Genomic DNA, 57,671 nt, shown 5'->3' on the forward strand with positions numbered 1-57,671 from the left:
GTTCGGCCCCGATAGCGACCACAACTCCACACACGCGGGTCGCCGAGCGATTGCGTGTGGAGTTCGGCCCCGATAGCGACCACAACTCCACACACGCGGGTCGCCGAGCGATTGCGTGTGGAGTTCGGCCCCGATAGCGACCACAACTCCACACACGGGTTCTTTTTTTTTAGAGCAGCATGACGACGGCGGCGGCGATGGCGGCCTGGGTCAGGATGCCGGTGGCGCCGAGGGCGGCCGCGAGGGTGCCGTCGCGGCGTTCGGGGGAGCCCGGCGCGGACGATTTGATCTCGCGCAGGCCCATCAGGATGGCGTAGAGCGAGCAGAGCAGCAGCGGGTTGATCAGCAGGCTGACCGCACCGACGATGACGGCGCGCTTCTGCGGCCGGGTAGCGGCGGGGGAGACCGGGATCGGCGCGGGGGAGGCGTACCCCAGCTGCTCGGAGACCGAGTCGACCGGCTGGGTGAGAAAGGCCGTGCTCGGGGAATAGGCCGGTTGGGCGGCACCCTCGGCGACAGCCGCGGGCGGCGCCGTCGGCGCGTACATGTCATCGGTTGGCAGCACCGGCGTGTGCGGGCCCGGGCTCGGGTCGCCGACCGGTTTGGTGGCGGGGCCGCCACGCCAGCCCGCGGAGATCGTGGTCGGTGGTACGGCCGGAGCGCCCGGCTGCACGTGCGAGGTCCACTCCCGGCCGTCCCACCAGCGGAGTGCGGGCAGGCCGCTGGGGTCGGCGTACCATCCGGCGGGCACCGCGGAAGGACTGGTCATGAGCTTCCGATCGGCGGCGCCGATGCCGGTCTGAGAAATTCCGGCGGGCCACAGCCGGGTGGCCGTGGCCCGCCGTCGCGCGATCAGGCGCGGGTGATCTTCAGGTTGTCGACAGCGGCCTCGACCAGCGAGGCGGTGCCGGCGTCCGCGGCCTCCACCTGGATCCGGATGGTCTGACCGGCGTACGAGGACAGGTTGGCGGTCGTCGCCGTCCACGCGGCCGCCTTGTTCGCCGCCGCCGCGGTCTGCGAGAGGACCGTGGTCGTGGTCGAGCCGGACACCACCCGCACCCGCAGATAGTCGGCGGAGGTGGCGTTGTTCAGGTACGCCAGGTACCAGGACAGGCTCAGCGTCAGCGTGCCGGTCGGCAGCGTGATCGACGGGGAGAGCAGCGTGGTGACGCCGCCGTCCAGGTCGTTCGCGCCGGCGCTGGCGCCCGCTGCCGCGCCGGTGACCAGGGCGAAGCTGCCGCTCGCCGCCGCGTCGAGCTGGGTGGCGACCCCGGAGCTGCTGGTCGCGGCCGGGTTGCCGCGCTCGAACCGGCCCGCGGTGGCGGTGTCCGTGGTGAGCGCGGTCCAGGTGGTCGCGGTCTCCAGGTCGTCGGCCCAGACGGTGGTCCCGGGCGGCGGCTCGGTGCCGCCTTCGTCGGCCAAGGTCCAGACCGTGTACGCGATGGCGTCCGAGTTCCGGTTCAGCGCGGTGTCGTTGATGTTCGACGTGGTGTCGCACGACGCGTGGTAGCAGGGGTCGAACCGGCCGGTCGTGCCGCCCCAGAGCGAGACCTGCGCCGACGTCTTGCTCTGCTCCGCGCCGGTGAAGATGCCGCCGGCCGGAATGCCGTTCGCGATGAACGGGCCGTAGTCGCTGCGCCCGTCGAAGTCGGTGCCCCGGGTCGGCACGCTGATCGAGGTGAAGTAGTCGGCCAGAGTCTGCTCGATCTGCGCCGATCCGGCCGGGCCGGGGCCGGAGCCGGTGCCGTCGGAGTTGTCACCGTCGTAGAGGAAGTAGCCCGGGTTCGGCGACCCGATCATGTCGAAGTTCAGGTAGGCGCCGATCGCCGACCGCTGTGCCGAGGTCAGCGAGTTCACGTACGCCGTCGAACCGCGCAGTCCCAGCTCCTCCGCGCCCCACCAGGCGAACCGCAGGTGCCGCTGCGGCTGGAAGCCGGTACGCGCGACCTGCAGCGCCACCTCGAGGATGCCCGCCGACCCCGACCCGTTGTCGTTGATGCCCGGACCCGCGGTGACGCTGTCCAGGTGCCCGCCGATCATCAGCGTGTCGCTGGTGTCCCCGCCCGGCCAGTCCGCGATCAGGTTGTAACCGGTGGCGCCGTTGTACGTGAACGACTGCTGGGTGGTGGTGAAGCCCGCGGAGTCCAGCAGGTTCTTCACGTAGGTGACCGAGGCCAGATAGCCGGGCCGGCCGTGCGCCCGGTTGCCGCCGTTGGCGGTGGCGATGCTCTGGAACTGGGTCAGGTGGGCCTTCACGTTGGCCAGGGCGATGTCGGGTGGCGCGACGGCCGCCTGTGCCGGTGTGGCCGAGGCGAGGCCGGCGACCAACGCCGCCACGCCTAACAGAGAGACTGCTCGCACGGGTTTCCTCCGCGGGCTCGGGAACGGGCCGGCGCAGGGGTGGAGCGCCGGCATCCGCCCGAGCATCGCATCGCACGCAGGTCGATCCGTCATATCAATCGATACCTATCGCCTTATCGAAATTGCGACCCGGCGTCCCGTCAAATAAATGTCGGACCGTAGAGGCGCATCTCCATCAACTGATGTTTAAGCTGCGATGGTCCGACGACGGAAGGCAGAGGATGCGAAAAATCCTGGCGGCCACCATCGCCGCTTCCGTGGGCCTCCTGCTCGGTGCCGGAGTGATCCCGGCAGCGGCGCAGGCGCACGGAAATGCGGCAAATGGTTACACGCCACCACCCATCGACTGGGGTACCTGTACCCGGCCGAGCCTCGCGGCTCGTAATGCCGAGTGCGGTTTCCTGGTCGTACCCCTGGACTACGCGAAGCCCAGGGGCACCAAGATCAAAGTTGCGGTGTCCCGGATCAAGCACAAGTCCAGCGACGCCCAGGCACAGGGCGTCATGCTCGTCAACCCGGGCGGCCCCGGCGGCTCCGGGCTCGGTCTCGCCACGCTAGGTGAGGCGATTCCGAACGGCGCCGGCGACTACTACGACTGGATCGGCTTCGACCCGCGTGGCGTCGGCTCCAGCGTCCCGGCGCTGACCTGCGACGCCGGTTACACCGGCTACAACCGGCCGTTCTACGTCCCGGTCACCAGGTCGCTCGAGAAGACCTGGCTGGCAAAATCAAAGGGGTACGCGGAGGACTGCGACGCGGCCGGCGGCGCGCTCCTGGACCACCTGCGGACGACCGACACGATCGCCGACATGGAGAGCCTTCGGAAGGCCCTCGGCCAGTCGAAGATCAACTTCTACGGCTTCTCGTACGGGACGTACCTCGGGCAGGTCTACGCCACCCTGCACCCCGACCGTGTCCGCCGGTTCGTCCTCGACGGCGTGGTCAACCCGGAGCGGGTCTGGTACGACGCGAACCTCGACCAGGACATCCAGTTCGACAAGAACATGGACGTCTACTTCGCCTGGCTCGCCAAGTACGACTCGGTCTACCACCTGGGCACCTCCGCCAAGGTGGTGAAGCAGAAGTACTACGCGACGCTGTACTCGCTGATCAAGGCGCCCGCCGCCGGCAAGATCGGCCCGGACGAGTGGAACGACATCTTCGTCTCGGCCGGCTATTACGTCTACGGCTGGGAGACCGTCGGCGAGGCGTTCTCCGCGTGGGTCAACGACAAGGACCCGGCACTGCTGCTCGACCTGTTCGGCGAGCCCGGTGCCCCCGGCGCGGACAACGGCTACGCGGTCTACCTGGGTGTCCAGTGCACCGACGTGCAGTGGCCGGCGAAGTGGTCGACCTGGCAGCGGGACAACTGGCGGATCCACGCCAAGTACCCGTTCATCACCTGGAACAACGCGTGGTTCAACGCGCCGTGCCTGTTCTGGGGAGCCAAGGCGGGCAAGCCCGTCGAGGTGAACGGCAAGAAGGCCCCGGAGATCCTGATGATCGCCGAGACCAACGACGCCGCCACGCCGTACACGGGTGCGCTCGAGGTGCGTAAGCGGTTCCCGAAGTCGGTGCTGATCGAGGGGGTCGGCGGTACCACGCACTCCGGCTCGCTGAGCGGCATCGCGTGCACCGACGACAAGATCGCTGCTTACCTGGCCACCGGCGAGCTGCCGGACCGGGTGCGCGGCAACCGTTCCGACGTGCAGTGCGACCCGGTTCCGCAGCCGGACCCGACGGCGGTTTCGCTGCTGTCGAAGTCGGGCGGTGCGGCCGACGACGCCAAGGCGCAGGTCCGCGAGGCCATCACCAAGCGCTAGTTCGGTATACAAGGGCGGCCCGGGGTCCGACCCCGGGCCGCCCTGCTATGCCGCGTTCTTCTTGGCCAGCTGGATCTGTTCGTAGACCCGGGTCCGCATCTCGATGAACTTCGGATCGGCCCGGGTGTGCAGCTGGTCGCGCTGCTGCGGCAGATCGATGATCAGCTCGTCCTGCACCACGGTCGGCGAGGACGAGAGCATCACCACCCGCTCACCGAGGTACACCGACTCGTCGATGTCGTGGGTGACGAACAGGATGGTCACGTTCAGCCGCTTCCACAGCCGCCGGACCAGGTCCTCCAGGTCGGCGCGGGTCTGCGCGTCGACCGCCGCGAACGGTTCGTCCATGAGCAGCGTCTGCGGCTCGTACGCGACAGCCCGCGCGATCGCCACCCGCTGCTGCATGCCGCCGGAGAGCTGCCACGGGTACGCCGACTCGGTGCCGGTGAGCCCGACAGCGTCGAGGGCCTCGTCGACCAGCTCCCGGCGGCGGGCCTTCGCCACCTTCTTCTGCTTGAGCGGCAACTCCACGTTGTCGCGCACGCTCATCCAGGGGAACAGGCTGCGCCCGTACTCCTGGAACACCACCGCCATGCCCGGCGGCGGGCCGTCCACGGTCTTGCCGTTCACCCGCACGTCGCCGGCGGTGGGGCCGAGCAGGCCGGAGATGCAGCGCAGCAGCGTCGTCTTGCCGCAGCCGGACGGGCCGACCAGGCAGACCAGTTCGCCGTTCTCCACGGTGAAGGTGAGATCGCGGAGCGCCTCGACCTCCCGGCTTCCCGACCGGTAGACCTTCCGCAGGCCTTTTACTTCGAGCATCGTCGACTCCTAGCTTTGCCGCTGCGCCGCGCGCAGCCCCTCGTACCACCGCAGCGCCCGCCGCTCGGCGAGCCGGAACAGCAGCGACAGCACGAAGCCGAGCAGGCCGAGCAGGATGATCCCGCTCCACATCTCGGGGATCGCGAAGCTGCGCTGGAACTGGACGATGGTGAAGCCCAGACCGTTGCTGGCCGCGAACATCTCGCTGATCACCATCAGGATGATCGCGATGGACAGCGCCTGGCGCAGTCCGGCCGCGATCTGTGGTCCCGCCGACGGCAGGATCACCCGGCCGATCCGGGCCGGTCCGGTCACCCCGTACGCGCGGGCGGTGTCCAGCACGACGCTGTCCACGGCACGCACCCCCTCGACGGTGTTGAGGAGGATCGGCCAGATGCAGCCGAAGACGATGACGATGACCTTCATGCCGTCGCCGATGCCGGCGAACAGCATGATGACCGGGACCAGCACCGGCGGCGGGATGGCCCGGAAGAACTCCAGGACCGGTTCCACGGTCGCCCGCAGGTTCCGGTTCATGCCGATCGCCACGCCCATCGCGATGCCGATCACGGCCGCCAGGAAGTAGCCGACGGCCAGCCGCAGCAGGCTCGGCACCACGTCGGCGCCGATCCGGTCGGCGGTCCAGGTCTCGCCGAACGAGCTGAGGATGTCGCGCAGCGGGGGAGCGTAGAAACTCTCGCTGCTGTCGCTGAGCACGAACCAGCCGGCGAAGAGCACGATCGGCAGGCCGACCGCGAACGCCGTTCGTCTCGTGACGGAAAGGAGATTCATGCCGTCACCTCTCCCCGTACCGACTGGTGCCAGGCGAGCAGGCGGCGCTCGCCGGTACGAGCCAGCAGGTTGATGATGACGCCGAGCAGGCCGGTCACGACGATCAGGGCGTACATGGTGGGCACCGCCTCGGAGGCCTGCGCGACGGCGATCTCCTTGCCGAGGCCGGGAGCGCCGATCACCAGTTCGGCGCTGATCGCCAGGACCAGTGCGACCGAGGCGGCCAGGCGCACGCCGGTGAAGACGTACGGCAGGGCGGTCGGCCAGAGCACGTGCCGGATCCGGGCCCACGCGGAGAACCGGAAGCTGCGGGCGGTCTCGTACGCGACCGGGTCGACGTCGGCCACCCCGTACAGGACCTGGACGAGGACCTGCCAGAAGGCGGCGTAGCAGACCAGCATGAGGGTGGAGCCGATCTCGGTGCCGTACAGCAGGACGGCCAGCGGGATCAGGGCGACCGACGGGATCGGGCGCAGGAACTCCACCGTGGTGGCGGTCAGCTCCCGCAGCACCGGGACCGAGCCGATCACGACGCCCGCGAGGACGCCGGCGCCGACCGCGATGGCCAGCCCGAGCGCCCACGCGATCAGGGTGTCGCCGAGCGACGTCCAGAACGCCGGGTTGCCGGTCTCGTCGGCCAGGGCGGCGGCGATCCGGCTGGTGGGCGGCAGGTACCGGTCGTCGACCAGGCCGGAGCGTGGCAGCAGTTCGATGACGAGGAGCAACCCGGCCAGGCCGGCAGCGCCCAGAAGGACGGGGCTGCCGAACCGGGCCGGGTTGCCGCGGCGGAGCGATGTCACGGGAGCAGTTTCTCCAGGTCCGGGGTGCCCTCGAAGATGCCGTCGGTCTGGCCCAGCGTCTTGAGCTTCTCCACCGAGGCCTCGTTGATCTCGACGGGCCACTTCGGCAGGACCAGCTTGGCGCCGAGCGCGGCGTCGATCTTGGTGTAGGTGCTCAGCGCGGTGCGGACCTCTTCCGGGTGCGCGTCGGCGTACGTCAGCGACTCGTTGATCGCCTCGGTGAACCGCTTGACCAGGTCGGGGTCGTCGGCGATCAGCTTCTCGGAGGCGAAGTACGCCGCGACGGTCAGGTTCGGCGCGGCGTCGACGAAGGTGGAGGCCACCTCACGGCCGCCGGCCGCCTTGATCGCGGACAGCTGCGGCTCGACCACCCAGCTCGCGTCGACGTCGCCCTTCTCCAGGGCGGCCTGCATGTTCGGGAACGGCATCTCCACGAAGTTGACGTTCGAGCCGTCGCCGCCGGCCTTGCGGACCGACTCGCGGGTGACGGTGTCACCGATGTTCTTCAGCGTGTTCACCGAGACCTTCTTGCCGACCAGATCGGCAGCGGTCTTGATGGGGCTGTCCGCCTTGACCACCACGGCGCCGAAGTCCTTGCCCTGCTCGCCGGTGGAGGCGACGCCCGCCGCGACGGCCTTGATCGGCACGTTCTTGGTCTGGGCGATCATCAGCGAGGTGAAGTTGCTGAAGCCGAACTGGAACTGACCGCTGACCACACCCGGGACGATCGCCGCGCCACCCTGACCGGCTTCCATGGTCAGCTCGATGTTCCGGCTCTTGAAGAAGCCTTTCTGCTGACCCAGGTAGATCGGGGCGACGTCGACGATGGGGATGACGCCGACCTTCACGTTGTCCACACCACCGCCGGAATCACCCGAGTCACCGGAGTCGCTGTCGGTGCCGCAGGCCGCGAGGGAAGCGGCCAGCGCTGCCACCACGATCCCCGTGAGGAGACGCCGCATATCTGCTCCTTAAAATTCTGTGCGCTCTACGAACACGAGTTCTCAGAGAGAACGCTATGATGTGCCCCGTGTCACGTCAACGATTGCTTTCGATCATCTGATGCCGCGGGAACCGTACTACGTTCAGTCGCTCGAACGAGGGCTCGCAGTGATCCGTGCATTCGACGCACAACATCGCGAACTGACCCTCAGTGACGTCGCGCGAGCGTGCGGGCTGACCCGCGCGGCCGCGCGCCGATTTCTGCTGACTCTCACCGATCTGGGGTACGTGCGGACCGACGGCCGGCTGTTCTCCCTGGCACCGCGGGTGCTCGAGCTCGGCTACTCCTACCTGTCGAGCCTGTCGCTGCCCGAGGTCGCCGAACCACACCTGGAGCGGCTCGTCGCGCAGGTACGCGAGTCCTCCTCGATCGCCGTACTCGACGGTGACGACATCGTCTACGTCGCCCGTGTCCCGACAAGCAGGATCATGCGGGTCGCCATCAACGTCGGCACCCGTTTCCCGGCGTACGCGACATCCATGGGCCGGGTGCTGCTCGCCGCCCTGCCCGAACCGGAGCTCGAGGCCTATCTCACCCGCGCGAAGCTGGAGCCGCTGACCGATCGCACGATCTGCTCGCCGATCGCGCTGCGCGCCGAGCTCGACCGGGTACGGGTGCAGGGGCACTCGATCGTCGACCAGGAACTGGAGGAGGGCCTGCGGGCGCTCGCCGCACCGATCCGCGACCGCAGCGGTGCCGCGGCGGGTGCCGTCAACGTCTCGGTGCACGCGGCCCGCGCCACCGTCGACGAGATCCGCGAGCGGCTGCTCCCGCCGTTGCTGGCGGCCACCGCGGCGATCGAGGCGGATCTCCGGATCGCGAATCGCAACCCCACCGTAGCCTGAGGCCGTGCGCAAGCGGATCGCGGTGGCGGGCCTCGTCGTGGCCGTGCTGGCCCTTGCCGGGATCACCCGTCCGTGGCAGGGGCCGGAACCGGTCGGCGACGTGGTGCCGGGCGGTCTGACGCTGCCCTGGATGTGGCAGGCCACGGTCCGGATGGACCCGCCCGGCCAGGTGTCCGTGCTGGCCGGCGGCGACACGATCGGGTTCCAGGGCACCGACATCTTCGACTCGGAGGGCAAGGTCGCGGCGGTCGGGCGCGACGGGCGGTATCGCACGCTGCTCTACGCCGGTAAGAACAGCATCATCGCAGGCGAGGAGGTGCTGCTCTCGCCGGACGGCCGCCGGGTGGCGCAGGAGTTCCTGGAGGACTCGACCGCGAGCGGCACCGGGCTGGACATCGTCGACCTGAGCACCGGGCGCAGCACGCTCTACGGCGGCGGGCTGCCGGACGGCCGCTGCTGCATCCCGGTCGCGTGGGCGCCGGACGGCCGGTCCCTGCTGGTGGAGACGTATGACACGGCGCCGGCGGACAGCGTCGACCCGAAGATCCGGCTGGGCCTGCTCGACCTCGCGACCGACCGCGTCGTGACGTTCGGCGCGAGCCATCCCGCATGGGTGAACGTGCGGACGGCGTCGCGCGGGGCGTTCGCGCCGGACGGGCAGCGGATCGCGATCACCGAGGGGGACACGATCCGGCTCGTGGACCGCGCGGGCACGACTGTCTGGAGCACGAAGCTGCCGCCGAACCGCTATCTGGCCGGGGCCGGTGCGTTCAGCGCGGACGGTACCCGGATCGCGATCGCGGACCTCGACGGTTGCGTGCGGGACTGCGACTTCGCGGCGCTGGGGCGGCGGCGGTGGACGGTCAGCTACCTGGACGCGGCGACCGGTCAGCCGGCGGGCGGGCCGGGGCTGGCGGCGGTCACCGGGTCGGCGATCCGGGCGCTGGGCTGGAGTCAGGGCCGTGACCTGGTGATCCTGCGGTACTCGCCGGAGGAGGGTGCGGCACGCGAGCCGACGAACGGGTACTGGAACGACACGGGCTGGGAGGAGACCGGGCACGTCACGCTGATGGCGCTGGAGCCGGGCGGGGGCACGCGGACGCTGCTCGACCCGCCGGACGGGGTGCTGACCATGGACGTGGCCCGTGACCTGCTGGAGGCGGGGCGGTTCGGTGGGCCGGTGCCGCGGGCGGAGCCGTTCCCGGCGCGGGGGATCGTCGTGGTCGCGCTGATCCCGATCGGACTGGTCCTGCTGGTCGTGACCGGATTCGCCCTGTTGCTCATCCGCCGTCGTCGTCGCGTACCGTAAAGAAAAACTACGCAGCGTGCGTTGCCGCACCGTCGTGAGAGATCGCTGTGCCGGGCATCCGCTTGGCCGCGTACATCGCGGCGTCCGCCCTTCGCAGCAGATCGTCCGCGTCGCCGCAGGCTAGCCCGATGCTCGCCCGGATCTGGATCCGGTTACCGTGAGCGACTAAGGGCTCACGCCGCAGCGCCGTGGCGATGCGCTCGGCCACGCGGTTCGCCTCGTCGTGGTCCGCGTCGTCCAGGACCAGCACGAACTCGTCGCCACCGAGGCGGGCGGCGGTGTCACGGGGACGGACGTTGTCGCGCAGCACCGAAGCCACCGTGGTCAGCAGCAGATCACCGGTCTCGTGTCCGAAAGTGTCATTGACCTGCTTGAAGCCGTCCAGGTCGATCAGCGCGACGTGCGGGCGACCGGCGGCGAGCGCGTCGTCGAGACGGCGCTGGAAGAGAGCGCGGTTGGCCAGGCCGGTGAGCGCGTCGTGGCTGGCGGCGTGATCGACCTGGGCGAGCAGCCGGCTGTTGTCACGCAGCGCGGAGATCTGGCGGACGACCACGACGGCCGTGAGAGCGACCGCGCAGAACGCCATCACGACGATGTCGTCGCCGCGGGTGGAAGCCTCCCAGAGCAACAGCCCGTCGACCGCCGCGACAGCCGTGTAGGGCAGCAGGCTGTAGGGGCGGCGGAGCTTGCGGGCGGCCCGGTTGCGGATGCCGGCGGGCGCGCGCCACTGCGAGTACGCGGCGAGCGCGGCCAGGCAGAAGACCGCCGGCAGGTGCAGCTGATTGACGTAGAGGCGCTCGTCGTGGGCTGCCACCAGCGGCTGGAGCATGGGTGCCAGCGCGCCGATGAAGATCCCGGCGGCCAGGTAGCGCAGGCCGCGCTCGTCGATCGCGGAGTAGTCCGAAAGGATTACCTTGGCCAGCGCGAAAACAGCCAGGATGGCCAGCACGCAGAGGATCAGTGAGATGACCCCGGCGGTCGTCAGGCCCGCGGCGACGGCGCGGCGCGTGCCGAAGTGCCAGATGAAGACGGCGGCGGCCAGGGCGACGCTGCCGGCGTCGAGGATCACGCGGGCCACGTCGCCGCGCTTGTTGCCACCGACCGGCAGCCGGCTCAGCGCATGGCTGAGGCAGAGCATGCCGGCACCGTCGAGGGCGAGCATCCAGGGTCCGGTGTAGGAAGAGCGGGCGCCGGGGTGGAGAAGCACGTCGATCGCTTGCGCACTCTGACCGGCACCGATCAGCAAGGGTACGGGTGACACGTGCCGCCAGAACCGCTGCGTCGGCGCAGGCAGCTCCGGGTTCCGGGAGGTCTGCCAGAAGACGACCGCCACCACCGGCGCGATGACCGGGATGACGGCCCACAGGAGCCACGGCGGTCCGGCCGGATGCACCACGTTCACGGTGAACCAGGTGGTCGCGACGGCGAACAGCGCGATGCACACACGGGTCGGCACCCTGGCCTGTCGGGGTGTAATGCGCGGGATCACTCGGACACTTTCGGCCGGTCGCGCCGTTAGTTGAGCGCGGGTGCATCCTCAACTTCGCGGCGAATCGGCCGAAAAGACTGACTGTGATGGGTGCGCGCCGATGGCGGGTGTGGCTGGCCTGCGGGCTCGCCGCGTCACTGGGCTACACCCTGCTGCCGTACGGCTGGTTCGCCGTGGGCGTCGCCGCCGTCATCGCCACGGCCTCCTGCGTGATCATGGTGATTTCCGCGCGCTGGTACCTGTTTGCCGCGGGCGTCGTCTGCTGGATGCTGGGCGACCTGATCTACGCCTACTACGTGCTGGTGCGCGGGGAGGTGCCGTACCCCAACTGGGCGGACGTTCTCTACCTGGGCGCCTATCCGCTGCTGACGGTGGCGCTGTTCCTGCTGACCCGGCACCGAGGATCGATCCGCTCGGGCAACCTGATCGACTCGGCGATCATCGGTGTCGCGGTGGGCATCGTGTACTGGACGTTCCTGATCGAGCCGATCGTCACGAACGGGCAGGCGCCACTGCTCAGCCGGGTGGCGACGGCCGGATACCTCACGGTCGGCGTGCTGCTCTGCGCGGTGATCGTCCCGATCCTGCTGCGGCGCGGCCCGCGCTCGGTCAGCCTCTGGCTGCTGACCGCGGGCAGTTCCATCACGCTCGCCTGCAACGTCGCGTACACCCTGCTCCCCGAGGTGCAGGTGCTGGCGGGTCCGGTGCTCTACGCCGGGTACCTGTGCGCGTACACCCTCTGGGCCGCGGCCGCCGCGCACCCGTCGCCGACGGTCCCGGCCGCCGGTGACGGCGACAGCATGGGACGCCGCCGCCTGATCGTGCTGACCGCCACGATGCTGCTGGTGCCGGCCATCCTTCTGGTGCAGGGCGAGCGCAGCGGCGGCAGCCTGAGCTGGGCGGCCGTCGGTCTCGGCTCGATGGTGCTGTTCGTGCTCGTCGCCACCCGCATGTACGGCTACATCGCCCGCGTCGACAGCCAGGCCTCCCGGCTGCGCGAGCTGGCCATGTGCGACGACCTCACCGGCCTGCCCAACCGGCGCGACTTCGAACGGCTCTCCGAGGAGGCGGTGGCGTCCGGCTCCTGCCACCTCATCATGATCGACCTGGCCGGGTTCAAGCACATCAACGACCGCCTCGGCCGGGCCGTCGGCGACCAGACCCTGGTGGCGGTGGCCGTGAAGCTGCGCGAGTACGTCCGCGAGAGGGACGTGGTGGCCCGTATGGGCGCCGACGAGTTCGCCGTGCTGGTCTGCGACACGTTGCCGGGCGACGGCGACCGGGTCTCGGACCGCCTCCTCGAACTGCTGCGCCACCCGGTGCAGGCGGGGGAGCACGAACTGCTCCTGAACGCGCGGCTCGGCGTGGCGGAGGCGTCCGGTGACATCACGGCCGCCGAGCTGGTGCGGCGTGCGGACACCGCCCGGTACGCGGCCAAGGCGGCCGGCGGGCAGCTGGTGGCGTACAGCCCGGAACTCGACGAGCGGGCGGAGGCGGCCGAGCGGCTCGGCGCCGACCTGCGGCACAGTCTCGATGATGACGACTTTCGCGTGTTCTACCAGCCGATCATCGACCTGAACGACGGCCGGGTGGCGGCGGTCGAGGCGCTCGTCCGCTGGGAGCACCCGGTCCGCGGGCAGGTCAGCCCGGCGGCGTTCATCCCGGTCGCCGAGGACAACGGGCTGATCGTCGAGCTGGGCGAGTGGGTGATGCGGACCTCCTGCCGCCAGTTCGCCGTGTGGCGCCGTGAGCTGGGGCTGCACGCACCGCAGTACGTCAGCGTCAACGTCTCGGCACGACAGCTCGCCGAACCCGGCTTCCCCGACGTGGTGATCGGCATCCTGGCGAGCACCGGGGTGGACCCGCACGCGCTGCTCGTCGAGGTTACCGAGACGGCGCTGTTCGCGGGGCGCACCGCCGTCGACGCCGTGGAGACCCTGCACCGGGCCGGGATCCGGATCGCGCTGGACGATTTCGGCACCGGGCACTCGTCGCTGGGGTTGTTGCGTACCGTGCCGGTGGACGTGCTCAAGGTGGACAAATCGTTCGTCGACGAGATCACCCCGGACGGTTCGCGGGCGGTGATCGTGGATGCGCTGATCCACGTGAGCAGCGGGTTGGGGCTGCGGGCGGTCGCGGAGGGCGTGGAGACCGCGTTGCAGGCGGCATATCTCAAGGACCTGGGTTATCAGTACGCCCAGGGTTACCACTTCGGCCGCCCGGTGCCCGATCCCGATTTCACCCCGCGGTTGTTCGCTCCGGTCTGATCGAATGGCCCGGTGCGTGATCAGTCACGGGTCTACTACGTGCTCGTCGCGGCCAATCACGGCTTTTTCGCGGTCGCCTTCACACTTTTGCTCGTTTACCAGGTCTCGGTTGCCGGATTGTCTGCGTTTCAGCTCGTTGTTGTCGGCACGGTCCTCGAAATCACGTGCTTCCTCGGGGAAGTGCCGACCGGGCTGGTCGCTGATGTCTGGTCCCGCCGACTGTCCGTCTTAATCGGATTTGTCCTCATCGGGCTGTCCCTGATCCTGCAGGGTTCGCTGGCGACGTTCTGGTGGATCCTCGCGGCTCAGGTGGTGTGGGGACTCGGGTACACCTTCACGTCCGGTGCGGTCGAGGCGTGGATCTTCGACGAGGCCGGCCCGGACGTCTTTCTCCGCGGCCAGCGCGTCGCGCTTGTTGCCTCAATCCTGGGCACGTGCCTCGCGGGCGCACTGGGCGCGGCGTCCCTGCGGCTGCCCATGCTCGTCGCGGGCGCCGGCTATCTGATCCTCGTCGCGGTGCTGTTGCTGATCATGCGTGAGCACAACTTCGTCCCCGGCCATGATCGCGGCTCGTTCACCGCCATGCGCCGCGTGTTCGTGGCGGGTGTCGTCCAGGCCCGCCGCCACCCGGTCGTCCGCTCGTTCCTGCTGATCAGCCTCCTGGCGGGCCTGTCGAGCGAGGCGTTCGACCGATTGTGGACAGCGCACGTGCTGGCGTCCTTCACGCTGCCGGTGTCGCCGGCGGTGTTCTTCGCGGCCTTCGCGGTGGCCGGACAGTTGCTGGCCCTCCTCGCCAACATCGCGGTGTCCCGGGCCGCCCGGTCACCGCACCCGAGTGCGCTGCTGGCCCTGCTCACACTGGCTCAAGTGGTGGGCATGGCGGGGCTGGCGGTGTTGCAGAACCTCTGGCTGGCACTGGGTTCCGTGCTGGTCCGCGACGCGTCCCGGGCCCTGTCCGAGCCACTCCAGGCCGCCTGGCTCAACCGCAACGTGGACTCGGCCTCGCGAGCCACGGTTCTCTCGGTGAACAACCAGTTCGACGCGATCGGCCAGATCGTGGGCGGCCCACCACTCGGGGCTCTCGCCGGCCGCACGTCGATCCGGGTCGCGCTGCTGGCCTCGGCGGGCTTGCTGGCGCCGGTCGCGGTCCTGTTCAGCCGTCTGGGGAGAGCCGCACGAGGACCGGACCCCGCGACCCGTTCATCGTGATCAGATTGCCGTACCAGGAGATGTCGCGGAGCGAGCAGTCGAGTCGGAGGAGAGCGGACATCCGGCGCTCCGCGACGTTCCAGACCTCCAGGGATCCGGCCTGCCTGGCCACGGCGAGCCGGACGCCGTCCGGTGACCAGGCCAGGGCGATGATCAGGCCGCCTTCAGAGGTGCGCAGGCGAATGTCGGCGGTGTGATCACGCACGCGCCAGATCACGATCTCGTCGTAGGCGCCCGCCGCGATCGTGGTCGCGTCGGGATGAAGTGCAGAGCAAATGATCGAGTTCTCGTGGTGGAGTCTTGTCGAGGAAATCTCCATCGATCGCACGTCGAAGGTTCGCGCTACGCCGTCGGCGTCGAAGGCCACCAGCCAATAGCCGTGGGGGTCCGCGACCAACTCCCACACGTGATGAGTGGTTCCTGGGAGGCGCCCCAGCTCTAGTCCGCTCGCGGTCTCCCGGATGATCACCTGCCCTCGGCTGAGGGCATCGTCGACATTGCCGTAGCCGGCAGCGGCGAACCAACGACCGTCGGTCGGTGTGGCGAGCAAAACTCGGCTGTCGGTGGGCATCCGCATCTGACTGGTCTTCCGGGGTTCCCCAGCGACATCCCAGATTTGAATGTTCTCGGTGTCCGTGGTCACGAGCCGCTGATGGCCCGCGGCTTTGAGCGCAGCATCCGCGAAACCGCTGTCATGCAGGCGAACGGGCTCTCGGCCCGGGCGCCAGACGAAGATGCCGGAGTCCGACCGGACCGCGGCCCATCCGCCGGTGACATCTCGGAACAACGCGGTCGGGCGGCCGCCGACCCGGGCGTGTTCGCGCGATGAGCCGCCGGAATCCCTCAGGTCGAGATATCCGTCCGCGGAGGCGAGAAGGACATTCTCGTCGACATTCGCAACGGCGCAGGTCCAGCGGTGCCGGCTGACAGGCAGTGAATCGGCCGCGATCTGCCAGACCGACACGGATTCGGCGTCGGCCGAAACGAAGTGGTTCGCGTCACGAGCCGGGATGAGAGTGTGCGGCGATGCCGCGCCGATGAGACCCACCTCTGAGCCCGTTTCGCGATCGAACACGGATATTCCCCGCTCGTGCCCGAGCACCACTGTCCGCCCGTCCGACGAGATGGCCGGATTCGACGCGTTTCTGACCGGAGCCCCGATGCGCTCGACGCGGCTCAAGTCGTTCATGTCCCAGATCACCAGCTCGCGCCCCTCATACGCCATCAGCCGGCGGCCGTCACCGGAGAACGTCAAGCTGTCACGGACGTCGCGGCCCGAGAGGTGCTCGATGGACAGCCCTTCCGCGATCCGCAGAATCCCGGCGCCGCCGCCTTCATATGCGAGCGCGGCTACCGCTGTGCCTGCCGGGGCCGTCGCAACAACGCAGTCCGACACTCTGGCCGGAGTGCGAATGGAGCGAATGTCCTGTGAGAGCAGCGATACGACACCAAGGTCTTGTTGTGCAAAGGGCCGCCCGCCAATCAGCAGAAGGTGAGCACCGTCCGTAGTGAAGGCGAGGATATGAGGTCGGGGACAAGAAACCGTGCGAGGCGGTTTCTTGCTGGTGAGATCAAATATTGCGATCCGGTCGCGGCCGGCAATCGCCAGGACGGCCCCCGTGTGGTTGAGGCTGATCAAGGGTGGATCGAACGGATCCCGATCGATCCGGCGGATCAGCGTGCCGCTGGCAGTGGCGTAAACCTCGACCAGGCAGCGTTCCCACACAGGAAGGGACACGGCCATTGTCGATCCATCGCCGGAGAGTTCCATCAACGAACCTTCCGGAGCGAGGACGCGGTGGACTTCCTTCCCGAACCGGTCGTATACACGCACCGATTCGAGGAAGGCCACAACGACGACGTCGTGGGTTGACAGGTAGCGCAGATCGACGGGCCGGTCGTCGCCTCTCGCCAGGACCCGGACGAGTGCCGGATGGGCGGATTCCATGATGCTGTCGTCGACGGGCAGGCGTGCCTCCGCGGGTACCGACGTCAGAAGCCCGTCCCGAAGCGGGCGGTGGGTGACCGCGGCGGCGAGTGTGTTGGCGAGCACGTGATGGCTGGAGATGCTCGTAAATTCGCCTGCGGCGACCGGTCGCGCGCCGAGCAGGTGGGCATTCTGGCGGACCGTCTGGGCGAGGCTCGTCAGCACCGGGTCGTCGAGCAGGGTGAAGTCGGACTCGACGGCTGCCGGGTTCATCCGTTGGAGCTTGCCGATCAGGAAGCCGGGGTCCAAGAGGAGTCCTTTGAGCTGCTCGTCTTTGCCGGCCATAGCAAGATGTGTAGGGATCCACTGCCAGAGGAACAGTTCGCCGACGCTCCCGTGCGGCCAAGCCGGTTCGGCAGGATCGGCTTGCGCGGCAAGGAACGCCGCGTGCAGATCGCGTGCCGGCCGGCTCAGATTGTGGTGCAGATAGGCGCGCACGACGTCGTGCAGCAGCAGCCGCGGTTCGTCCTGGGGATAGGCGGCCAGTGACATGTCGGCGAGGCGGCGGCAGAAACGGTGTGACTGGAAGGGCGTCCAGCCGCCGGTGTGTGCCCAGAACCGTTCGATGATTCGACGCGGGACCTCCACGTCCTCGCCGAACACGGCCAATTCCTCGTAGCGCAGGCGTTCGTCGTCAGTCAGGCGCGCGAGGCTCACCTCCATCGTCGTGGTGATCGCGCGGTCTCGGCGGCCCTCCTCGTGGACGTCCAGGACTGTCGGGCCGGCCTCGTGCAGGGCCGTGAGGATCTCCGCGAGCGCGTCGGTGACCGGCCGTCCCGCCGCAACGTCCGAGCCGGCCGCGCCGTTGACCAGGCTGAGCAGGAGCGGCCATCGCCCGGTCACCGCCAGTACGTCGTCGACGACATCGGCCTCGACGTCGGGGAGGTTCTCCGCCACGAGCCGGGTCGCGCTCTCCCTGCTCATGGCGTCGACCAGGACGGACTCCGTGGCTGGTGGCAGCACCGAGCTGTCGCGGGTGGTGACGAGACGGACCACGTTCTCGGCCGCGAACAGGAACGGCTCCAGCTGGGTCGACAACCACACGTCGTCAAGGACGAGCAGCACCCGCCGGTCGCCGATGCGCCGGGCCAGCTCGGCGCCCGCCTGAACGGGTGTCGGCAGGGCCGCCGGAGCACCGGTCAGCAGGGCGCACACGCCGTTGATCTCGTTGGCCAGGTCCGGGCCGGTCAGGTCGCTGCCGAACGTGACCCAGACGATCCCGTCCGGGAAGCGATCCCGGAGGCGGGGATCGTGGGCCAGCATCCGGGCCAGCGTCGTCTTGCCGAAGCCACCGGCGCCGCGCAGTGCCGTGGCCATCGCGACGGTGCCGGCGGCCGGTGCCAGCACCAGATCCACGAGCCGGTCCATCAGCTCCGGCCGCGGCACCTCCCGGCCGGTCAGCGCCGGGAGGATCGGGCGGCGCCAGCCCTCGGTGAACCGGTTGACCTGCACCCCGCCGGCGCCCGTGTTGATCTGGACGCCCTGAGCCCCGCGCAGGTCGAAGTGGGCCGGCTCCATCAGACCCGGTGGAAGCCGTTTCGGACGCGGCCGAACTGGCTCATCGTCTGGACGGCGGCGGCCCAGGCGGACGGGCCCGCGCCGTCGTGGAAGCGGCGGGTCTGGCCGAGGTTGTCGGTCAGCGAGACCAGCTTCATCATCGTGACGCGGTCGTCGCGGAACTGGGGTGCCGGGGAGAACTCGTAGGCTGCCCGCAGACTCTCCGCGTGGTTGCGCAGGCGCTGCTTGGCGGTGGTGCGGTCGTCGGCGTACAGGTCGTCGAGGGCGTAGAACGTGACCTCGCTGGTCCACAGGCCGATCGCGTGGGCCTGCACGACGCTCGCCGGGATCGTCGCGGGCTCGGTGAAGCGCAGCGGGCGGCGGTGGTTCTCCCGGTTGGCGACGTCCAGGAACTGCACGGTCACCGAACCGTCGCCGGGCGCGGGCACGCCGTCCGGGATCTGCACCTCCAGGACCACCCAGTACGCCTCACCGAACGCCAGGTCGGGCGCGAAGATCCGGATGCCGGACTCGTCGGTGATCAGATCCTTGAGCGGCGCCACACCGTACTGCTCCAGACCACGGCGGCCGGTGTCGCGCGCCTCCTGGATCACGGCCTGGCGGGCGGCGCGGTCGGTGATCAGGTCATGTCCGTAAAGGTGCCAGACGGTCACCTCCGCCGGGATCTCGATCTTGAGCTGGATGTTGATGGCGGCCAGATGCTCACGGCGAGTCTGATCCTCGGCGAGGCTCAGCCGTACCGTATCGGGGTCGGTGACGAACGTGGACTGACCGCCCGTCAGCCCGGCGAGAGCGTCCAGTTCCCGCATCTGAGCGTCGTAACCGAACCCGAAACAGGAGATCGTGACGTCCCCGCGGATCCGCTCGGCGGCCTTGGCGCGGATCTTGATCCAGTCGGTCTCGCCCGAGATCGGCTGGCCGTCCGAGAACAGGTACATGTGGTTGGCGATCGTGCCGTCCAGGCTGTGCCGTTCCAGTTCGTTGAGCGCGTACTGCACGCCCATGTTCAGATCCGTCGAGCCCTTCGGGATCAGCCGCCCGACGACAGCGGTGAGGCCGGGCTTGTCGATGTCGGCCTTGCGGGTGGACGGCAGGACGGTGCTGGCGGTGGTGTCGAACGAGACGATCCCGAGCACGTCGTCGTCGCGCAGCTGGTCGAAGAGGCCGAGCACGGCCGCCTTCACCAGGTCGATCTTCTCGCCGCCCATCGAGCTGCTGGTGTCCACCGCGAACACGATGTTGACCGGCAGCGGCGCGGCGTGCCGGGCGGCGTGCGCGGGGGCGTCAGCCGCGCGGAGCGCGACTTCCAGGAAATGCGTGGTGCCGGGCTGAGCTTTGACGTTCCCTTGCGCTTCAGACCAACCATGACGTACGGCGACCGCACTCCCATCACTCGGCGGAGCCAGATCGTCGATGTTCCCCGCCACGAAATCGTCGAACCGGATCTGCTCCTGCTCGACCAGCACCCCCTCGTCGATCAGGTCCTTCACCCCATGCGTGAGCCTGGTCCCGAAAGCGTTGTTCCGCCGAATGAACAGCCCGTCATGCGGCAGCGGCTCGTCCCGCTGCCCCACCGGCACCCGCGCACCCGCACCACCGAGCACCGCGCTGGTCGGTCTTGCGCTCATCCGCACCGACGGCCTCGGAGCCATCTGGCGCCGCGCCGCGAAGAGGTCGCCGTAGTCCTCCTCCCGTCCCGCACTCCCGCGACCGCCGCGCACCGAGCCGGCGGCCTCGTTCCACCCCGCATTCGAGGACTCGGTCTCGGCGGCCCAGTCACCAGCCGCCGCCCCCTCCGCTCCCGCCCATACCCCGTCCTCCTGCCACGGGTTTCCCCCTGACGGCCACCCGGCATCGCTGGCCGGTTCCGCACGACGCCGATCGATGCCGCCGCGCGGCGGCCGCGGCAGCACCGGGGGCGCCGACCGCCGCGGCGGCCGGGACGGCGGCGCCGACCGCCGCGGCGGCTCCGGCAGATCGCCATCGTCGTCGGGCGGAGATTGGACCGCCCGCATTTTCTCCCTGTTCACCCGGGCCAAGTCGTGGCCCAATTCGTGAAGGGCAGTGTCGGGCCTGCTCGCGTCGTCGGGCGGCGAAGGCTGCTGGTCGGCCTGTTTGCGGGGCGGTGGGATGACCCCCTCGCGGGTGAGCGGCGGGGGCTCGGGCGTCTCCACCAGCGGCTCGGGTGCGGTGTCTCGCGGCGGGGGTGGCGTTGCGGCGGTCTGCTCGGTGCGTCTCAGTTGGGCGCTGCCGAGTACCACCGCGACGGCGCCGGCGGCCAGGACCAGCCCGACCGCCCAGACCCAGGGCAGCGCGCCGAAGAGGGCGGCCACCACCGGGAGGACGAAGAGGGCGAGCAGGGCGACGGACATGAGTGGCAGAGATGAGCGGCGCATCGCGGAGTCTCCGATCAGCTGATGGCGGCCGGGAGGGGGCACCGGGCGTCGAGGTCGGTGGGGGTGCGCACACCGCCGTCGAACATGCCGCAGGTGCCGAGACAGTCGAGCCATTCGTCGAGGGCCGGGTCGAGCCGGCGGCCGTCCTTCTCCAGGCGCCGGGCCTGGTCGCGGGCCGCCGGAGTGTTCTGCAGCAGCAGGATCGTCACCTTGATCGCCACGGCGGGAGCATTCGCGGAATCGAACCCCAGCGCCTGCTCGGTGTAGGCGAGCGCAACCGCCAGGTTGCCCCCGGCCAGTGCCACGCGGGCCTTCCAGTACCAGTACGCCGCGTTCTGCCGCCCGTCCCGCGCGACCCGGTGCAGCATCCGGTCGGCCTCGGCGGCGCGTTCGTCGTCGAGGAGCGCCCGCACCCGCTCGACCATCTCGGCGGGCGGTCCCGCGACGGGAGTCAGCCCGAAACGCCGGGCCACGGTGGTCATCGGCGCCGCGTAGAGAACCGGCACACCCCGCCGGACCTCCCCGTCGAGCCGGCTGCGGACCTGCTCGCTGACCACACCGATCACCGTGGACGGTGCCGTCGCGAGGCGGACCGCGCTTCCCGAATACCCCTCGTACCAGTCGAGGGGCTGCTCGACGGCGAGTTGCAGCACGGCGACCTCGTGCCCACCGCTGAGCACCACCCGCCGGTCCACCGCCGTGACCGTGCCGGTCAGCTGCGGATCATCGTCCCCCGGACGGCTGGCGACCATCCACCGCGCACCCACCACGGCCGGACCCGGCCGCCACCCCGACACCGGCACGTCCGCCGCCCGCAACACCGCGACGTCCACCACCGGATCGACCGTCACACTCCCGGCGACGAACTCGGTGCCCTCAGCGGTCCGCACCAGAATCTCTTCACCGTCGCGCCGCTCCGCCACGACGTGCTCCGCCGTCATGACGACGCCACCGGCCAGCACGAACCCACAGCCGGCGAACGTCAGCTCACCAGCCGTCCCTCGAAGCAATATGCGGCAATCGGTCACGCGCCCATCCCGAACCGTCCATGGGGGAGGACCGGGAATCTACCAAAATCGCGCTACCAACAGCCACGAATTGATCACCCAACGTCCGTCGCAGATACGACAGTTCGACGGGCGGCTTTCAGCGTTCGCGCACGCGGTCGGCGATGGCGGTGCCGAGTTCCGTGGTGGTGCCGGTGCCGTGCAGGTCGGGTGTCAAGGGTGCGTCGCGCGGACCCGCTGCCAGGACGTCCTCGATCGCGCCCAGCAGGTGCGCGGCGGCCTCCGGGTGGCCGAGGTGGTCCAGCATCATCGAGCCACACCAGATCTGGCCGATCGGGTTGGCGATGCCCTGGCCCGCGATGTCCGGGGCGGAGCCGTGGACCGGCTCGAAGAGGCTGGGGGAGTCGCCGGAGGGGTTGATGTTGGCGCTGGGGGCGATGCCCAGCGTGCCGGTGCAGGCCGGGCCCAGGTCGGAGAGGATGTCGCCGAACAGGTTGCTGGCGACGACGACGTCGAACCAGTCCGGGTGCAGGACGAACTGGGCGGCCAGGGCGTCGATGTGGAACTTGTCGACGCGTACATCGGGGAAGTCCGAGGACATGGCAGCGACCCGCTCGTCCCAGTACGGCATCGAGATCGAGATGCCGTTGCTCTTGGTGGCCGACGTCAGATGCCCGGCCGGACGGCGCCGGGCCTGCTCGAAGGCGAACCGGAGGACCCGGTCCACACCGGTACGGGTCATCACCGTCTCCTGCAGGACGGTCTCCCGATCGGTGCCCTCGAAGATGCGGCCGCCGATGCTCGAGTACTCCCCCTCGGTGTTCTCGCGCACCACCAGGAAGTCGATGTCGCCGGGCACCCGGCCGGCCAGGGGACTGCGCACACCGGGCATGAGGCGGCACGGGCGCAGGTTCACGTACTGATCGAAGGTGCGCCGGAACTGCAGCAGGCTGCCCCAGAGCGAGATGTGGTCGGGCACCACCGAGGGCCAGCCGACCGCCCCGAAGAAGATGGCGTCGAAGCCGCGCAGGGTCTGCTCCCAGTCGGCGGGCAGCATCGTGCCGTGCCGCTGCCAGTAGTCGGCGCTGGCGAAGTCGAACATCTCGAACTCCAGGCGCAGGTCGAACCGGCCGGCCGTGACGAGGAGTGCCTCGATGCCGGCCGGGACCACCTCCTTGCCGATGCCGTCGCCGGGGATGACCGCGATGCGATGCGTGGTCATCGTCCCTCCCGCAGTGCGTCGAGGCCGCCCTGCGAGTCGGCGAGGGCAACCTGTTCCGCCGCGGCGGAGTCGCCGGCCCGCAGCGCTCGGACGAGAGCCCGGTGGCTCGTCCAGCGGGAGAGCCCGAACGTGTCGTCCTCGGCGACGCGGCGCAGCAGGAGCTCGCGGCGTTGCGGCCGGGAGAACACCCGGCTCTGCTCCAGCATCCGGACCAGGACCGGGTTGTGAGCGCACGCGTCCACTGTGTCGTTGAACTCCTGCATGGTGTCCAGCAGAGCGTTGAGGTGGCGAACGGTGGGCTGTCCCTGCGCGCGGCGCTCCTTGAGCAGGATCAGCAGGTCGTCGGCGCGGTCGAGGATCTCGTCGAGGGTGTCGAGCTGCGCGTGGGTGGCGTGCCGGGCGGCGAACCGGGCGACCAGGCCGCGCAGGCCGACCTCGACCTCGGCCAGGTCGTCGATGGCGGCGTCGCGGATCGCGGCGACCAGGACCGTGCGCGGGCCGATCCGCTCGATGAGCCCGTCGAGTTCGAGTCGGCGCAGTGCCTCGCGGACCGGGGTGGGGCTGATCGCGAGCCGCTCGGCCATGCCGCGCTCGGTCACCTTCTCCCCCGGCGCCAGTTCGCCGGTCGCGATGGCCGTGCGGACGTGCTGATACGCCTGGTCGGCGAGGGTTTCCGTGCCTGTCATGACGACACCCTAGCGCATGCCATGGCTAACTAACGAAGCAACTGTTGACACTTTTGCTACAGCAAAATAGCGTGACGCCGGACACATGGAGGCGACATGGCCGAAACGAAGGTCCGCGACGACGCGGTGTCCTATCGGAAGATCACTTTTTTCATCGCTCTCGCGCTGTTCGCGCAGGAGTCGACGTGGAACTTCTACGACAACCAGGTGCCCGCGCTGCTGCGCGACCACGTCGCGAGCGCGGCGCTGATCGGCGTGCTGATGGGCATGGACAACCTTCTGGGGATCTTCATCCAGCCCTGGATCGGGAACCGGTCGGACAACACCCGCACGAGATGGGGCCGCCGGATCCCGTACCTCGCGGTGGGCATGCCGCTCGCCGCCCTGCTCTTCGTGCTGCTGCCCTGGACCACGTCGCTGACCACGCTGATCGTCGTGATGGTCTGCTACGCGCTGGTGGCCAACACCATGCGCCCCCTGGCCGAGTCGCTGACACCGGACTTCGTCGCTCCGGAGCGACGCGGCCGGACCAACGCGATCGTCAAGATCGCCACCTCGCTGACCATCATCGTGGCGTCGCTGATCAGCCTCTTCGTGGTGGACGAGTCCCCGCGCGCCGCCTTCGCGATCCCGGCCGTGATCCTGCTGCTGGTCACCGGAGTGCTGATCGTCAAGGTGCGCGACAGCCGGTCGCCCGCCTATCAGGCAGCGGTGGCCGAGGACGCCGTCGCCGGTCCGGGCGAGACGAAGTCACCGCTGTGGCGCGTCATCACCGAGCTGGTGACCAGTCGCGACCGCCGCCGCGTGCTCCTGCTGCTCACCGTCTTCCTGTTCGGCGGGGCGTGGTTCGCGTCGAGGTCGCTGATGACACCGTACGGAATGGAGGCTCTCGGCCTGACCCGCGGTGAGGCCGGCGGTCTCACCCTGCCCAGCGGGATCGCCTACCTGATCGCCGCATGGCCGGCGGCGCTGGCCGCGGAACGGTTCGGGCGGCTGCGCGTGATCGCCGTCGGCATCGCCGTCTTCGCCGCCGCTCTCACCGCCGGCGCCTTCGTGCGGACGCCGACCGGGACGATCGTCCTCTTCTGCATAGCTGCAGCGGGTGCCGCCGGTTTCCTGATCAACGCCGCCGTGGCCCTCTGGAACCTCGCGCCGTCGAGCCGCATGCTCGGCGCCTACACCGGCCTCTACGCCGTCACCTGGTACCTCGGCGGCTTCGCCGGTCCGGCACTCGTCGGCGCCGCGGTCGACCTCTCCGGCTGGACCTGGATGCTCCTGGACATCGCGATCCTGGCACTTCTCGCCCTGCTGGTCGTCATCAAGCTGAACCGCCTGGAAAGGGCGCAATGACCATCCTGATCACCACCGACTACCTGGTACCCGGCGACGAGGTGGACACGTATCTGACCGGCCTCGGCTGGACGACCCGGCACGACCCGATGCGTGGTCCACGCGATCCGCAACAGCTCGTCGCCGCGCTGCAAGGCGCCGAGGGCGCGCTGATCGCCAACGAGCCGATGACCGAGATGGTTCTGCGGGCGGCGCCGAGCCTGCGCGCCGTCGTGCGCACCGGCGTCGGATACGACTCGGTCGACGTGCCGGCCGCCACCCGCCTCGGCATCAGCGTCAGCAACCTGCCCGGCATCAACGCGAACGCCGTCGCCGAGTACACCATCGGCCTGATCCTCGCCCAGGCCAGGAGCCTGGTCACGCTCGCTGCCGGCGTCCAGGCCAGATCATGGCCAAGACAGGATGGGTACGAGCTGAGCGGCAAATTCCTGGGCGTGATCGGCCGCGGTGCCGTCGCCCAGCGGGTCAAGCCACTCGCCGAGGCGTTCGGCATGCGGGTTCTCGGCAACGAGGTCCCCCTCGCCGACCTGCTCCGGAAGTCCGACTTCGTGTCGATCCACACCGCCCTCACCGAGCGCACCCGGCACCTGATCGACGCCGCCGCGCTCGCCCAGATGAAGCCGACCGCCCACCTGATCAACACCGCGCGCGGGCCCATCGTCGACGAGGCCGCCCTGGCCGAGGCGGTCCGCACGGGCCGGATCGCCGGCGCCGCTCTCGACGTGGTGGAGACCGAGCCGCTGCCCGCCGGAAGCGTGCTGCGCGACATCCCCGGCATCACCGTGTACTCGCACATGGCCGGCCAGACCGCCGAGGCCCGCCGCGCGGCCGGGGTCCAGGGAGCACGGGAACTCGTCGCCGCCCTCGCCGGCGAGCCGGGCTCCTCGGTCAACGCCCACCTGCTCGGAAAGGAACGCGCATGACCAGCGCGGATGTGATCGTCGTCGGATCCGGCCTGGCCGGCCTGGTCGCCGCCTCGGAGCTGGCCGCCGCCGGCCGCTCGGTGATCGTGGTCGACCAGGAACCCGAGCAGAGCCTCGGCGGGCAGGCGTTCTGGTCGTTCGGCGGGCTGTTCCTGGTCGACTCGCCGGAGCAGCGCCGGATGGGCATCCGCGACTCGCGGGAACTCGCCTGGCAGGACTGGCTCGGCAGCGCCGGTTTCGACCGGGCCGAGGACGAATGGCCGCGGCGATGGGCGGAGGCGTACGTCGACTTCGCCGCCGGGGAGAAACGCGCGTGGCTGCGGCAACTGGGGATCAAACTGTTCCCGATCGTCGGCTGGGCCGAGCGCGGCGGATATGACGCCACCGGGCACGGCAATTCGGTGCCGCGATTCCACATCACCTGGGGAACCGGTCCGGCGCTGGTGGAGACGTTCGCGAACAGAGCCCGTGCGGGAGAGGTGGAGTTCCGGTTCCGGCACCGGGTGGACGAGATCACGACGAGCGGCGGTGCCGTTTCCGGCGTACGCGGAAAAGTCCTTGAACCGAGCAGCGTGCCCCGCGGCAGACCCAGCAGCCGCACGGAGACCGCGGATTTCACCCTGACCGCGCCGATCGTGGTCGTGACGTCCGGCGGCATCGGCGGCAATCACGACCTGGTGCGCCGGAATTGGCCGGAGCGACTCGGCACACCGCCCGCCCAGATGATTTCCGGGGTGCCGGCGCACGTCGACGGCCGGATGATCGGGATCACCGAAGCCGCTGGTGGCGCCGTGATCAACCCGGATCGGATGTGGCACTACGTCGAGGGCGTGCAGAACTGGGACCCGGTGTGGGAACGCCACGGAATCCGGATTCTGCCCGGCCCCTCCTCGATCTGGCTGGACGCGCTCGGCCGGAGGTTGCCGGTTCCGCTCTATCCCGGATTCGACACGCTCGGAACGCTCGCCCATCTGCGGTCCACCGGTTTCGACCACAGCTGGTTCGTGCTCACCCAGAAAATCATCGAGAAGGAGTTCGCGCTCTCCGGATCGGAGCAGAATCCGGATCTGACCGGCCGGGACATCCGTAAGGTCCTGGGCCGGATCCGCGGTGGCGCGCCGGCGCCGGTGGAGGCGTTCAAGCGCAACGGCGCCGATTTCGTGGTCGCCTCCACGCTCGATGAGCTGGTGGCCGGGATGAATTCGCTGACCGAGTCGCCGCTGCTGTCCTTGAAAGAGGTCCGGCGCGTTCTGGAAGCGCGGGACCGGGAGCTGAACAATGCGTTCACCAAGGACATGCAGATCGCTTCTATCCGAAATTTCCGGACCTATCGTGGGGACCGGCTGATGCGGACGGCGGCGCCGCACCGAATTCTCGACCCCGCCATGGGCCCGCTGATCGCGGTCCGCCTGCACGTTCTCACCCGCAAGACCCTCGGCGGCCTGCACACCGACCTCGACGGCCGGGTCCTCGACGCCGCCGGCCACCCGGTGCCCGGCCTGTACGCCGCCGGCGAGGTCAGCGGCTTCGGCGGCGGCGGCATGCACGGCTATCGCGCCCTGGAGGGCACCTTCCTCGGCGGCTGCCTGTTCTCCGGCCGGCAGGCCGCCCGTTCCATCGCCTCGAGTTAAGGAAACTGATGACCGACTCTGACCCCACATGCGTACGCGTGATGGTGCCGACCGGCATGCTCGGCGGCGGATTCCCGCCCTCGACCGTCGACCGCGGCCTCGCCCTCGGCGCCGACGTGATCGCGGTGGACGGCGGATCCACCGACTCCGGGCCGTACTACCTCGGCTCCGGCACCGCCAAGACCGCGGCCGCGGCGGTCGGCCGTGACCTGCGCATCCTGCTGCGCGCGGCGGCGACCGCCGGCATCCCGCTGATCATCGGGTCCTGCGGCACCAGCGGCACCGACTCCGGTGTCGACTGGGTCGCCGGGATCGTGAACTCGATCCTGGCCGAGGAGGGGCTGTCCCTGAAGGTGGCCCGGATCTACAGCGGCCTGACCGCCGCCGATCTCGACCTCGGCCGGATCCGCCCGCTGCCGCCCGCCGGCCCGCTCGACGCGGCGGTGCTGGCGAGCTGCTCGAACATCGTCGGGATGATGGGGCACGAGCCGATCGCCGCCGCCCTCACGGCCGGCGCCGACGTCGTGCTGGCGGGACGGGCCACCGACACCGCCGTGGCGGCCGCCTTCCCGCTCCTGAAGGGCATGCCGGCCGGGCCGACCTGGCACGCCTCCAAGATCGTCGAGTGCGGCGGTCAGTGCACCACGAACCCGCGCGCCGGGGGTGTCCTGGCCACGATCGACGCGGGCGGGTTCACGATCGAGCCGCTGGACCCGGACGTCGCCTGCACGCCCACCTCGGTGGCCGCGCACATGCTCTACGAGACGGTCAACCCGTTCACGATGCGGGAGCCGGCCGGGACGATCGAGGTCCGCGACGCGGTGTACCGGGCACTGGACGACCGCCGGGTGCGGGTGGAGGGCTCCCGCTTCGAACCGGCGGCCCAGCACACGATCAAGCTGGAGGGCGCCCGGGTCACCGGCTATCAGACGATGTCGTTCACGGCGATCCGCGATCCGCACATCCTCGGGCAGATCGACGTGTGGGCCGCCCTGCTCCGCAAGATGATCACCGAGTGGGTGTCCGGCACGCTCGGTCTCGGGGCCGGCGACTACGACCTGGACATCCGGCTCTACGGCCACGACGCGATCCTGGGCCGGCTGGACCCGGCGTCCGGGCCGCCGCGCGAGGTGGGCGTGATGCTGCTGGTGCAGGCCGCCGACCAGCGGACCGCCACCGCCGTGGCGAAGGTGGCGAACCCGCTGATGCTGCATCTGCCGACACCGGACATGGACTACCTGCCGAGCCTCGCGTTCGCCACGTCGCCGGCCGAGACCGAGCGCGGTGCGGCGTACGAATTCGTGCTCAACCACGTCGTCGAGGTCGACTCGCCGACCGGCCTGTTCCGCACCCACCTGGGAGAGATCGATGCCTGACACCGTCGGTGACGTGGCCCTGGAGGTCCGTTCCAAGAACGCCGGCCCGTTCTGGGTGACACTGGAGGTGTTCGCCCGCGACGCCGCGGCCTATGCGCGGGTGACCTTCCTCGACGAGCGGGTGATCGCCGGTCTGTACGGCGTGGACGAGGAGTCGGTGCAGGTCTTCCGCATCCCGGAGCTCAACGTCGTGAAGGTGTCGTTCCCGCGCCCGGTCGTGCAGGGCGGCCTCTTCGACCGGGACATCCACGCGGGGCAGCACCACGTACCGCTGGCGCTGTTGCCCCTTCCGGCGGAATCCCTGTGACGAACGGCTGCGACCGTCAAGCGGGAGGTCTACCACTACTGACATGAGGAGCACGGTGTGGCGGTCGGTGCCGTGGCTGGCGGGCATCGCGGCGGCGACCGCCTGGACCATGATGGCCGAGATCTCCCGGTTGCTCGCCCGGCTCGAACAGGCCGGCGCGGGTTCCTACTCGGCGCACGCCCTGACCGGGTGGCCGGGGCTGCCGCCCTGGTCGGGGCGCCGGGCCACCGAGGCGATCGCGCACTGGTCGGACGTGACGGCGGAGATCGGCCTGCGCACCGAGGCGCTGGCCTGGCTGCGGTGGCACCTCGTGCTGGACGCAGTCGTCCTCGTCCCGGCATACACGGTGCTGCTCTGGTTCGCGGTCGTCGCCGCCGGTCTGAACCGGCGCCGGTGGACGTTCGTCGTGCTGCTGGCGTTCGCCGTCGACCAGGCGGAGACGTGGACGACGATGCTGCTCGTCGGCGATCTCCGCGAGGTACCCGGTCCCGTTCTCGCCGGGGTGGTCGCCGTCCTCTCCGCCCTCAAGTGGGTGACCGTGGTCGTGGTGGCCGGCGCGATCCTCGTGCAGTGGCTGGATCCGCGGGTGGACAAGTCGGGCGAGCGGGTGTGGCGCCGGCACCGGGTGCAGATCGCCGTCGTGGTGATCCTCCTCGTGGTCCTGGTCGCGCCGGTCGGCGGCCCGCTCGACCAGGCGCCCGACGTCGTACGGACCTGGACCGACGGCGAGGGGTTCCCGATGCGCAAGGTGGTCGGCCCGGCCGCCGGTGTCCTGCTGCTCTGTGTCGCCCTCTGGGTGGCGGGCCGGTGGGCACTGCTGGACCGCCGGCTCACCGCTGAGCCTCTGAAATCGCTGTCCCCGTTCGTCCACATCGGTGCCGCTGTCGTCGTGGCGGCAACGGTCGTTGCCGCCCGGAAAGTCCTGAAGGACATGACCGGCGCGGGGCTGGCGGTTGCCGGCGTGCTGTTCGTGGTGGGTGCCGTGAGCCTGTTGCTTAAGGAGAGGACCGGCTGGCGGGTCGAGAAGCCGGCCGACAAGGAGCTGGTCAAATACGCCGGCCGCTGCCTCGCGGTGGCGCCGATCTTCGCTCTCGGCATGCTCATGGTCCGGGCCTTCAGCGGGCCCGTCCTGCTCGACGTCCCCGTGCTGAGCGGCATCACGAACGAGAGCCGGGCCTGGCTGATCGCCGGTGTCCTGATCGTCGCCGCCGCGCCGGCCACGGCCTGGGCGCTGGCCTGGGCCGACGGCCGGGTGGCCGGGGGAGCGCCGCACGTCGTGGGCGTCGTGGTGCTGGCCGTCGCGGTCGCCGCCGGGATCTGGGCCGGTGTCGCACCGGACGGCGCCGGCCGCTACCTGCGCGTCGTCGGCCTCTTCGGCGCGGCGCTCGCCGGCGTCACCATCATCCTGGGCTGGCTGCAACGCCGCGTGGAACTGCGGCCGCCGGCTCGGATCTTCAACAAACTTCCGCGTACGCCGGTCTTCGCGCTGATGTTCGTCACGCTGCTGCTGGCCGCCACCCTGGACGACGGCCGCTACCACGACGTGGTCGTCGAGTCCGGCGAGAGGCCCGCGCAGAGGATGACTCTCGAGCAGACGTTCGCGTCGTGGCTGACACAGGCCGCGGCGTGCTCCGTCCCGGTCCCCGGCGGCCGTCCCGCCGTCCCGCTCGTGCTCGTGGCCGCACCCGGCGGCGGCAGCAGGGCCGCCTACTGGACCGCCGACGCCCTCGACCGGCTGACCGCGGAGGTCTGCGGATACCGGTCGTTGTTCGCGGTCAGCGGTGTCTCCGGCGGCAGCGTCGGCGCGGCCCTGTGGGCCTCGACGCGGCTCGGCCTGCCCGGCCGGCCGGACATCGCGACGACCGGGCGCGGTGCGACCCGGGACATCGCCAACGAGGAGCCGCTGGCCGCGCTGCTGGCCGGGGCGCTCTACCGGGACATCCCGCGCATGGTGCACGGCATCAACATCGAGAAGGACCGCGCGGAGGTGCTGGAGCGGGCGTGGGAGCACGCCCACTCGCCGCTCCGCGTGGACATGATGGACGCCGCGCCCTCTCCCGGCACCGCCGGGTGGCGGCCGGTCCTGCTGTTCAACGGCACGGACGTGAACACCGGCTGCCGGGTCGTCGTCGCCCCGCTGCCGGTCTCCGTGACGCACCGCAGGGACGGTCGCCTGACCGGTTGCGGGTCGGCCGTCCGGGAGACCGGCGGCGCCGGCTTCGCGCCCGGTGTGATCGACGCCCGGGACTACCTGGGCCGGACCGATGCCGGGAACGTGTGCGAGAACGCGCTCAACGCGACATTCCCGCTGTCGACGGCGGCGCTGCTGTCCGCCCGCTTCCCCTATCTCACGCCGACCGGTTCGCTCGTGCACTGCAACGGTACCGATCCGGGGCAGGCCACCCGGGCGTACGACGTCGACGGCGGATACCTGGAGAACAACGGGATCGCCCTGGCCATGGACATGTGGCAGGCGATGGCGCCGATGGTGGCCCGGCACAACGCGGGTGCGGCGGCCTCCGACGCGGTGCTGGTGGTGCCGATGCTCGTCGTCCTCGACAACCACTATCAGAGCGTCTCCGCCGCCACGCCGCCGAGCCGGCCCTCCGAACTGGTCGCGCCGGTGATGGCCTACGGAGCGCCGCGTAAGGCGCAGACCGATCCGGTCCATCTGCAGGACGCGTTCCTGAGCTTCGCCGGAGCGCTGCCCGGCCTGCCCACCGGGCGGCTCCGGGTGGGCACGTCCTCCTGCCCGGACACGCGGGTCTTCCGCGTCGCGCCGAACCGGCACCCCGGCGTCGAGGCGCCACTCGGCTGGGCCCTGTCCGAGTGGGCTCAGCACGACCTCCGCAAGGAGCTCGACGCGCAGGTCCGGCTGGGTGGCGCCTGCGGACTGATCCCGGAGCGGTCGCCGACGCTGCACCCGGGCAGCATCGCCACGGTCCTCCAGCTGATCAGCGGTCGCCTGAACGTCGTGCAACGGTAGCGGTCGCCTCGCGTACCACGGCGGCGGCCCCGATCACCCGGTTCGCGTTGCGGGTGAGCCAGGGAGCCGCGCGGCGCTCGAACTCGGCGTACCAGATCCCGGCGATCCCGGTCCGGCTCCGGCAGCGGGCGTCGGCGGTGGCGAGGGCGATCTCGCGGGCCGCCGGGGAGTCACCGGCGGCCGCCCAGCCGCGGGCGGTCTCGGACGCCTCCTGCGGTATCCGCATGTGGTAGCCCTCCCCAGCCATGCAGCTCTGGTAGGCGGCGGAGGCGGTGGCGACCCCGTCGTCGAGGTAGACGTCGGCGGCGGTCTGATTGAGGTCCTGGGGCAGATAGAACGCGGTGAGCCAGTTGCCGACCGAGCCGTACACCGCTGCGCGGCCCTCCGCCACGCAACCGGTCCGCGGGCTGGTGAACTCCCAGCCGTTCGGTGTGACCAGGCGCGCCACCGGTGCGGCGTCCGGGCCGCCGAGAGCCTGATCGACGCCGGGTGTGCTCTCCGCGTACCTCTGCATTTTTCTGCCGTCGGCGAGCGCGCCGCGCGGGATGGCGTCGCCGTAACCGGCCGCCCGCGCCGCCCGCTCGTCCACCGGGACCGGCAGATTCTGCACGGCGCCCGACTCGGCCATCGGCGGCGGTGGGTCGAAGCCCTTCGCCCGCAGGCAGCTCAGGGTGGCGGCCGCCTCGGCCCGGCCCAGCTCGCCCGGCTGGGCGGCGATCACTCGCAGGGCGGCCCGGACCTCGTCCGGTGAAGGCCGGTCCCCGCAGGCCACCAGGGTCCCGATGAGCAGAAGGGCCGTAGCGGCGGCAGGGCGAAGGCCCTCCGCCCTGCCGCCCGCCATCAGTTGACCTTGAAGTAGTCGATTTTGTCGTTGGCGCCTGAGCCGACGTTGGGGACGTTGGTCTGCGCCTGGAACCGGAACACCACGGTGTCGGGCAGCCCGGTGCGGGAGTTGTAGCCGTCCCAGCGCATGTTGCGGCGGTTCTTGGCCGACGTCACCTGGTCGTTGGCGACGTCGACGGTCGCGCCGCCGGCCGCCCGCGAGTCGACCAGCTTGCCCCGGTAGGAGGCGTGCTGGTAGGCGCAGAAGTGGTCCGAGGCGCAGGTGTCGGCGGCGGCCGCCGGTCCGGCGGTGAACAGCGTGGTCGGCACGGCGATGACGGTGGCGACCGTCAGAGCCCGCAGTGTCTTTCGCATGATTCCCTCCCGTTGTCGTGGCGTCCGATGTGGCGCCGCAACCCAATCTCGGCGACCGGCGGACGCGGTGGGGAAATCCCGAACGAACCCGTACGGACGCGAACCCGACTGGTTTTCGAGCGCGGGTTTCCTAGGCTTCGCATTCATGGGAGTCGACGCTTTCGCCGCGCTGCCCGATCCGGCGTCGGCGAGTTCGCTGGACGATCTCGTCGAGCGCCTGCGGCTGCTCAAGACGTGGGCCGGCGACCCGTCCTACGAGAACATCACCGGCCGGGTGAACGCGCGCTGGACCGCCGACGGCCGGGAGTCCGATCTGGTGGGCCGCACCACGGTGGTCGACTGCTTCCGGCCGGGCCGGCGCCGGATGAACATCGACCTGGTGCTCGCGGTGGTGCGGGCCCTGCACCCGGACCCCGGTTACGTCGCCGACTGGCGGCGGGCGCTGCGGATGATCAGCGGGGAGAACCGGGCCGCGGCCCAGGTCCGGGTCCAGGACACCCTGCCCGGCGACCTGCCGGACTTCACCGCACGCGAGGACGATCTGCGCCGGCTTCGAGAGGCGGGAGTTCAGGCGTACGCCGCGGGCCGCGCACCGATCATCGTGATAACGGGAATGGCCGGTGTCGGAAAGTCGCAGCTCGCGGTCCACGCCGGGCATCTGCTGGCCCGCACCCACGACGTCGACCACGTGCTCTTCGTCAATCTGCGCGGCTTCCACGAGGATCCCACCAAGCCACCCGCCGACGCGTCCGCCGTGCTGGAGGGCTTCCTGCGCCTGCTCGGGGTGCCCAGCCTGCGGATACCGCATCAGCCCGGAGCCCGCGCCGCCGCCTTCCGGGACTGCCTGACCGGCCGGCGCGCCCTGCTGGTGCTCGACAACGCCGCCGACGAGGAACAGGTGCGCCTGCTCGTGCCCGACCTGCCCGGCTGCCTGGCCGTGGTCACCAGCCGGCGCCGGTTCCCCGGGCTCGAACGCGCCACCCACCTCGCGCTCGACCCGTTCACCCCGGCCGAGGCGCTGCGCTTCCTCAGCCAGGCCACGCCGCGGGCGCCGCTCGGCCACGACCCGGCCGCACCGGCCCGGATCGCCCGCTACTGCGGTTATCTCCCGCTCGCGTTGGCACTGCTGACCGGCCACATCCGGGCCACACCGGGCTGGACCCTGACCGACCACGCCGACCGGCTCGACGAGCGTCGGCAGGAGCGCCGGCTCGACAACGCCGTCGAACTCGCGCTGCACCAGTCCTACCAGCACCTGGCCGACGGCCGCCGTACGCTGCGGCTGCTCGCCCTGCACCCCGGCCAGGACTTCGACGAGTACGCGGCGGCCGCGCTGACCGACTCGGACACCGAGACCGCCCGGTCGCGGCTGGACGACCTGTGCCGCGACCACCTGGTGCGCCCGACCGGCACCGGCCGGTACGCGTTCCACGACCTGGTCCGGGCGTTCGCGGTGAACCGGGCCGGCGACGAGGACGCCCCGTCCGCCCGCCGCGCGGCACTGACCAGGCTGTTCGACTACTACCTGTCCTCCGCCGCGACCGCCATGGACACCCGGTCACCGGCCGAGCGGCACAGCCGGCCGCGCATCGCCCCGGCGGGGTTGCCGATGGCGGACCTGAGCGACCCGGGGGCCGCCGCCGCGTGGCTGGACGCGGAACGGCCGACGCTGATCGCGATGGCCGCGTACACCACCGACAACGGCTGGCCGGTGTACACCACCGACCTGTCCCAGACCCTCTTCCGCTACCTGAACTCGGGACACCACACCGACGCGCTGACCATCCACGAGCACGCCCGGCGCGCCGCCCGGTACACCGGCGACTCCCTCGCGCACGCGCACGCTCTCACGAACCTCGCCGCCACGCACACCCGGATGGGCCAGTACGAGGCCGCCATCGAGCTCGGCTCGCAGGCGGTGGACCTGTTCCAGCAGGCCGGCGCGCCTGGCGGGGAGGCGCGCGCGAGCAACAACCTGGCCATCGTCCAGGCGCGCCTCGGCCGCTACCGGACGGCCGCCGACCTCTACGAACGGGCGATGCTGCTGTGCCGCGAGGCGGGCGACCCGGTCGGTGAGCCGCTCGCGCTCGGCAATCTCGGCAACCTGGAGGCGCGGCTCGGCCGGCACGCCTCGTCGGTCACCCGCCACGACCGGGCGGTGGCTCTGCTGCGCGCGCTCGGCGACCGGCACGGCGTGGCCGCCTCCCTGAACAGCCTGGCCGAGGCGGAGATCCCGCTGGGCCGCCACCGCGAGGCCGCCGAGCACCTGGCCGAGGCGCTGGCGATCTTCGCCGACCTCGGTGAGCGCGACGGCCGCGCCTGGACGCTGGACAACCTCGGGACCCTGCACACCCATCTCGGCCAGGCGGACGAGGCGGCGGCCTATCACCGGGAGGCCCTGGATCTGCACCGTGAGACCGGCGAGCGCGACGGCGAGGCGTCGGCGCTCAACGGGCTGGGCGCGGCGGCCTACCTCGCCGGAGACCTGGCCGCCGCGGTGGTCCACTACGGCGGGGCGCGTGCCGCCGCCGACGCGATCGGCGACCAGTTCCAGCAGGCCCGCGCCAGCAGCGGGCTGGGCCTGGCCCATCACGCTCGCGGCGACCACAGCCACGCCCGGGGGCACTACCAGCAGGCGCTCTCGCTCTACGACCACCTCGGCGCGGCCGCCGCCGAGCAGATCCGCGCCTGCCTCGCCGCACTGGACGCCCGCCGCCCACCCGCCTGACCCCGCGTGTGGATTTCCGCCTCTATGCGCGCCCCAACTCCACACACACATACACACACACGCACACGATTTTTTGGGGGTGGCAGTCCGACTGAATCCGTACGGGCTACCGCGGCTCGGTGGCGTACCGGTCCAGGACGGCGGCGAGGTCGCGGGGGCGGCTCAGCGCCGGGGTGTGCCCGCCGTCGATCTCGTCCGGGGTGATGCCCAGACGGTCCCGGGCGACCCGCCGGAGGAAGGCGGTCGGGAACAATCGGTCGTCGCGGCAGATCAGGACCCGGGTGGGCACGTCCGGCCAGGACCGCAGCGGTGACGGCTCGTCCATCCGGGCCTCCGACTGGCGCCGGCCCCGTTTCAGCGCCTCGGTCGCGAGATCGTCCGGGACGTCCTGGTAGAACAGCTCGACGTCGTCGTGCCAGTCACCGTGCTCCTCCTGGTCGTACGAGGTGGCGGTCCAGTAGTCGGTGGGCGCCTCACCCGGTGCCGGGATCATCGGCGCGACCAGCACGAGCAGGTCGACCGGCAGCAGGGAGCAGACGAGCGGCGCGGTGAACGCGCCCAGCGACTGCCCGACGACGATCAGGCCGGTGCGGCCGGCGGCCGCGGAGGCGACCGTCTGCGCGTACTCGGCGAGCCCGGCCGAGTCGTCGTCGCAGGGAAGATCCGGTGCGACGGTGTGATGGCCGCGCGCGCGGAGCTCGGCCTCCACCAGATGCCAGTACCAGCCGACGTCCCCGGCGCCGTGGATCAAGACGAATGTGGCCACGCTTGCCTCCTTCACCTATTCGCGGATTCGGTTCCCACCACTCCAACGGCTGAAGCATGGTGAGGGAATGGACGTCTGGGTTCTGGGCGCGTCCGGCCGGGCCGGAGCCGCGATCGCGGTCCGCCTGCACGGCAAAGACGTGCCGCTGGTGCTGGTGGGACGCAACCGGGCCCGGCTCGACGCGGTGGCGGCCGGGCTGGACCACAAACCGCGCGTCCTGGCCGCCTCGCTCGAGGTCGCCCTGCACGAACTGCGCTCCGCCGAGCCGTCCGTCGTCGTCAACACGGTCGGACCGTTCACCAGGACGGCGCCGCTGGTGGTGGCCGCCTGCCCGCCCGGAACCCACTACGTGGACCTGGCCAACGAGTTCGCCGCCGCCGAGTTCGTCCTGAGCCGCGACGAGCAGGCGGCGCGCGCACGGCAGACGCTGGTCACCGGCGCGGGCTTCGGCGTCCTGGCCACCGAGAGCGTGGTGCTGCGCCTGTGCACCGGCCGCCCGGCCGCCGCCGAGGTCCGCGTCGACGCCGCGGCCTCGGTCTCCACCGAGCTCGGCACGATCGGCGCCGCGCTGGCCGGCACGATCGTGCAGACTCTCTCCTACGGCGGCCGGCAGGTCTGCCACGGCCGCATGACCCGCACCCGGGTCGGCAGTGACCTCCTGCGCCTCACCACCCCCGACGGCCACACCATCACCACGACCAGCGCCGCCACCGGCGAACTCCTGGCCGCCTGGCGAGCCAGCCGCGCCGGCTCGGTCATCGCCGCGTCCACGGGCGTACCGAACGGCGCCCTGATCCGCGGCACCATGCCCGCGGTCACCCTGCTGCTGCGCCTGCCCTTCCTCTCCCGCCTGGCCACCGCCCGCATCGCCCGGCGCGAGACCCGCGCGCAGCCGCGGCCCCGGCCCTGCTCGTGGGCACACGCCCGGGTGGTCTGGCACTCCGGCGAGATCCGCGAGGGCTGGCTGAGCACCGGCGACGGCCTCGACTTCACCACCGCCGTCGCGGCCGAGGTCACGCTCCGCCTGGCCCGAGGACAGGGACGCCGGGGCGCGTTCACACCCGGCGCCCTCTTCGGCGCCGACCTGGCCGAGACGATGGGAGCCGAGCTCGCCCTCAGCGGCCGCTGACACCTTGCACCCGCTTGACCCGATCGGTGATCATGATTGTTCGGGGGAGGGGGTGGCCGTTGTCGCGCTGGCGCTTCGTGCGGAGTCCACGATGGCGGGTCCGCACCCTGGTCATCGGCGGGCTGCTCTTCGCCGTCTCGGGCGGCATGCTTGTGGCGGCGCGCGCCTCGCGGGGCTTCACCAGTGATCTGCTGCTGAACCTCGGTTCGAGTCTGGTGCTCGCCGCGGTGTCGTACCTGATCTTTGATCCGATCTTCGACGAGGCGCGCAAGGCGCGGGTGCAGGAGCACGAGCGCTTCGACCAGGCGACGTTCATCGACCGGATGCGGGAGACCCACCGCAACATCCGGATCCTGGACACCTGGACCATCCTGCTCGACGGCAGGTCGCGGGCGCGGACGTTCAGCGCGATGCGGGAGGCCCTCGGCCAGGGTGCGACCATCCGGGTACTGCTGCTCGACCCGAACTCGGCCGCCGCGCAGCAGCGCGCCGACGAGCTGGAGCGACGGCAGATCGACGTCGCCGCCCAGATCATGGCGAACCTGCGGCAGCTGCAGCAGTTCCGCGACGAGCTCGACGGCCCGGAGCAGCGGTCCCGCCTGCGGGTCAGCGTGTACGACGCCTCACCGTCGATCCAGCTCTACCAGTGGGACGGCCGCGCGCTCATCTCGTTCTTCCCGATCGGCAAGGTGTCGTTCGACGTGCCCCAGCTCGAGGTCGACATGGCCAGCCCGTGGGGCCAGTTCGTCGACCGGCGCTTCGACGAACTGTGGGACCACGGCGACCACATCCGCACCCTCGACCGCTACTGGCGGCTGCCGGTGACCCTGATGCACGGCGGGCAGCGCCTGGACACGGTGCCGGTGCCGTACGTCAGCGACGACGACGGCATCTACGTCGACGGCACCGGCAACCTGGCCAACCAGCTCGCCGAGCGCATGTTGTACGGACAGGGTGAACCACCCGGATCGTTCGGCGCGTTCGCCGTCTGGCCACCGCGCCGCACCGGCCAGCAGCACCGCGATTTCGACCTGATCCGCATCGAGGACGGCGCGAGCATTCTGGCCCTCTTCGACAAGAAGTACGGCGGTTACCCCGAGTCCCGCGCCGGCGAGATCCTCCTGCTGCGCCTTGTGCCGTCAGCCGGCGTACATACCGCTGATCAGTGACTGCCAGGTCATCGGCCCGACGATGCCGTCCACGGCCATGGACGGTTCGTCGTGGTCGTGCAGGAACTGCTGCCAGTTGAGGACCGCGGCCTCGGTCTTGGGACCGAAGTCGCCGTCGACCAGCGGTGCGTTGTTCGGGTCCTCGGACTGGTTGCGGTACTGGAACTCCTCCTGCACGGAGCGCACCGCGTCACCCTTGTCACCACGGCGGACCGTGGTCACCAGCGCGGACCACGTCTTCGGGCCCACGATCCCGTCGACGACCAGGTTCTTCTGCTGCTGGAACGCGCGCACCGCGGCGTCCGTCCTCGGCCCGAAGTCACCGTCGACGGTCACGGTGTGCCCGCGGGCCCGGAGGTGATACTGCAGGCTCGGCACCGGATGCGCCTTGGCGCCCTTACGGATCTGCGGCCACGGTTGCAGGGGCATCTCGATCTCCTCCTCAAAAGCGACGGCTCGAAGGCGACGGCCTCGAAGGCGACGACCTCGAAAGCGACGACGGCAACGCATCGTCCATCGTCACTCCGGGTGGAGAGGGGGTCACTCGTCAGTCGTCGTGCCGACAGTTGGTTGGCACGGACGGTGCTGGACCAGGCCGACGAGGTTGCCCTCGGTGTCGCGGACGAACGCCTGCACCTCGTCGGTGCCGTCCGGCCCGAGGGTGTCGTTGCGATGGGTGAAGATGATGTGCGGCTCGCTCTCGACCGGCGTGCCGGTGGCCCGCAGGCGCGAGACGGTCGCCTCGATGTCGTCGACGAGGAAGTAGTGCAGGGCCGACGGCGCGCCCCGCTCCAGCAGCAGGCGCTGCCCCTCCAGGTCGAAGAAGACCAGTCCGGGCGGGTCGAACGAGGCGACCGGCGGCGTACCGAGCAGCTCGGTGTAGAACGCCGTGGCCCGCGCGAGATCCTCGGCGCGCTGGGCGATCTGTACGGCTCTCATGGAAGCCATTTCTCCCACACCGTGCGGTTGGCGTCGACCCACTTGCGGGCGGCCTCCTCCGCGGAGAGCCCGTTCTGGGTCATGTCCTTGGCCACCTGGTTCTGGTCGGCGTTGGTCCACGTCCAGTTCCGGACGAGGGTGGCGGCCGGGCTGCCCGAGTCGACGAACGCCTTGCGCCCGATCTTGTCCAGGTCGTACGGCTGATAGTCGCAGGCCACCTTGTCCGCCACGGCGTCACAGCCGGGTGTGTACCTCGGCAGGGGGATGTGCACGAGCTTGATGTCCGACAGCAGCCACTGCGGTTCGTAGAAGTAGCCGATCAGCGGGGTCTTCTTCTGCTGCGCCCGCCGGAACTGGGCGATCAGTTTGTCCTCGCTGCCGGCGTACACCACGGTGTAGTCGAGTTTGAGGTTCTTGATCAGCGTGGCGTCGTTGGTGACGAACGACGGGTCGCCGGCCAGGAACTGTCCCTTCTCGCCGGACTGGTCGGTCTGGAACAGCTCGGCGTAGTCGTTGAGCTTGCGCCAGTCGGTGATGTCCGGATAGGTCTTGGCCATCCACGGCGGCACGTACCAGCCGATGACGCCCTTGTTGCCGGTGAGGCCGAGCTCGACGGCCACCTTCTGCCCGTCGATGTACTTCTTCTTCATGTCGTCGTGACCCCAGTTCTCCAGGATCAGGTCGACGCTGCCGTCGGCGAGCCCGGCCCACGAGCTGGTCTCGCTCAGCTCGTACGAGGTCACCTCGCAGCCGAGCTCCTGTTTCAGCAGGTATCCCACGACGGCGACGTTGGCGGCGTACCCCGACCAGGGGTTGACCGCGATGTTGACCGTGCCACAGCCGGCCGGGGTGGGCACCCCCGGCGGCGGTGCGATCGCCGTCTCGGCGCCGGAACAGCCGGCCACCGCGGCCAGCCCGATCGCGGCCAGTGCCCGGCCCAGCGTACGCATCACCACGTCGACCCCGCCCGTTCCCGGTTCGCCCGCTTCGCGAGCACCTCCTCGGTGAGCGCCACCAGGACGCCCTTGACCGACTCGCGGGACCGCGCGTCGCACTCCACCAGCGGTACGCCCGTCCCGACACCCAGCGCGTCGCGCACCTCGTCGAGGACGAAACGCTGTGCGCCGGTGAAGCGGTTGACGCCGATGATGAACGGGATCTCGTGCTCCTCGAAGTAGTCGATCGCCGGGAAGCAGTCCTCGATGCGCCGCGTGTCGACCAGCACGATGGCGCCGAGCGCGCCGTCGACCAGGTCGTCCCAGAGGAAGGCGAAGCGGTCCTGCCCGGGTGTGCCGAACAGGTAGAGCAGCAACGCGTCGTCGAGGGTGATCCGGCCGAAGTCGAGGGCGACGGTCGTGGTGGTCTTGCCGGACACCGCTGAGGTGTCGTCGATGCCGATCGATCTCTCGGTCATCTCGGCCTCGGTGACCAGTGGCTCGATCTCCGAGATGGCCCCGACGAAGGTGGTCTTGCCGACGCCGAATCCACCGCTGATGACGATCTTGACAGCGACGGGGTGCGCTGCCGACAGCTCCCTAGAGCGCCCGGACACGGTCCCTGATCCTTTCGATCAAACTGGTGGAGAGTTCGCCGGGCTGTTCCTCCACCGTGAGGTAGCCCTGGGCGATCAGGTCGGCCACGATCACACGGACCACGCCGAGCGGTGCCTTGAGCGCCACCGACAGGTCCGCCACCGACATCGGCGACTGCGCGAACTCGACGATGCGCCGGGACTCGAAGCGCAGTGGAGCCGACAGCGCGGCCGGAGCCGCGCGGAGCAGGGTCTCGATCCGCAGCCCGTCCTGCAGCGGCTGGGTACGCCCGCCGGTCAGCATGAACGGCCGGACCACCGGGTCCTCGTCCTGGTCGGCGGCGGGCGGCCCGGACGTGGGCCGGTGCGCGCCGGCGTACGGAAACGACGGCCCGGTCATCGCGGCAGGTGCTGCCGGGACTCTGCGATCAGGGCCGGGGTGAGCAGGTCGCCGAAGCGCTCGGTGAGCAGCGAGATCTCGTAACCCACCAGGCCGAGATCGCAGTCGCTGCCGGCCACCACGCCGAGGCAGCTGCCACCCGCGATGACCGAGACGAGCAGGAAGCCCCGGCGCATCTCGATCATGATGAGTTTGAGGCCGTCGAAGTCGTACCGGCGGGAGGCGCTGCGGGCCAGGCTGGCGAGGCTGGAGACGATCGCGGCGAGCTGGTCGGCCTCGGCCCGGTTCAGCCCGTCCGAGCTGGCGATCAGCAGACCGTCGGAGGACACCGCCACGGCGTCGCGTACGCCGTCCGTCTGGTGCACGAAGTTTCCGAGCAGCCAATTGAATTGGTGCCGATCCGCCGACGTGTCAACGCTCATCATTCTTCTTTCCAGGTTGCTGCCAAGGGGCCATTTCGGAATGCCGGTCACGGCGTCCCCGCGGTTTCGGTGCTGCCACGCTGAATCCCGCCGCGCAGAGCGTTGAGCCGGTCCCGCACCGAGTCCGGTGAGTCGCTCACCGGGGCCGGCCGTTCCGCCTGGACGGTGGCGGTGGCCGCGTGTGGCTGGGCGCGCTGCGCCCGGGGAGTGCGTTTCCGCAGGCCGTTGACGGTCCGCGGCCCGTCGTCGGAGGGGCTGTCGGCGACCACCACGTACTCGATCGACGCCGATGGCAGCGGGCGGACCGGAGCGGGCGCGGGTGCGGGTGCCGCAATCGCCGCGGTGATCTGCCGGGCCGGTGTGGGCACCTGCTGCTCGGACAGGATCTCGGCCGGCAGCGTGATCCGCGCCGTCACACCGGTGACCGGTGACGGCGTGAGCTGGACCTCGATGCCCATCTGCAGGCCCAGCCGGCCGACGACGTAGTGGCCCAGGTACCGGGCCGGCGCGGTGATGAAGTCACCCTCGCCGCGCAGGCGCTCGTTGGCCCGCTGCATGTCGGCCGGCGACATGCCGATGCCCTGGTCGGTGACGGCGATCAGATAGGTGGTGCCGATCCGGCGGCCGTGGATCTCCACGTCCACGTCCGGCGGGGAGAAGGACAGGCCGTTCTCGATCAGCTCGGCCAGCATGTGCGCGATGCCGCTGACCGTGGAGCCGGCCACCATCGCGTCGTCGACCCGGCGCAGCGTGACCCGGCGGTACTCCTCGACCTCGGAGACCGCCGCGCGGATCACGTCGGAGACGTTGAGCGGCTCGGAGAGCTGCCGAGGGCTGGCCGCGCCGACCAGCACCAGCAGGCTCTCCGCGTTCCGGCGCATGCGGGTGGCCAGGTGGTCGAGCTCGAACAGGTTGGCCAGGCCGGTCGGGTTGGACTCCTCGCGCTCCAGCTTGGTGATGAAGCCGAGCTGACGGCGGAGCAGGTTCTGGTTGCGGCGGCCGAGGTTGGCCAGCGACTCGGCGGTGGTCCGCCGCAGCGTCGCCTGCTCGGTGGCGAGCGAGTACGCCGTCGCCTGCACCCGGTCGAACGCGTCGGCCACCATCTGGACCTCGACGCTGGCGCCGCGCGGTACGCGTACCGGCGCGGGCGGGTCGGTCCCGTCTCCCGCCGACGCCCGCTGGACCGCCTCCGGCAGCTGCTCGCCGGCGAGCCGGTTCGCCTCACTGGCCAGCACGGTGAGCGGCCGGGCGACCGACTGGGACGCGACCGTGGCGAGCCACACGGAGCCCGCCAGGCAGAGCAGGACGGCACCGATCAGCAGCCCGATCCGCAGCGACGCGTCGTCCTCCAGGGCCGCCGCGCGCGACGTGATGAGCGAGCCCACGTGGTGCTCCAGCTGGAGCATGTCGTCCAGCACGGTGGTGTGCGCGGACCACCAGGACTGCGGGTTGACCTGCAGGCCCCGGCCGTCCCCGGAGCGCAGCGCGACCTGCTCGAAGAAGGCCGCCTCGCGGGCCGCACCGGTGTCGAGGGTGTAGTCCCGTGCGTTGCGCTCGGTCTCGTTGGCGTAGCGGCCGAACGCGGTCAGCGCCGCGTCCTTGGTGGCCCGCATGGTGACGAACTGGAGGAACTCGCCCTGCTTGAAGCCGCCGGCGGAGAAGACGCCGTTGAGGAACGCCCGCTCCTGGGCGGTGGCCTCCTTGACGTCGCCGAGAGCCTCCAGCACCGCCGCGCCCCGGCGCAGTTCCTCGTCGCCGGTGCTGTCCAGGTCGAAGTCGAGGTTGCCCAGCTCGTTGATGCGCTCGGTGTAGAAGGCGAAGGTGGCCGCCCGCTCACCGGATCCGGTGTCGGTGCCGGCCCGCACGCCGGACAGGCCGTCCAGCTCGCGAACCGCGGCGGCGACCCGGTTGTCCACCTCCTCACCCTTGGTGATCAGGCGTTCCACGTCGATGCGCCGCAGGTCGACCTGGTCGCGGGCGGGGAGCAGCTCGGTGCGGAAGCCGTCGTTGCCGCCGAGCAGGCCCGCGGTCAGGCCACGCTCGGTCTGCAGGTCCTGGACCAGCTCCTGGACCGCCAGGTCGATGGTGACCGCCCGAGCGGTGTCCGAGGCGGTGCTGTAGTTGTCCACCTCGCCGAACGCCACGATGGTGAGGAGCACCAGGGTGGCCGCGACCGGGAGGCCGAGTGTGCGCACCACCCTGCGGCGGATGGTGTGGCCGGCGCGGGGAGCCTCCGGCTCGGTCTGCTCGGCGCCCTCGGTCTGGACGGACAAGCGATCAGCTCCTCTGTCGACTGTCGACGGGCGGTCGATCAGTCGCTCAATACCAGCGAATCGGCAAGTTTCTTCAAAGAGTGGATCGTCACGGGAAACAGAACTGATCTTCCGTGATTCGAGGGAACAGAATTCTCTCTTCGCTGATGATGGTCAACAGTGCGAGCCGAAATTTACGGTGGTGCAATCTCGATCCACATTGCTTTACTTACTGCCGGTCACGTGGGAGCGCTTTCAGTCACCTGCTGTGAGTTCGAGGGCGGCGTCCGCGAGCCAGGCGGCGAGGTGGCCGGCGAAGGACGCCCGCACCAGCACCCAGAACGACGAGGGGTCCCGGCGCAGCAGCACGACCGGCGCGTGCGCCAGCACGGTCTGCGCGCAGGCGCCCACACCGAACGCGCGGGGGTGCAGATCGATCGCGCAGCCGAACGCCAGCAGCTCGCGGACGCGGGGGCCGGCGAGCGCCACAGTGGTGCGTTGCGCCGACACGTCCACGACGGACACGTGCTCGGTACCGGCGGCCGACTCCAGCGCCGCGGTCAGCCGTGGCTCGGCGCCGGGTGGGCCGAGCACGAGCCACTCGTCCGGGCCGAGCCGCAGGACGGTGACGTCACCGGCGCGGGCGCTCGAGCCGCCCTCGACCGGCAGCGTCACGCCGAGCTGCTTGCCGGCCGCCTCCGCGGCCGGGCCGGCCGGGTCCAGCCGGAGCGTGATCTGGGTGAGGAACGGGACCTCGGCAATGGTGACCCCGGACCCGGCCGGGGGAGAGAATCGGTCAGCCGTCACGCCGCGCCCCTTCCGGGTCGTAAAGGACCGATCCGGTGACGGTCACCGGGATCATGTCGTCGCCGAGCGCCGCCTGGACGGTCTGCCCGACGAGGTCGCGGCCGCCCTTGAGCAGGGCGAGCGCGAAGGTGCGGCCCAGCGCCGCGCTGCGGTACGACGACGTCACGTGCCCGAGCACGTCCGGTCCCGCCACCAGGTGGACGCCCTCCGGCAGCAGCGTCCGGCCGTCGGCGGGGAGCAGGCCGACGAGCTGTTTACGATCCGGCCGGCTGGTGTCCGTACGCATAAAAGATCTTTTTCCGATGAAGTCGCTCTTCTTCCTGGAAACCGCCCAGCCCAGGCCGAGATCCTGCGGAGTGACCGTGCCGTCGGTGTCCTGGCCGATGATCGGATAGCCCTTCTCGGCGCGCAGGACGTGCATGGTCTCGGTGCCGTAGGGCGTGACCCCGGCCGCGACCAGCGTCTCCCAGAGCCGCAGCGCGTCCCACCAGCTCACGTTGATCTCGTAGGCCAGCTCGCCGGAGAAGCTGATCCGGCAGACCCGGGCGGCGATGCCGGAGACGGTCGTGTCGCGCCAGGTCATGAACGGGAAGCCGGCCCGGCTGACGTCAAGCCCCGGTGCGATACCGGCGAGCACCTCGCGGGAGGCCGGTCCGACGAGCGCGACGGTGGCCCACTGCTCGGTCACCGAGGTGCAGTGCACGCGCAGGTCCGGCCACTCGGTCTGCAGCCACTCCTCCATCCAGTCCAGGATCGCGGCGGCGTTGCCGGTCGTCGTGGTGACCAGGAAGCGGTCCTCGGCCAGGCGGATCACGGTGCCGTCGTCGAGGACCATCCCGTCCAGGCGGCACATCACGCCGTACCGGATCGCGCCGGGCCTCAGCGTGCTGATCATGTTGGTGTAGAGGCGGTCGAGGAAGAGCGCGGCGTCCGGGCCCCGCACGTCGATCTTGCCGAGCGTGGAGGCGTCCATCATCGCCACGCTCTCGCGGGCCGCCCGGCACTCGCGCAGCACGGCGGTGGTCATGTCCTCGCCGTCGCGCGGGTAGTACCAGGGGCGCTTCCACTGGCCGACGTTCTCGAACAGGGCGCCGTTCGCCTCGTGCCAGGCGTGCAGGGCGGTCACGCGTACCGGGTCGGAGAGCATGCCGCGCTCGCGCCCGGCGAGCGCGGCGAAGCTGACCGGGGCGTAGGGCGGGCGGAACGTGGTCGTGCCCAGCTCGCCGATGTCCACGCCGAGCAGTTCGGCGACGACCCCGCTGGTCAGCGTGCCGGAGGTCTTGCCCTGGTCGTGTGCGGTACCGGCCGTGGTGTAGCGCTTCACGTGCTCGGCGGACCGCATACCGGTGCCGGTCGCCCGCGCGATGTCGGCGACGGTGACGTCCCGCTGCAGGTCCACGAACTGGGTAGCGGGATCGCCGGGAAGCGTCCAGACGGTCAGGGCCGGCGCACCCGGGGGCTCGCTCACGGTGGGCAGGTCCGGCTCACCGCCGGGGAAGCCCGCGGCCTCGGCGGCACGCATTCCGGCTGCGGCGCCTTCGCTCAGACACAGATTCAGGGGGTACGCGCCACGCGCCGCACCCGCCACTTCGAGCGCCTGCCGGCAGCCGCCGTCCGGTCGGAAGGCGCCGATCGTGGTGTCGTAGGACAGGCGGCCCCCGGCCTGACTGTAGAGCGCGCCCACCGGGTTCCAGCCGCCGGAGACGAGCATGAGATCGGCCTCCGCGCGCCGTTCCGGGCGGGTGACGCCGGCCGCCGCCGTGCCGGTGAGCAGCGGGATGCCGCGTTCGGCGCAGCGCCGCGCCCACTGCGGTCCGGGCGCGTCGCGCAGGTCGGCCACCGCCGCGATCTCGACGCCCGCGGCGTGCAGGTCGAGTGCCGCGGCGTAAGCGCTGTCGTTGGTGGTCAGCACCACCGCGCGGCGGCCGGGCAGCACCCCGTACCGGTTGAGGTAGGTGCGCGCGGCGCTCGCGAGCATGACGCCGGGCAGGTCGTTGCCGTCGAAGGCGAGCGAGCGCTCGTGCGCCCCGGTGGCGAGCACGACGCGGCGGGCGCGGATGCGCCAGATCCGCTCCCGGGACCGGTGCGCGGGCGCCTGCGCGCCGAGATGGTTCGTCCGCCGCTCGACCGCCACCACGTAGTTGTCGTCGTAGTAGCCGAACGCGGTGGTCCGGGTCAGCAGCCGCGTCTCGGGCGCCGCCCGCAGCGCGTCCACCACGCCCGCCACCCAGTCGAGGTGCTCGCCGGTGCCGAGCAGGCTGCCGCCGGCCCGGGGCTGGTCGTCGACGACGATCGTCCGCGCGCCGGAGGCGGCGGCCACCGCGGCGGCGGCCAGACCGGCCGGGCCGGCGCCGATGATCAGGACGTCGCAGTGCGCGTACGTGGCGTCGTACCGTGCCGGGTCGGGTCCGCCGGCGAGCCTGCCCTGCCCGCTCAGCCCGCGCGCGACCAGGCCGTCGTAGAGCTCGACGGTGGTGGCCGCCAGCATCGGCTCGGGGAACGGCGCCTCGATCTGGACCAGGGCGTTCGGCTCCTCGGGCCCCGCGGTGAAGACGCCCCGTGGTCGTCCGAGCCGGATGCTCGTCGCGACCTGCCGCACGCCGTTGGCCAGCAGTGCGGAGGCGAGCGTGTCGCCGTGGAAGCCCTCGTAGTCCCGGCCGTCGAACCGGAAGCGCAGGGTACGGTCGCGGTCGACGAGGCCGCCGTGCTCGGTCCTCATCGCATGATCTCGTTCGTCACGGTGTCGCGCACCAGGGTGAACCAGCGGCGGCAGCCGGCGCTGTGGCTCCAGCGCTCCTCGAACGGGCCCTTCGGGTTGTCGCGGAAGAACAGGTACTTCGCCCACTCCGCGTCGGAGAGGGCCGCCGGGTCGGCCGGGTACGCGACACCGGCCTGCCCGCCGTAGTGGAACTCGGACTCGTTGCGCGGGCCGCACCATGGGCAGGGGATGAGCATCATCAGGATTCCTCGGGTCAGTGGGCGACGGCGGCCGCGCCGTGCTCGTCGACGAGCGCGCCGGTGACGAAGCGCTCCAGGCTGAACGGCGCGTTCAGCGGATGGGGCTCGCCGGTCGCGACGGTGTGCGCGTAACACCAGCCCACACCGGGGGTGGCCTTGAACCCGCCGGTGCCCCACCCGCAGTTGAGGTAGAGGCCCTCGACGGGCGAGAGGCCGACGATCGGGGAGGCGTCCGGGGTGACGTCCACGATGCCGCCCCAGGTACGCAGCACGTGCGCGCGGGCGAACACCGGGAACAGCTCGACCGCCGCCGCCATCTGCCGCTCGATGATGTGGAACGCGCCGCGCTGGCCGTAGCCGTTCCAGCTGTCGATGCCCGCGCCCATCACCAGCTCGCCCTTGTGCGCCTGGCTGACGTAGACGTGCACGGCGTTGGACATCACGACCGTGGGGTGCACCGGTTCCAGCAGCTCGGAGACGAGCGCCTGCAGCGGATGACTCTGCAGGGGCAGGTCGATGCCGGCCATGGCGGCCACCACCGAGGTGTGACCGGCCGCGCTCAGCGCGACCCGTCCCGCCCCGATGGTGCCCCGTGTGGTCTCGACTCCGGTGACGCGCCCGCCGCTGACCCGCAGGCCCGTCACCTCGCAGTGCTGGATCAGGTCCACGCCGAGGGCGTCCGCGGCGCGCGCGTAGCCCCAGGCGACGTAGTCGTGCTTGGCGATGCCGGCCCGCGGCTGGTACGTCGCGCCGAGCACCGGGTAGCGCACGTCCGGCGACACGTCGACGATCGGGCAGACCTCCTTGACCCGCGCCGGGTCCAGCCACTCGGCGTCGACGCCGTTGAGCCGGTTGGCGTGCACCCGGCGCACGCTGTCGCGGACGTCCTGCGGGCTGTGCGCGAGGTTGAGCACGCCCCGCTGGCTGAACAGGATCGGGTAGTCCAGCTCCGCCTCGAGGCCCTCCCACAGCTTGAGCGCGTGCTCGTAGATGCCCGCGCTCTCGTCCCACAGGTAGTTGGACCGGATGATCGTGGTGTTGCGCGCCATGTTGCCGCCGGCGAGCCAGCCCCGTTCCAGCACCGCCACGTTCGTGATCCCGTGGTTCTTCGCCAGGTAGTAGGCGGTCGCCAGCCCGTGCCCGCCGCCTCCGACGATCACCACGTCGTAGGCGGCCCTGGGCTCGGGGTTGCGCCACAGCCGGTCCGGGTGTTCTGGCAGGGTCACTGCGCGAGCCAAGCCTTGACCTTGTCCTCGTTGGCCTCCACCCACTTCTTGGCGGCGTCCGCGGCGGACATCTTGTCCTCGGCGATGTACTTGGCGACCACGTTCTGGTCCTCGTTGGTCCAGGTGAACGCCTTGACCAGCTTGTACGCGGGCCCGTTCGCGTCGGCGAACTTCTTGCTGACGATCTTGTCGAGGTCGTACTCCGGGTAGTCGCAGGCGACCTTCGCGGCGTCCGCGTCGCAGCCCGTCTTGTACTCCGGGAGGTTGACCTTGACGAGCTTGACCTCGGCGAGGAACCACTGCGGCTCGTAGAAGTAGCCGAGCAGCGGGGTCTTCTTCGCCTCCGCCTGCCGGAACGCCGTGATCAGCGCGGTCTCGCTGCCGGCGTAGACCACCTTGTAGTCGAGCTTGAGGTTCTTGACCAGCGCCTCGTCGTTGGTGACGAACGACGGGTCGCCGTCGAGCAGCTGGCCCTTGTCGCCGGACTCCGAGGTCTTGAACTGCGCCGCGTACTTGTTGAGGTTGTTCCAGTCGGTGATGTCCGGGTACTGGGTGGCCATCCACGGCGGCACGTACCAGCCGATGATGCCCTTGTTGCCGGTCGACCCGGCGGCCACCGCGGTCTTCTGCTCGTCGATGTACTTCTTCTTGAGGTCGTCGTGTCCCCAGTTCTCGACGATCGCGTCCACCTCGCCGGTGCCGAAGCCCTGCCAGGCGATCTCCTCCTTGAGGTCCTTCTTGGTCACCGTGCAGCCCAGGTCGCGCTCCGCCACGTACGCGATGACGGCGGCGGTCGCCTCGTACCCGACCCACGGGTTGATCGCCAGGTTGAACGCGCCGCAGTTCGCCGCGGCGGCCGAGGACCCGCTGTTTCCCGAGTCGCCGATCTTCTCACCGCCGCAGGCGGAGAGCGCGAGAACGGTGATCGTGGCGGTCGCCGCCAGCCGGTGAAGTCTCATCATCAATGACCTTTCAGGGGAGAGGAGGGGTTCGATGCGCGGGCGACGCGGTCGAGCAGGATGCCGAGCAGCACGATCGCCGCCCCGGCCGCGAGGCCCTTGCCGTAGAGCTGGCCCTGGGAGAAACCGGCGACCACGTCGTAGCCGAGCGCGCCGGCTCCGACCAGGCCGCCGACCACGACCATGGACAGCACGTAGATGAGGCCCTGGTTCGCCGCGAGCGTCAGCGACCGCCGGGCCATCGGCAGCTGGACCTTGGTGATCATCTGCCAGGTGCTGGACCCGGCGGCCGTGGCGGCCTCGACCGTGGTGGCGGGGATGCCCCGGATCCCGTCGGCGACGATCTTGATGGCCACCGGCGCGGCGAACACCACGGCCGCCACGATCGCGGTGAACCGGGTGGCCGAGAAGAGCGCCAGGAACGGCACCAGGTAGACGAAGGCCGGCATCGTCTGGCCGGCGTCCAGGGCCGGGCGCAGGATCCGGTCGGCGTAGCGGTTGCGGCCCATCCACACCCCGACGACCACACCGAGCACCATCACCAGGGCGGTCGCGACGATGGTCATGGCCAGCGTCGTCATGCTGTCCTGCCACAGCCCGGTGCCGATCAGCAGGCCGACGCAGACGGCGGCGGTGACCGCGGCGCGCACGCCGCCGATCAGCGCGCCCAGCGTCACGGCCACCGCGCCGACCAGCCACCACGGCGACTCCACGAGCAGCGTCTGCAACGGGTTGAGCAGGACGGTCGTGACCAGGTTCTTGATCCACTCGGTGGTGGTGGAGAGGTCCTCCTGCGCCCAGGCGGCCACCGTGTCGGCGCCCCGGGAGATGGCGCTGCCGATCCGGTACCGATCGGGGAACTCGGCGGCCCAGAAGTAGGTGTAGGACAGGTAGCCGCAGACCACGGCCACCACGCCGAGCCCGGCCACCAGCGGGCGGCGCCAGCGCGGAGGGCGGCCGACCTGGCGGGCCCGCTCGCCGGCCGCGGTGGTGACCCGGTCCAGCACGATGGCCATCACGACGATCGCGAGACCGGCGTTGAACGCGGTGCCGACGTCCAGCGTCTGCAGCGCCTTGATGACCGTCTTGCCCAGGCCGGGCGCGTCGATCAGGGCAGCGATCGTGACCATCGACAGCGCCGCCATGATCGTCTGGTTGACGCCCAGGACGATCGTGCGCTTGGACAGCGGCAGCAGCACCCCGGTCAGGGTCTGCAGGCGGGTGGCGCCCAGCGACTCGGTCGCCTCGACGGAGGCTCGCGGCACCGAGCGGATGCCGTGCGCGGTGAGGCGGATGGCCGGCGGCGCGGCGTAGATCAGCGTCGCGATCGTCGCCGAGGCCGGCCCGATCAGGAACAGCAGGGTCAGCGGCGCCAGGTAGACGAAGGTCGGCATCGTCTGCATGAAGTCCAGCACCGGCGTGATCAAGCGGTGGAACCGGTCGGAGAGCCCGGCCCAGATGCCCAGCGGGATGCCCACCAGCAGCGAGATCGCCACGGCCGAGACGGTCAGCGCGAGCGTGTCCATGCTCTCGCGCCACAGGCCTTGCAGCCCGAGGAAGACGAATCCACCCGCGGCGAGCACCGCAACGCGCCAATTGCCGAAGACCCAGGAGACGTACGCGACGAGCGCCACCACGCCGAGCCAGCCCAGCACCGGCACCGGGCGCCCGAACGACGGCTGCGCGATCAGATCCTGGACGAAGGTGACCAGCGCGTCGATGACCGCCCGGATCTCGTTGAAGAAGTACAGGAAGATCGGGCTGCTGTTCCGGTTCGCGCCGGCCGCGTCGTTCACGTCGTTCAGCCAACGGTGCAGCGGCGTGAGGTCGGCGGGGGAGAGGCCGAGCGTGTGAATGCCGTGCGCCGGCACCCAGACGGCCACCCAGGCCACCAGCACCGCGGCGACCAGCAGCGGCCGGCTCGGGCGGCGGCGCCACCCGGTGCGTACGGCGGTGACCGGCGCGGCCGTCGTGGCCATCACGCCGCCGCCTCCGCCTCGGTGACCACGGCCAGGATCTCCTCGCCGGTCACGACGCCGAGCAGCCGGCCGTCCTCGACGACCCGGGTCGGCTTCCCGGTGGCGAGCACGGCCTGGGCGGCGTCGCGGACCACCACGTCCGGGCCGAGCTCGGGGCCGTCCAGCTCGTCGTCCGGCCCGGGCTGCCGCATGATCCAGCGCAGGGTGAGCACCCGCGCGCGTGGCACGTCCCGGACGAAGTCGCGGACGTAGTCGTCGGCGGGGGCGGCCACCAGTTCGTCGCCGGTACCGCACTGGACCGGGCGGCCGTCCCGCATGATCAGGATCCGGTCGCCGAGCTTGAGCGCCTCGGACAGGTCGTGGGTGATGAAGACCATCGTCTTGCCGACCTCGCGGTGCAGCCGGATGACCTCGTTCTGCATGTCGCGCCGGATCAGCGGGTCGAGGGCGGAGAACGGCTCGTCGAAGTAGAGGACGTCGGGGTCGACGGCGAGGGCGCGGGCCAGGCCCACCCGCTGCTGCATGCCACCGGAGAGCTGGTCGGGGTAGCTGTGCTCGTACCCGTCCAGGCCGACCAGCTCGATGACCTCCATGGCCCGGCGGGTCCGCTCGGCCCGCCCGGCACCGCGGATCTCCAGCCCGTACGCCACGTTGTCGACGACCTGCCGGTACGGCAGCAGGCCGAAGTTCTGGAACACCATCGAGAACTTGCGCCGCCGCAGCTCGCGCAGCCGTTTGCGGCCGGCGCCCAGGATGTCCTCGCCCTCGAACACCACCTCGCCGGCGGTCGGCTCGACCAGGCGGGTCAGGCAGCGGACCAGGGTGGACTTGCCGGAGCCGGACAGGCCCATGACCACGAAGACCTCGCCGGGCGCGACGTCGAACGACACCTCGCGTACGGCGGCGGTGCAGCCGGTCCGGTCGATGAGCTCACGCCGCGACAGGGCGGCGAGCTCGGCGGACCGGGGAACCCGTTCGGCGTTGTGCCCGAACACCTTCCACAGGTCGCGGACCGAGATGACGGCGTCGGTGGTCATCGCGAAAACTCCTAGGGACGGAACCAGTGCTGCGGGCGGGGGTCGATGTTCTGCCAGATGTGCTTGGTCTCGCGGTACTCGGCGAGTCCGGTGGGGCCGAGCTCGCGGCCGACACCGGACTGCTTGAAACCACCCCACTCGGCCTGCGGCACGTACGGGTGGTAGTCGTTGATCCAGACGGTGCCGTGCCGCAGCCGCCGCGCGACCCGTTGGGCCTTTCCGGCGTCGCGGGTCCAGACCGCGCCGGCCAGGCCGTACTCGGTGTCGTTGGCGATGCGTACCGCCTCGTCCTCGCCGGTGAACGTCTCCACCGTCAGGACCGGCCCGAACGACTCCTCCCGCACGACGGTCATCCTCGAGCGGCAGCCGTCCAGAACCGTCGGCAGGTAGTAATAGCCGCCCGCGAGCGAGGGATCGTCCGGGCGGCGGCCGCCGCAGCGCAGCACGGCACCCTCCGCGACACCGGCGGCGACGTAGTCCTCGACCTTGGCCAGGTGCGCGGCCGAGATCAGCGGTCCGGTCTCCGCGCCGGCGTCGAACGGGCCGCCCGGCCGGATCCGCCCGGCCCGCTCGACGACCGCGTCGACGAACGCGTCGTGCAGCGAGGCCTCCACGACGAGCCGCGCGCCGGCCGAGCAGACCTGCCCCGAGTGCAGGAAGACCGCGGTCAGGGCGAAGTCCACCGCGGTCTCGAAGTCGGCGTCGGCGAAGACCACGTTCGGGTTCTTCCCACCGAGCTCCAGGGCCACTCGTTTGACCGTGGCGGCGGCCGCGGCCATCAGCGAGCGTCCGGTCCGCAGGCTGCCGGTGAACGAGATGAGGTCGACGTCCGGATGCTCGGCGAGCGGAGCACCGGCACCGGGCCCGGCGCCGAGTACCAGGTTGGCGACGCCGTCCGGCAGCCCGGCCTCCACCAGCAGCCGCATCAGCAGGATCGAGGTCGACGGGGTGAGTTCACTGGGCTTCAGGACGAACGTGTTGCCGGCCGCGAGCGCGGGTGCGACCTTCCACGACGCCTGCAGCAGCGGGTAGTTCCACGGTGTGATGAGCCCGCACACGCCGACCGGCTCGTGCACGACCCGGCTGATCGCGTCGGTGCGGCCGGTGTCGATGACCCGGCCCGCGTCGGTCGCCGCCGTTCCCGCGTAGTAGCGGAAGCAGGCGGCGACGTCGTCCATGTCGTACTCGCTCTCCACCAGGCGCTTGCCGGTGTCCAGCGATTCGGCGCGGGCGAGTTCCGCCCGGTCGCGGGTGATCAGGTCGGCGACCCGGTGCAGCAGGGCGCCGCGCTCGCCGGCCGGGGTCCGCGGCCACGGGCCCTCGTCGAACGCCTGCCGGGCGGCGCCGATCGCGGCGAGCGTGTCGGCGCGGCCGGCCTCGGCCACGGTGGCGACGAGGCTGCCGTCCGCCGGGCAGCGGATCTCGCGCTGCCCGCCTGCCTCGGGCGAGCGCCACTTCCCGCCGATCAGGAGCCCGCTCACCGGTCGCTTCCCTGGCGGTAGAACGGGACCTCGACCGGTTGCAGGGGGGTGTTGCCGAGGATCAGGTCGGCGGCCTTCTCGGCGACCATCATCACCGGGGCGTAGATGTTGCCGTTCGTCACGTACGGCATGACCGACGCGTCGACGACCCGCAGCCCGTCCACGCCGTGCACCCGCATGCTCGCCGGGTCGACCACCGACATCTCGTCCACACCCATCCGCGCCGTGCAGGAGGGGTGCAGCGCGGTCTCGCCCTCGCGGCGTACCCAATCAAGGATTTGATCGTCGGTCTCCACGGACGGCCCGGGGGAGATCTCGCCGCCGTTGAAGGGTTCCAGCGCGGGCTGGTTGAGGATCTTGCGGGCGACCCGGACCGCCTCGACCCACTCGCGGCGGTCCTGATCGGTGGAGAGGTAGTTGAAGCGCAGCGCGGGGTGCTCGCGCGGGTCCCGGCTGACGATCTTGACGCTGCCGCGGGCGTCGGAGTACATCGGCCCGACATGCACCTGATAGCCGTGGCCACCGGCCGGTGCCGAGCCGTCGTAGCGGACCGCGATGGGCAGGAAGTGGAACATCAGATTCGGGTACGCGACCGCGTCGTTGCTCCGGACGAACCCGCCCGCCTCGAAGTGGTTGGTCGCACCGGGTCCGCCGCGCAGGAACAGCCACTGCGCGCCGATCCAGGGCCGGTGGCGCCACTTCAGGTACGGCTGGACCGACACCGGCTGGGTGCACGCGTACTGGATGTACACCTCGAGGTGGTCCTGGAGGTTCTCGCCGACGCCGGGCAGGTGGTGGACCGGGTCGATGCCGAGCGCGCTCAGTTCGGCGGCGTTGCCGACACCGGAGAGCTGGAGCACCTGCGGCGTGTTGATCGCGCCGCCGCAGAGGATGACCTCGCCCGCATGGACCCGCCGGGAGCCCTTCCCGTGCGAGTACTCGACGCCGACCGCGCGGGTGCCGTCGAAGACGATCCGGGTGACCAGCGCCCGCGTCCGTACCGTGAGGTTGGGCCTGTTCATCGCCGGGTGCAGGTACGCCCGCGCCGCGGAGAGCCGCCGCCCCCGGCTGATCGTGCGGTCGAAGAGCCCGAAGCCCTCCTGGCGCTGCCCGTTGACGTCGTCGGTGGCGGCGTACCCGGCCTGCCGGCTCGCCTCCAGCATCGCCCCGAACAGCGGGTTGCTCCCCGGTCCGCGCTCCAGCACGAGCGGGCCGTCGTGCCCGCGGTACGGATCGGCGGCGTCCGCGGCCAGGCACGACTCCATCCGGTTGAAGTACGGCAGGCAGTGCGCGTAGTCCCAGTTCTCCATGCCGGGATCGGACGCCCACCGCTCGTAGTCCAGCGGGTTGCCGCGCTGGAAGATCATGCCGTTGATGCTGCTCGACCCGCCGAGGACCTTCCCCCGGGCGTGGTAGATCCGCCGGTCGTTCATGTGCGGCTCGGGCTCGGACTCGTACTTCCAGTCGTAGAACCGGCTGCCGATCGGGAACGTCAGCGCGGCCGGCATGTGGATGAAGACGTCCCACGGATAGTCCGGGCGGCCGGCCTCCAGCACCAGGACCCGGTTCGCCGGGTCGGCGCTGAGCCGGGCGGCGAGCGCGGAGCCGGCCGAGCCGCCGCCGACGATCACGAAGTCGTACCGGTTCATGGTCGCGCCTCCGCGGACAGGGCGACGTGCACCACGCCGCCGGTCACCTCGACGCGGTGGGTGCGCACCGGCCGCTTCGCCGGGGGAGCGTCGACGCTGCCGGTGCGCAAGTCGAATCGGGAGGCGTGCAGCGGGCACTCGACCTCGCACCCCTCCAGCCAGCCGTCGGCCAGGGAGGCGTCCTGGTGGGTGCAGGTGTCGTCGATCGCGAACACCTCGCCGTCCTCGGTGTGGAAGATCGCCACGGGCGGGTCGGAGTCCCACCGGTACGCCTCACCCCGGGGTATGGCGCTGAGCGGGCAGACGGGCTGCAACATCAAGCCTCCTGGGGCACGGCACTCAGCTGGCGGCGCCAGCGGGTGAACAGTCGCGGCTGGTCCATGCCGAGTACGGCGACCGGGCGGCCGTCGCGTTCGTAGAGGGCGAGGAACGAGCGCTGCTCCGGGTCGCCCTCGACGATCCGCACCTGGTCGCCGGGTTCCCGGTGGCCGGCGAACTGGAGGCGGACGCCGTACTGGTCGGACCAGAAGTAGGGCGCGCGGGCCGGTGCGGCGGTGCGGCCGAGCAGGGTGGCCACCGCGGTCGCGGGGTGCTCCAGCGCGTGGGTCCAGTGCTCGTGGCGCAGGGCGGAGCCGGCGAACACGGCGCAGTCGCCGGTGGCGACCACACCGGGCAGCCCGGTCGCGCCGGCCGGGTCGGTCACCACGCCGCCCGCGATCGTCAGCCCGGAGCCGTCCAGCCACTCCACGTTGGGCACGGCGCCGATCCCGGCCACGACGACATCGGCCGGCAGCAGCGTGCCGTCGGCGAGCTCGACCCCCTCGACCCGGTCCGACCCGATCAGCCTACTGACGGCGGTGCCGGTCAGCAGGCGTACGCCGTGGTCGCCGTGCAGGCGGGCGCATACCTCGCCCATCTCCGTGCCGAGGGGCCCGG

General features: G+C 70.7%; 47 protein-coding genes (1 of these 47 running past the window's edge). 14 read left to right on the plus strand and 33 right to left on the minus strand.

Annotated features, from left to right (window positions below):
* Nucleotides 1–169: 169 nt before the first annotated feature.
* Nucleotides 170–769: a DUF2510 domain-containing protein gene (locus AB0M02_RS25685; RefSeq protein ID WP_364230849.1), complete on the minus strand. Its 600-nt coding sequence runs from the start codon at nt 767–769 to the stop codon at nt 170–172.
* 83 nt (nt 770–852) lie between these two features.
* On the minus strand, nt 853–2,337 hold the full coding sequence (locus AB0M02_RS25690; RefSeq protein ID WP_364230851.1) for a M28 family metallopeptidase: 1,485 nt from the start codon (nt 2,335–2,337) through the stop codon (nt 853–855).
* Nucleotides 2,338–2,582: 245 nt separating this feature from the next.
* Here AB0M02_RS25690 and AB0M02_RS25695 point away from each other — a divergent pair, with 245 nt between their 5' ends.
* Nucleotides 2,583–4,184 carry an alpha/beta hydrolase gene (locus tag AB0M02_RS25695; protein ID WP_364230854.1) on the plus strand — a complete coding sequence of 534 codons (1,602 nt, stop codon included), beginning with the start codon at nt 2,583–2,585 and terminating at the stop codon, nt 4,182–4,184.
* Nucleotides 4,185–4,229: 45 nt separating this feature from the next.
* Here AB0M02_RS25695 and AB0M02_RS25700 read toward each other — a convergent pair whose 3' ends face one another.
* From AB0M02_RS25700 to AB0M02_RS25715, 4 genes are read right to left on the minus strand one after another with little or no spacing between them, the layout of a single operon-like run.
* Nucleotides 4,230–5,003: an ABC transporter ATP-binding protein gene (locus AB0M02_RS25700; protein ID WP_364230857.1), complete on the minus strand. Its 774-nt coding sequence runs from the start codon at nt 5,001–5,003 to the stop codon at nt 4,230–4,232.
* A gap of 9 nt (nt 5,004–5,012) precedes the next feature.
* On the minus strand, nt 5,013–5,795 hold the full coding sequence (locus AB0M02_RS25705) for an ABC transporter permease (RefSeq protein ID WP_364230859.1): 783 nt from the start codon (nt 5,793–5,795) through the stop codon (nt 5,013–5,015).
* Nucleotides 5,792–6,595, minus strand: a complete 804-nt coding sequence (locus AB0M02_RS25710; RefSeq protein WP_364230861.1) for an ABC transporter permease — start codon at nt 6,593–6,595, stop codon at nt 5,792–5,794. The genes AB0M02_RS25705 and AB0M02_RS25710 overlap by 4 nt, the downstream gene beginning before the upstream one ends.
* Complete coding sequence (locus AB0M02_RS25715; RefSeq protein ID WP_364230864.1) at nt 6,592–7,557, minus strand: ABC transporter substrate-binding protein; 966 nt, start codon at nt 7,555–7,557, stop codon at nt 6,592–6,594. Before AB0M02_RS25715 ends, AB0M02_RS25710 begins: the two co-directional genes overlap by 4 nt.
* A gap of 100 nt (nt 7,558–7,657) precedes the next feature.
* Between AB0M02_RS25715 and AB0M02_RS25720 the strand changes: the two genes are divergently transcribed.
* Both AB0M02_RS25720 and AB0M02_RS25725 read left to right on the plus strand, forming a co-directional pair.
* Entirely contained in the window at nt 7,658–8,443 is a 786-nt protein-coding gene (locus AB0M02_RS25720) for an IclR family transcriptional regulator C-terminal domain-containing protein (protein ID WP_364230867.1), read from the plus strand.
* Nucleotides 8,444–8,447: 4 nt separating this feature from the next.
* Nucleotides 8,448–9,752 carry a WD40 repeat domain-containing protein gene (locus tag AB0M02_RS25725; RefSeq protein ID WP_364230868.1) on the plus strand — a complete coding sequence of 435 codons (1,305 nt, stop codon included), beginning with the start codon at nt 8,448–8,450 and terminating at the stop codon, nt 9,750–9,752.
* 7 nt (nt 9,753–9,759) lie between these two features.
* Here the strand turns inward: AB0M02_RS25725 and AB0M02_RS25730 are convergent, their stop codons facing one another.
* Nucleotides 9,760–11,208: a GGDEF domain-containing protein gene (locus AB0M02_RS25730; RefSeq protein WP_364230870.1), complete on the minus strand. Its 1,449-nt coding sequence runs from the start codon at nt 11,206–11,208 to the stop codon at nt 9,760–9,762.
* Nucleotides 11,209–11,327: 119 nt separating this feature from the next.
* Here AB0M02_RS25730 and AB0M02_RS25735 point away from each other — a divergent pair, with 119 nt between their 5' ends.
* Together AB0M02_RS25735 and AB0M02_RS25740 are read left to right on the plus strand one after the other, a co-directional pair.
* A complete protein-coding gene (locus AB0M02_RS25735; RefSeq protein ID WP_364230873.1) occupies nt 11,328–13,508 on the plus strand; it encodes a bifunctional diguanylate cyclase/phosphodiesterase in 2,181 nt (726 codons plus the stop codon).
* Between the two features lie 12 nt (nt 13,509–13,520).
* Nucleotides 13,521–14,717: an MFS transporter gene (locus tag AB0M02_RS25740; protein WP_364230875.1), complete on the plus strand. Its 1,197-nt coding sequence runs from the start codon at nt 13,521–13,523 to the stop codon at nt 14,715–14,717.
* Here AB0M02_RS25740 and AB0M02_RS25745 read toward each other — a convergent pair.
* The 5 genes from AB0M02_RS25745 to AB0M02_RS25765 form a co-directional block, all read right to left on the minus strand.
* Nucleotides 14,662–18,222 (minus strand): NB-ARC domain-containing protein, encoded by a 3,561-nt coding sequence (locus AB0M02_RS25745; protein ID WP_364230878.1) that lies wholly within the window; start codon nt 18,220–18,222, stop codon nt 14,662–14,664. The two genes, AB0M02_RS25740 and AB0M02_RS25745, sit on opposite strands and share 56 nt — an antisense overlap.
* Nucleotides 18,222–20,618 carry a VWA domain-containing protein gene (locus AB0M02_RS25750; protein WP_364230880.1) on the minus strand — a complete coding sequence of 799 codons (2,397 nt, stop codon included), beginning with the start codon at nt 20,616–20,618 and terminating at the stop codon, nt 18,222–18,224. The genes AB0M02_RS25745 and AB0M02_RS25750 overlap by 1 nt, the downstream gene beginning before the upstream one ends.
* Nucleotides 20,619–20,632: 14 nt before the next feature.
* Nucleotides 20,633–21,646: a serine protease gene (locus AB0M02_RS25755; RefSeq protein WP_364230882.1), complete on the minus strand. Its 1,014-nt coding sequence runs from the start codon at nt 21,644–21,646 to the stop codon at nt 20,633–20,635.
* 118 nt (nt 21,647–21,764) lie between these two features.
* The gene (locus AB0M02_RS25760; RefSeq protein WP_364230884.1) at nt 21,765–22,847 is read right to left on the minus strand and encodes a tartrate dehydrogenase; all 1,083 of its coding nucleotides are present in this window, start codon (nt 22,845–22,847) and stop codon (nt 21,765–21,767) included.
* Nucleotides 22,844–23,533, minus strand: a complete 690-nt coding sequence (locus AB0M02_RS25765; RefSeq protein WP_364230886.1) for a GntR family transcriptional regulator — start codon at nt 23,531–23,533, stop codon at nt 22,844–22,846. Before AB0M02_RS25765 ends, AB0M02_RS25760 begins: the two co-directional genes overlap by 4 nt.
* Nucleotides 23,534–23,629: 96 nt before the next feature.
* Between AB0M02_RS25765 and AB0M02_RS25770 the strand changes: the two genes are divergently transcribed.
* Genes AB0M02_RS25770 through AB0M02_RS25795 form a run of 6 tightly spaced genes read left to right on the plus strand, consistent with a single transcriptional unit; the run spans nt 23,630 to nt 32,106 of the window.
* Nucleotides 23,630–24,883, plus strand: a complete 1,254-nt coding sequence (locus tag AB0M02_RS25770; RefSeq protein WP_364230888.1) for an MFS transporter — start codon at nt 23,630–23,632, stop codon at nt 24,881–24,883.
* Nucleotides 24,880–25,806 (plus strand): NAD(P)-dependent oxidoreductase, encoded by a 927-nt coding sequence (locus AB0M02_RS25775; RefSeq protein ID WP_364230890.1) that lies wholly within the window; start codon nt 24,880–24,882, stop codon nt 25,804–25,806. Before AB0M02_RS25770 ends, AB0M02_RS25775 begins: the two co-directional genes overlap by 4 nt.
* Nucleotides 25,803–27,437, plus strand: a complete 1,635-nt coding sequence (locus AB0M02_RS25780) for an FAD-binding dehydrogenase (RefSeq protein WP_364230891.1) — start codon at nt 25,803–25,805, stop codon at nt 27,435–27,437. The genes AB0M02_RS25775 and AB0M02_RS25780 overlap by 4 nt, the downstream gene beginning before the upstream one ends.
* An 8-nt stretch (nt 27,438–27,445) precedes the next feature.
* Complete coding sequence (locus tag AB0M02_RS25785) at nt 27,446–28,813, plus strand: acyclic terpene utilization AtuA family protein (protein WP_364230894.1); 1,368 nt, start codon at nt 27,446–27,448, stop codon at nt 28,811–28,813.
* Nucleotides 28,806–29,120, plus strand: coding sequence for a DUF4387 domain-containing protein (locus AB0M02_RS25790; protein WP_364230896.1), 315 nt, complete (start codon nt 28,806–28,808; stop codon nt 29,118–29,120). Before AB0M02_RS25785 ends, AB0M02_RS25790 begins: the two co-directional genes overlap by 8 nt.
* A 43-nt stretch (nt 29,121–29,163) precedes the next feature.
* The gene (locus AB0M02_RS25795) at nt 29,164–32,106 is read left to right on the plus strand and encodes a hypothetical protein (RefSeq protein WP_364230898.1); all 2,943 of its coding nucleotides are present in this window, start codon (nt 29,164–29,166) and stop codon (nt 32,104–32,106) included.
* Here the strand turns inward: AB0M02_RS25795 and AB0M02_RS25800 are convergent.
* Together AB0M02_RS25800 and AB0M02_RS25805 are read right to left on the minus strand one after the other, a co-directional pair.
* A complete protein-coding gene (locus AB0M02_RS25800; RefSeq protein ID WP_364230901.1) occupies nt 32,075–32,947 on the minus strand; it encodes a hypothetical protein in 873 nt (290 codons plus the stop codon). The genes AB0M02_RS25795 and AB0M02_RS25800 overlap by 32 nt on opposite strands.
* Nucleotides 32,947–33,303 carry a peptidase inhibitor family I36 protein gene (locus tag AB0M02_RS25805; RefSeq protein WP_364230904.1) on the minus strand — a complete coding sequence of 119 codons (357 nt, stop codon included), beginning with the start codon at nt 33,301–33,303 and terminating at the stop codon, nt 32,947–32,949. The genes AB0M02_RS25800 and AB0M02_RS25805 overlap by 1 nt, the downstream gene beginning before the upstream one ends.
* 145 nt (nt 33,304–33,448) lie before the next feature.
* On the opposite strand from AB0M02_RS25805, the gene AB0M02_RS25810 reads away from it, so the two are divergent.
* On the plus strand, nt 33,449–36,031 hold the full coding sequence (locus AB0M02_RS25810; protein ID WP_364230906.1) for a tetratricopeptide repeat protein: 2,583 nt from the start codon (nt 33,449–33,451) through the stop codon (nt 36,029–36,031).
* Nucleotides 36,032–36,137: 106 nt separating this feature from the next.
* Here AB0M02_RS25810 and AB0M02_RS25815 read toward each other — a convergent pair whose 3' ends face one another.
* Entirely contained in the window at nt 36,138–36,797 is a 660-nt protein-coding gene (locus AB0M02_RS25815) for an alpha/beta hydrolase (protein WP_364230908.1), read from the minus strand.
* A 67-nt stretch (nt 36,798–36,864) separates the two neighbouring features.
* Here AB0M02_RS25815 and AB0M02_RS25820 point away from each other — a divergent pair, with 67 nt between their 5' ends.
* Nucleotides 36,865–37,926: a saccharopine dehydrogenase NADP-binding domain-containing protein gene (locus AB0M02_RS25820; protein ID WP_364230909.1), complete on the plus strand. Its 1,062-nt coding sequence runs from the start codon at nt 36,865–36,867 to the stop codon at nt 37,924–37,926.
* Nucleotides 37,927–38,003: 77 nt separating this feature from the next.
* The gene (locus AB0M02_RS25825) at nt 38,004–39,095 is read left to right on the plus strand and encodes a hypothetical protein (RefSeq protein ID WP_364230911.1); all 1,092 of its coding nucleotides are present in this window, start codon (nt 38,004–38,006) and stop codon (nt 39,093–39,095) included.
* Here AB0M02_RS25825 and AB0M02_RS25830 read toward each other — a convergent pair.
* The 18 genes from AB0M02_RS25830 to AB0M02_RS25915 form a co-directional block, all read right to left on the minus strand.
* The gene (locus AB0M02_RS25830) at nt 39,066–39,524 is read right to left on the minus strand and encodes a peptidoglycan-binding protein (RefSeq protein ID WP_364230913.1); all 459 of its coding nucleotides are present in this window, start codon (nt 39,522–39,524) and stop codon (nt 39,066–39,068) included. The genes AB0M02_RS25825 and AB0M02_RS25830 overlap by 30 nt on opposite strands.
* A gap of 111 nt (nt 39,525–39,635) precedes the next feature.
* The gene (locus tag AB0M02_RS25835; RefSeq protein ID WP_364230915.1) at nt 39,636–40,034 is read right to left on the minus strand and encodes a VOC family protein; all 399 of its coding nucleotides are present in this window, start codon (nt 40,032–40,034) and stop codon (nt 39,636–39,638) included.
* A complete protein-coding gene (locus AB0M02_RS25840; protein ID WP_364231081.1) occupies nt 40,031–40,984 on the minus strand; it encodes an ABC transporter substrate-binding protein in 954 nt (317 codons plus the stop codon). Before AB0M02_RS25840 ends, AB0M02_RS25835 begins: the two co-directional genes overlap by 4 nt.
* Nucleotides 40,984–41,586 (minus strand): ATP/GTP-binding protein, encoded by a 603-nt coding sequence (locus tag AB0M02_RS25845; protein WP_364230916.1) that lies wholly within the window; start codon nt 41,584–41,586, stop codon nt 40,984–40,986. The genes AB0M02_RS25840 and AB0M02_RS25845 overlap by 1 nt, the downstream gene beginning before the upstream one ends.
* Nucleotides 41,570–41,965: a DUF742 domain-containing protein gene (locus AB0M02_RS25850; protein WP_364230918.1), complete on the minus strand. Its 396-nt coding sequence runs from the start codon at nt 41,963–41,965 to the stop codon at nt 41,570–41,572. Before AB0M02_RS25850 ends, AB0M02_RS25845 begins: the two co-directional genes overlap by 17 nt.
* Nucleotides 41,962–42,387 carry a roadblock/LC7 domain-containing protein gene (locus tag AB0M02_RS25855; RefSeq protein WP_364230920.1) on the minus strand — a complete coding sequence of 142 codons (426 nt, stop codon included), beginning with the start codon at nt 42,385–42,387 and terminating at the stop codon, nt 41,962–41,964. Before AB0M02_RS25855 ends, AB0M02_RS25850 begins: the two co-directional genes overlap by 4 nt.
* Before the next feature lie 47 nt (nt 42,388–42,434).
* Nucleotides 42,435–44,660 carry a nitrate- and nitrite sensing domain-containing protein gene (locus tag AB0M02_RS25860; RefSeq protein ID WP_364230923.1) on the minus strand — a complete coding sequence of 742 codons (2,226 nt, stop codon included), beginning with the start codon at nt 44,658–44,660 and terminating at the stop codon, nt 42,435–42,437.
* 234 nt (nt 44,661–44,894) lie between these two features.
* Nucleotides 44,895–45,446: a sarcosine oxidase subunit gamma family protein gene (locus AB0M02_RS25865; protein WP_364230926.1), complete on the minus strand. Its 552-nt coding sequence runs from the start codon at nt 45,444–45,446 to the stop codon at nt 44,895–44,897.
* Nucleotides 45,436–48,165 carry a 2Fe-2S iron-sulfur cluster-binding protein gene (locus AB0M02_RS25870; RefSeq protein WP_364230927.1) on the minus strand — a complete coding sequence of 910 codons (2,730 nt, stop codon included), beginning with the start codon at nt 48,163–48,165 and terminating at the stop codon, nt 45,436–45,438. Before AB0M02_RS25870 ends, AB0M02_RS25865 begins: the two co-directional genes overlap by 11 nt.
* Nucleotides 48,162–48,404 carry a sarcosine oxidase subunit delta gene (locus AB0M02_RS25875; RefSeq protein ID WP_364230929.1) on the minus strand — a complete coding sequence of 81 codons (243 nt, stop codon included), beginning with the start codon at nt 48,402–48,404 and terminating at the stop codon, nt 48,162–48,164. The genes AB0M02_RS25870 and AB0M02_RS25875 overlap by 4 nt, the downstream gene beginning before the upstream one ends.
* Before the next feature lie 14 nt (nt 48,405–48,418).
* Nucleotides 48,419–49,675 (minus strand): sarcosine oxidase subunit beta family protein, encoded by a 1,257-nt coding sequence (locus AB0M02_RS25880; RefSeq protein ID WP_364230931.1) that lies wholly within the window; start codon nt 49,673–49,675, stop codon nt 48,419–48,421.
* The gene (locus AB0M02_RS25885; RefSeq protein ID WP_364230933.1) at nt 49,627–50,589 is read right to left on the minus strand and encodes an ABC transporter substrate-binding protein; all 963 of its coding nucleotides are present in this window, start codon (nt 50,587–50,589) and stop codon (nt 49,627–49,629) included. The genes AB0M02_RS25880 and AB0M02_RS25885 overlap by 49 nt, the downstream gene beginning before the upstream one ends.
* Before the next feature lie 2 nt (nt 50,590–50,591).
* Nucleotides 50,592–52,568, minus strand: coding sequence for an ABC transporter permease subunit (locus tag AB0M02_RS25890; RefSeq protein WP_364231083.1), 1,977 nt, complete (start codon nt 52,566–52,568; stop codon nt 50,592–50,594).
* Complete coding sequence (locus AB0M02_RS25895; protein ID WP_364230934.1) at nt 52,568–53,605, minus strand: glycine betaine/L-proline ABC transporter ATP-binding protein; 1,038 nt, start codon at nt 53,603–53,605, stop codon at nt 52,568–52,570. Before AB0M02_RS25895 ends, AB0M02_RS25890 begins: the two co-directional genes overlap by 1 nt.
* An 11-nt stretch (nt 53,606–53,616) precedes the next feature.
* The gene (locus tag AB0M02_RS25900) at nt 53,617–55,086 is read right to left on the minus strand and encodes an aldehyde dehydrogenase family protein (RefSeq protein ID WP_364230935.1); all 1,470 of its coding nucleotides are present in this window, start codon (nt 55,084–55,086) and stop codon (nt 53,617–53,619) included.
* Nucleotides 55,083–56,735, minus strand: a complete 1,653-nt coding sequence (gene betA, locus AB0M02_RS25905; RefSeq protein ID WP_364230936.1) for a choline dehydrogenase — start codon at nt 56,733–56,735, stop codon at nt 55,083–55,085. Before betA ends, AB0M02_RS25900 begins: the two co-directional genes overlap by 4 nt.
* Nucleotides 56,732–57,052, minus strand: a complete 321-nt coding sequence (locus AB0M02_RS25910) for a bifunctional 3-phenylpropionate/cinnamic acid dioxygenase ferredoxin subunit (RefSeq protein ID WP_364230939.1) — start codon at nt 57,050–57,052, stop codon at nt 56,732–56,734. Before AB0M02_RS25910 ends, betA begins: the two co-directional genes overlap by 4 nt.
* On the minus strand, nt 57,052–57,671 hold the 3' portion of the coding sequence (locus tag AB0M02_RS25915; RefSeq protein ID WP_364230941.1) for an FAD-dependent oxidoreductase. It continues 517 nt past the right edge of the window; the window shows 620 of its 1,137 coding nt (coding positions 518–1,137); the start codon falls outside the window, past its right edge — the gene reads right to left on this strand; it ends in the stop codon at nt 57,052–57,054. Before AB0M02_RS25915 ends, AB0M02_RS25910 begins: the two co-directional genes overlap by 1 nt.

This window comes from Actinoplanes sp. NPDC051861 (assembly GCF_040681145.1).
Classification (GTDB): Bacteria; Actinomycetota; Actinomycetes; order Mycobacteriales; family Micromonosporaceae; genus Actinoplanes.

Coding starts and splice junctions, on each gene's coding strand:
- AB0M02_RS25855 (WP_364230920.1), bottom strand. CDS start 42,387: ATGAGCGTTGACACGTCGGCGGATCGGCACCAATTCAATTGGCTGCTC.
- AB0M02_RS25735 (WP_364230873.1), top strand. CDS start 11,328: ATGGGTGCGCGCCGATGGCGGGTGTGGCTGGCCTGCGGGCTCGCCGCG.
- AB0M02_RS25800 (WP_364230901.1), bottom strand. CDS start 32,947: ATGGCGGGCGGCAGGGCGGAGGGCCTTCGCCCTGCCGCCGCTACGGCC.
- AB0M02_RS25790 (WP_364230896.1), top strand. CDS start 28,806: ATGCCTGACACCGTCGGTGACGTGGCCCTGGAGGTCCGTTCCAAGAAC.
- AB0M02_RS25795 (WP_364230898.1), top strand. CDS start 29,164: ATGAGGAGCACGGTGTGGCGGTCGGTGCCGTGGCTGGCGGGCATCGCG.
- AB0M02_RS25695 (WP_364230854.1), top strand. CDS start 2,583: ATGCGAAAAATCCTGGCGGCCACCATCGCCGCTTCCGTGGGCCTCCTG.
- AB0M02_RS25870 (WP_364230927.1), bottom strand. CDS start 48,165: ATGAGGACCGAGCACGGCGGCCTCGTCGACCGCGACCGTACCCTGCGC.
- AB0M02_RS25775 (WP_364230890.1), top strand. CDS start 24,880: ATGACCATCCTGATCACCACCGACTACCTGGTACCCGGCGACGAGGTG.
- AB0M02_RS25890 (WP_364231083.1), bottom strand. CDS start 52,568: ATGGCCACGACGGCCGCGCCGGTCACCGCCGTACGCACCGGGTGGCGC.
- AB0M02_RS25715 (WP_364230864.1), bottom strand. CDS start 7,557: ATGCGGCGTCTCCTCACGGGGATCGTGGTGGCAGCGCTGGCCGCTTCC.
- AB0M02_RS25685 (WP_364230849.1), bottom strand. CDS start 769: ATGACCAGTCCTTCCGCGGTGCCCGCCGGATGGTACGCCGACCCCAGC.
- AB0M02_RS25840 (WP_364231081.1), bottom strand. CDS start 40,984: ATGCGTACGCTGGGCCGGGCACTGGCCGCGATCGGGCTGGCCGCGGTG.
- AB0M02_RS25910 (WP_364230939.1), bottom strand. CDS start 57,052: ATGTTGCAGCCCGTCTGCCCGCTCAGCGCCATACCCCGGGGTGAGGCG.
- AB0M02_RS25770 (WP_364230888.1), top strand. CDS start 23,630: ATGGCCGAAACGAAGGTCCGCGACGACGCGGTGTCCTATCGGAAGATC.
- AB0M02_RS25885 (WP_364230933.1), bottom strand. CDS start 50,589: ATGAGACTTCACCGGCTGGCGGCGACCGCCACGATCACCGTTCTCGCG.
- AB0M02_RS25760 (WP_364230884.1), bottom strand. CDS start 22,847: ATGACCACGCATCGCATCGCGGTCATCCCCGGCGACGGCATCGGCAAG.
- AB0M02_RS25750 (WP_364230880.1), bottom strand. CDS start 20,618: ATGCGCCGCTCATCTCTGCCACTCATGTCCGTCGCCCTGCTCGCCCTC.
- AB0M02_RS25850 (WP_364230918.1), bottom strand. CDS start 41,965: ATGACCGGGCCGTCGTTTCCGTACGCCGGCGCGCACCGGCCCACGTCC.
- AB0M02_RS25785 (WP_364230894.1), top strand. CDS start 27,446: ATGACCGACTCTGACCCCACATGCGTACGCGTGATGGTGCCGACCGGC.
- AB0M02_RS25895 (WP_364230934.1), bottom strand. CDS start 53,605: ATGACCACCGACGCCGTCATCTCGGTCCGCGACCTGTGGAAGGTGTTC.
- AB0M02_RS25720 (WP_364230867.1), top strand. CDS start 7,658: ATGCCGCGGGAACCGTACTACGTTCAGTCGCTCGAACGAGGGCTCGCA.
- AB0M02_RS25805 (WP_364230904.1), bottom strand. CDS start 33,303: ATGCGAAAGACACTGCGGGCTCTGACGGTCGCCACCGTCATCGCCGTG.
- AB0M02_RS25765 (WP_364230886.1), bottom strand. CDS start 23,533: ATGACAGGCACGGAAACCCTCGCCGACCAGGCGTATCAGCACGTCCGC.
- betA (WP_364230936.1), bottom strand. CDS start 56,735: ATGAACCGGTACGACTTCGTGATCGTCGGCGGCGGCTCGGCCGGCTCC.
- AB0M02_RS25700 (WP_364230857.1), bottom strand. CDS start 5,003: ATGCTCGAAGTAAAAGGCCTGCGGAAGGTCTACCGGTCGGGAAGCCGG.
- AB0M02_RS25820 (WP_364230909.1), top strand. CDS start 36,865: ATGGACGTCTGGGTTCTGGGCGCGTCCGGCCGGGCCGGAGCCGCGATC.
- AB0M02_RS25875 (WP_364230929.1), bottom strand. CDS start 48,404: ATGATGCTCATCCCCTGCCCATGGTGCGGCCCGCGCAACGAGTCCGAG.
- AB0M02_RS25745 (WP_364230878.1), bottom strand. CDS start 18,222: ATGGAGCCGGCCCACTTCGACCTGCGCGGGGCTCAGGGCGTCCAGATC.
- AB0M02_RS25780 (WP_364230891.1), top strand. CDS start 25,803: ATGACCAGCGCGGATGTGATCGTCGTCGGATCCGGCCTGGCCGGCCTG.
- AB0M02_RS25835 (WP_364230915.1), bottom strand. CDS start 40,034: ATGAGAGCCGTACAGATCGCCCAGCGCGCCGAGGATCTCGCGCGGGCC.
- AB0M02_RS25705 (WP_364230859.1), bottom strand. CDS start 5,795: ATGAATCTCCTTTCCGTCACGAGACGAACGGCGTTCGCGGTCGGCCTG.
- AB0M02_RS25810 (WP_364230906.1), top strand. CDS start 33,449: ATGGGAGTCGACGCTTTCGCCGCGCTGCCCGATCCGGCGTCGGCGAGT.
- AB0M02_RS25830 (WP_364230913.1), bottom strand. CDS start 39,524: ATGCCCCTGCAACCGTGGCCGCAGATCCGTAAGGGCGCCAAGGCGCAT.